The sequence below is a fragment of the Candidatus Eremiobacteraceae bacterium genome, assembly GCA_036511855.1.
Classification (GTDB): Bacteria; Vulcanimicrobiota; Vulcanimicrobiia; order Eremiobacterales; family Eremiobacteraceae; genus JABCYQ01.
Genome location: DATCBN010000085.1, coordinates 1 through 51448, shown reverse-complemented (window position 1 = coordinate 51448; position 51448 = coordinate 1). Strand labels below are relative to the sequence as shown.

At 61.4% G+C, this 51448-nt stretch carries 51 protein-coding genes and 1 tRNA gene; 30 read left to right on the top strand and 22 right to left on the bottom strand.

All coding sequences use genetic code 11. The annotated features are described in order from the left end of the window. Positions 1-145: 145 nt before the first annotated feature. Entirely contained in the window at positions 146-661 is a 516-nt protein-coding gene (locus tag VII69_10940) for a hypothetical protein (protein ID HEY5095623.1), read from the bottom strand. 1746 nt (positions 662-2407) lie between these two features. Here VII69_10940 and VII69_10935 point away from each other — a divergent pair. The 5 genes from VII69_10935 (at position 2408) to VII69_10915 (ending at position 7093) form a co-directional block, all read left to right on the top strand. Beyond that, positions 2408-3748: a GNAT family N-acetyltransferase gene (locus tag VII69_10935; protein ID HEY5095622.1), complete on the top strand. Its 1341-nt coding sequence runs from the start codon at positions 2408-2410 to the stop codon at positions 3746-3748. Positions 3749-3996: 248 nt separating this feature from the next. Beyond that, positions 3997-5451 carry a hypothetical protein gene (locus VII69_10930; protein ID HEY5095621.1) on the top strand — a complete coding sequence of 485 codons (1455 nt, stop codon included), beginning with the start codon at positions 3997-3999 and terminating at the stop codon, positions 5449-5451. Positions 5452-5530: 79 nt separating this feature from the next. Continuing rightward, positions 5531-5603: transfer RNA gene (locus VII69_10925), tRNA-Thr, on the top strand. 62 nt (positions 5604-5665) lie between these two features. After that, positions 5666-5896: a hypothetical protein gene (locus VII69_10920; GenBank protein ID HEY5095620.1), complete on the top strand. Its 231-nt coding sequence runs from the start codon at positions 5666-5668 to the stop codon at positions 5894-5896. Positions 5897-6073: 177 nt separating this feature from the next. Continuing rightward, on the top strand, positions 6074-7093 hold the full coding sequence (locus VII69_10915; GenBank protein ID HEY5095619.1) for a hypothetical protein: 1020 nt from the start codon (positions 6074-6076) through the stop codon (positions 7091-7093). Between the two features lie 12 nt (positions 7094-7105). Here VII69_10915 and VII69_10910 read toward each other — a convergent pair whose 3' ends face one another. Genes VII69_10910 through VII69_10900 form a run of 3 tightly spaced genes read right to left on the bottom strand, consistent with a single transcriptional unit; the run spans position 7106 to position 9296 of the window. Next, positions 7106-7315, bottom strand: a complete 210-nt coding sequence (locus VII69_10910) for a hypothetical protein (GenBank protein ID HEY5095618.1) — start codon at positions 7313-7315, stop codon at positions 7106-7108. Position 7316: 1 nt separating this feature from the next. Further along, entirely contained in the window at positions 7317-7526 is a 210-nt protein-coding gene (locus tag VII69_10905) for a hypothetical protein (protein ID HEY5095617.1), read from the bottom strand. Positions 7527-7586: 60 nt separating this feature from the next. Further along, a complete protein-coding gene (locus VII69_10900; GenBank protein HEY5095616.1) occupies positions 7587-9296 on the bottom strand; it encodes a GAF domain-containing protein in 1710 nt (569 codons plus the stop codon). A 150-nt stretch (positions 9297-9446) separates the two neighbouring features. Here VII69_10900 and VII69_10895 point away from each other — a divergent pair, with 150 nt between their 5' ends. Genes VII69_10895 through ltaE form a run of 5 tightly spaced genes read left to right on the top strand, consistent with a single transcriptional unit; the run spans position 9447 to position 16946 of the window. Beyond that, on the top strand, positions 9447-11102 hold the full coding sequence (locus tag VII69_10895) for a peptide ABC transporter substrate-binding protein (protein ID HEY5095615.1): 1656 nt from the start codon (positions 9447-9449) through the stop codon (positions 11100-11102). Then, positions 11102-12733 (top strand): peptide ABC transporter substrate-binding protein, encoded by a 1632-nt coding sequence (locus tag VII69_10890; GenBank protein HEY5095614.1) that lies wholly within the window; start codon positions 11102-11104, stop codon positions 12731-12733. Before VII69_10895 ends, VII69_10890 begins: the two co-directional genes overlap by 1 nt. Next, positions 12730-14379, top strand: a complete 1650-nt coding sequence (locus VII69_10885; GenBank protein ID HEY5095613.1) for a peptide ABC transporter substrate-binding protein — start codon at positions 12730-12732, stop codon at positions 14377-14379. The genes VII69_10890 and VII69_10885 overlap by 4 nt, the downstream gene beginning before the upstream one ends. 4 nt (positions 14380-14383) lie before the next feature. Further along, positions 14384-15910 carry an amidohydrolase gene (locus VII69_10880; protein HEY5095612.1) on the top strand — a complete coding sequence of 509 codons (1527 nt, stop codon included), beginning with the start codon at positions 14384-14386 and terminating at the stop codon, positions 15908-15910. A gap of 4 nt (positions 15911-15914) precedes the next feature. Then, positions 15915-16946, top strand: a complete 1032-nt coding sequence (gene ltaE / locus VII69_10875; protein ID HEY5095611.1) for a low-specificity L-threonine aldolase — start codon at positions 15915-15917, stop codon at positions 16944-16946. A gap of 112 nt (positions 16947-17058) precedes the next feature. On the opposite strand, the gene VII69_10870 is transcribed toward ltaE, so the two are convergent. Then, on the bottom strand, positions 17059-18000 hold the full coding sequence (locus VII69_10870) for a YafY family protein (protein HEY5095610.1): 942 nt from the start codon (positions 17998-18000) through the stop codon (positions 17059-17061). Between the two features lie 100 nt (positions 18001-18100). On the opposite strand from VII69_10870, the gene VII69_10865 reads away from it, so the two are divergent. Both VII69_10865 and VII69_10860 read left to right on the top strand, forming a co-directional pair. Next, positions 18101-18253, top strand: a complete 153-nt coding sequence (locus VII69_10865) for a hypothetical protein (protein ID HEY5095609.1) — start codon at positions 18101-18103, stop codon at positions 18251-18253. Between the two features lie 42 nt (positions 18254-18295). Further along, positions 18296-18667, top strand: coding sequence for a VOC family protein (locus tag VII69_10860; GenBank protein ID HEY5095608.1), 372 nt, complete (start codon positions 18296-18298; stop codon positions 18665-18667). A 71-nt stretch (positions 18668-18738) separates the two neighbouring features. On the opposite strand, the gene VII69_10855 is transcribed toward VII69_10860, so the two are convergent. Beyond that, complete coding sequence (locus VII69_10855) at positions 18739-19302, bottom strand: NUDIX hydrolase (protein ID HEY5095607.1); 564 nt, start codon at positions 19300-19302, stop codon at positions 18739-18741. Here VII69_10855 and VII69_10850 point away from each other — a divergent pair. Further along, complete coding sequence (locus VII69_10850; protein ID HEY5095606.1) at positions 19289-19435, top strand: hypothetical protein; 147 nt, start codon at positions 19289-19291, stop codon at positions 19433-19435. The two genes, VII69_10855 and VII69_10850, sit on opposite strands and share 14 nt — an antisense overlap. 32 nt (positions 19436-19467) lie before the next feature. On the opposite strand, the gene VII69_10845 is transcribed toward VII69_10850, so the two are convergent. Continuing rightward, a complete protein-coding gene (locus VII69_10845; protein ID HEY5095605.1) occupies positions 19468-19767 on the bottom strand; it encodes a hypothetical protein in 300 nt (99 codons plus the stop codon). A 374-nt stretch (positions 19768-20141) separates the two neighbouring features. Here VII69_10845 and VII69_10840 point away from each other — a divergent pair, with 374 nt between their 5' ends. From VII69_10840 to VII69_10830, 3 genes are read left to right on the top strand one after another with little or no spacing between them, the layout of a single operon-like run. Next, complete coding sequence (locus VII69_10840) at positions 20142-20927, top strand: ABC transporter ATP-binding protein (GenBank protein ID HEY5095604.1); 786 nt, start codon at positions 20142-20144, stop codon at positions 20925-20927. A 23-nt stretch (positions 20928-20950) separates the two neighbouring features. Then, a complete protein-coding gene (locus VII69_10835) occupies positions 20951-22555 on the top strand; it encodes a hypothetical protein (protein HEY5095603.1) in 1605 nt (534 codons plus the stop codon). A gap of 55 nt (positions 22556-22610) precedes the next feature. Further along, on the top strand, positions 22611-23390 hold the full coding sequence (locus VII69_10830; protein ID HEY5095602.1) for an enoyl-CoA hydratase: 780 nt from the start codon (positions 22611-22613) through the stop codon (positions 23388-23390). 58 nt (positions 23391-23448) lie between these two features. Here VII69_10830 and VII69_10825 read toward each other — a convergent pair whose 3' ends face one another. After that, on the bottom strand, positions 23449-23904 hold the full coding sequence (locus tag VII69_10825) for a hypothetical protein (protein ID HEY5095601.1): 456 nt from the start codon (positions 23902-23904) through the stop codon (positions 23449-23451). A 227-nt stretch (positions 23905-24131) separates the two neighbouring features. After that, positions 24132-24308: a hypothetical protein gene (locus VII69_10820; protein ID HEY5095600.1), complete on the bottom strand. Its 177-nt coding sequence runs from the start codon at positions 24306-24308 to the stop codon at positions 24132-24134. A 564-nt stretch (positions 24309-24872) separates the two neighbouring features. Here VII69_10820 and VII69_10815 point away from each other — a divergent pair. Both VII69_10815 and VII69_10810 read left to right on the top strand, forming a co-directional pair. Further along, on the top strand, positions 24873-25073 hold the full coding sequence (locus VII69_10815) for a hypothetical protein (GenBank protein ID HEY5095599.1): 201 nt from the start codon (positions 24873-24875) through the stop codon (positions 25071-25073). Next, positions 25070-25615, top strand: coding sequence for a DNA-3-methyladenine glycosylase I (locus VII69_10810; protein ID HEY5095598.1), 546 nt, complete (start codon positions 25070-25072; stop codon positions 25613-25615). The genes VII69_10815 and VII69_10810 overlap by 4 nt, the downstream gene beginning before the upstream one ends. A gap of 67 nt (positions 25616-25682) precedes the next feature. Here the strand turns inward: VII69_10810 and VII69_10805 are convergent, their stop codons facing one another. The 3 genes from VII69_10805 to VII69_10795 all read right to left on the bottom strand — a co-directional run bounded on the left by VII69_10805 (position 25683) and on the right by VII69_10795 (position 26838). Next, positions 25683-26066, bottom strand: coding sequence for a zinc-ribbon domain containing protein (locus VII69_10805; protein HEY5095597.1), 384 nt, complete (start codon positions 26064-26066; stop codon positions 25683-25685). 174 nt (positions 26067-26240) lie between these two features. Next, on the bottom strand, positions 26241-26693 hold the full coding sequence (locus VII69_10800; GenBank protein ID HEY5095596.1) for a PQQ-binding-like beta-propeller repeat protein: 453 nt from the start codon (positions 26691-26693) through the stop codon (positions 26241-26243). Then, on the bottom strand, positions 26593-26838 hold the full coding sequence (locus VII69_10795; GenBank protein ID HEY5095595.1) for a hypothetical protein: 246 nt from the start codon (positions 26836-26838) through the stop codon (positions 26593-26595). The genes VII69_10800 and VII69_10795 overlap by 101 nt, the downstream gene beginning before the upstream one ends. Before the next feature lie 132 nt (positions 26839-26970). On the opposite strand from VII69_10795, the gene VII69_10790 reads away from it, so the two are divergent. Further along, on the top strand, positions 26971-28971 hold the full coding sequence (locus tag VII69_10790) for a S9 family peptidase (protein ID HEY5095594.1): 2001 nt from the start codon (positions 26971-26973) through the stop codon (positions 28969-28971). Positions 28972-29094: 123 nt separating this feature from the next. On the opposite strand, the gene VII69_10785 is transcribed toward VII69_10790, so the two are convergent. After that, on the bottom strand, positions 29095-32241 hold the full coding sequence (locus tag VII69_10785; protein HEY5095593.1) for a TonB-dependent receptor: 3147 nt from the start codon (positions 32239-32241) through the stop codon (positions 29095-29097). A 561-nt stretch (positions 32242-32802) separates the two neighbouring features. After that, positions 32803-33030 carry a hypothetical protein gene (locus VII69_10780; GenBank protein HEY5095592.1) on the bottom strand — a complete coding sequence of 76 codons (228 nt, stop codon included), beginning with the start codon at positions 33028-33030 and terminating at the stop codon, positions 32803-32805. A gap of 328 nt (positions 33031-33358) precedes the next feature. Here VII69_10780 and VII69_10775 point away from each other — a divergent pair, with 328 nt between their 5' ends. Then, on the top strand, positions 33359-34033 hold the full coding sequence (locus VII69_10775; protein ID HEY5095591.1) for a hypothetical protein: 675 nt from the start codon (positions 33359-33361) through the stop codon (positions 34031-34033). Here VII69_10775 and VII69_10770 read toward each other — a convergent pair. The 4 genes from VII69_10770 to VII69_10755 all read right to left on the bottom strand — a co-directional run bounded on the left by VII69_10770 (position 34025) and on the right by VII69_10755 (position 37434). Continuing rightward, on the bottom strand, positions 34025-34810 hold the full coding sequence (locus tag VII69_10770; GenBank protein HEY5095590.1) for a class I SAM-dependent methyltransferase: 786 nt from the start codon (positions 34808-34810) through the stop codon (positions 34025-34027). The genes VII69_10775 and VII69_10770 overlap by 9 nt on opposite strands. A gap of 191 nt (positions 34811-35001) precedes the next feature. After that, positions 35002-35619 carry a response regulator transcription factor gene (locus VII69_10765; GenBank protein ID HEY5095589.1) on the bottom strand — a complete coding sequence of 206 codons (618 nt, stop codon included), beginning with the start codon at positions 35617-35619 and terminating at the stop codon, positions 35002-35004. After that, complete coding sequence (locus VII69_10760) at positions 35616-36518, bottom strand: trypsin-like peptidase domain-containing protein (GenBank protein HEY5095588.1); 903 nt, start codon at positions 36516-36518, stop codon at positions 35616-35618. The genes VII69_10765 and VII69_10760 overlap by 4 nt, the downstream gene beginning before the upstream one ends. Position 36519: 1 nt before the next feature. Continuing rightward, the gene (locus VII69_10755; GenBank protein ID HEY5095587.1) at positions 36520-37434 is read right to left on the bottom strand and encodes a trypsin-like peptidase domain-containing protein; all 915 of its coding nucleotides are present in this window, start codon (positions 37432-37434) and stop codon (positions 36520-36522) included. Between the two features lie 141 nt (positions 37435-37575). Here VII69_10755 and VII69_10750 point away from each other — a divergent pair, with 141 nt between their 5' ends. Next, entirely contained in the window at positions 37576-39393 is a 1818-nt protein-coding gene (locus tag VII69_10750) for an ABC transporter ATP-binding protein (GenBank protein HEY5095586.1), read from the top strand. A 93-nt stretch (positions 39394-39486) separates the two neighbouring features. Here VII69_10750 and VII69_10745 read toward each other — a convergent pair whose 3' ends face one another. Further along, complete coding sequence (locus VII69_10745) at positions 39487-39873, bottom strand: metalloregulator ArsR/SmtB family transcription factor (GenBank protein ID HEY5095585.1); 387 nt, start codon at positions 39871-39873, stop codon at positions 39487-39489. A gap of 70 nt (positions 39874-39943) precedes the next feature. Here VII69_10745 and VII69_10740 point away from each other — a divergent pair, with 70 nt between their 5' ends. Then, positions 39944-40570, top strand: coding sequence for a TMEM175 family protein (locus VII69_10740; GenBank protein ID HEY5095584.1), 627 nt, complete (start codon positions 39944-39946; stop codon positions 40568-40570). Here the strand turns inward: VII69_10740 and VII69_10735 are convergent. Next, positions 40567-41286, bottom strand: coding sequence for a pirin family protein (locus tag VII69_10735; protein HEY5095583.1), 720 nt, complete (start codon positions 41284-41286; stop codon positions 40567-40569). The genes VII69_10740 and VII69_10735 overlap by 4 nt on opposite strands. A gap of 144 nt (positions 41287-41430) precedes the next feature. Between VII69_10735 and VII69_10730 the strand changes: the two genes are divergently transcribed. Next, on the top strand, positions 41431-41772 hold the full coding sequence (locus tag VII69_10730; GenBank protein ID HEY5095582.1) for a helix-turn-helix domain-containing protein: 342 nt from the start codon (positions 41431-41433) through the stop codon (positions 41770-41772). 39 nt (positions 41773-41811) lie between these two features. Here the strand turns inward: VII69_10730 and VII69_10725 are convergent, their stop codons facing one another. Beyond that, complete coding sequence (locus VII69_10725; protein ID HEY5095581.1) at positions 41812-42855, bottom strand: hypothetical protein; 1044 nt, start codon at positions 42853-42855, stop codon at positions 41812-41814. 106 nt (positions 42856-42961) lie between these two features. Between VII69_10725 and VII69_10720 the strand changes: the two genes are divergently transcribed. Genes VII69_10720 through VII69_10695 form a run of 6 tightly spaced genes read left to right on the top strand, consistent with a single transcriptional unit; the run spans position 42962 to position 49880 of the window. Beyond that, on the top strand, positions 42962-43462 hold the full coding sequence (locus tag VII69_10720; protein ID HEY5095580.1) for a peptidylprolyl isomerase: 501 nt from the start codon (positions 42962-42964) through the stop codon (positions 43460-43462). A gap of 19 nt (positions 43463-43481) precedes the next feature. Beyond that, complete coding sequence (locus VII69_10715) at positions 43482-44738, top strand: branched-chain amino acid ABC transporter substrate-binding protein (GenBank protein ID HEY5095579.1); 1257 nt, start codon at positions 43482-43484, stop codon at positions 44736-44738. 57 nt (positions 44739-44795) lie between these two features. After that, a complete protein-coding gene (locus VII69_10710) occupies positions 44796-45296 on the top strand; it encodes a (2Fe-2S)-binding protein (GenBank protein HEY5095578.1) in 501 nt (166 codons plus the stop codon). Continuing rightward, positions 45286-47724 carry a molybdopterin cofactor-binding domain-containing protein gene (locus VII69_10705; GenBank protein ID HEY5095577.1) on the top strand — a complete coding sequence of 813 codons (2439 nt, stop codon included), beginning with the start codon at positions 45286-45288 and terminating at the stop codon, positions 47722-47724. Before VII69_10710 ends, VII69_10705 begins: the two co-directional genes overlap by 11 nt. Then, a complete protein-coding gene (locus VII69_10700; GenBank protein HEY5095576.1) occupies positions 47717-48871 on the top strand; it encodes a hypothetical protein in 1155 nt (384 codons plus the stop codon). The genes VII69_10705 and VII69_10700 overlap by 8 nt, the downstream gene beginning before the upstream one ends. Positions 48872-48887: 16 nt before the next feature. After that, positions 48888-49880, top strand: coding sequence for a xanthine dehydrogenase family protein subunit M (locus VII69_10695; GenBank protein ID HEY5095575.1), 993 nt, complete (start codon positions 48888-48890; stop codon positions 49878-49880). A gap of 88 nt (positions 49881-49968) precedes the next feature. Here VII69_10695 and VII69_10690 read toward each other — a convergent pair whose 3' ends face one another. Further along, positions 49969-50739, bottom strand: a complete 771-nt coding sequence (locus VII69_10690) for an RDD family protein (GenBank protein ID HEY5095574.1) — start codon at positions 50737-50739, stop codon at positions 49969-49971. A gap of 52 nt (positions 50740-50791) precedes the next feature. Between VII69_10690 and VII69_10685 the strand changes: the two genes are divergently transcribed. Next, a partial coding sequence (locus VII69_10685) for a stage II sporulation protein M (protein ID HEY5095573.1) occupies positions 50792-51448 on the top strand: 657 nt, incomplete at its 3' end.

The window sequence follows — 51448 nt, the reverse complement described above, 5'->3', positions numbered from 1 at the left end:
CTCTGCGCGTCGCCGGTTGGCGCACGCTTCGATCGTTCCGTAGGCTCCTCGGCGGAGAACCGAAATCGAAACAACGCAACCGTGGAACCGAACCAACGCCGTCGTGAGGATTGCAAATCAAGGGCTAGCTTCTCGGTTATTGATACTAAGTGCGGTTCAAGCGCCCAGAGACTTTTTTGTCCATCTCTAAATCAAGTAGTTCAGCGAATTGTCGAGCGATGTCGCGCGGCGTATTGAACCACGCTGACGAGCGCGTGGACGGAATGATATCGCCCCGAACGTAATACTCATACAATGTTCGAATTGCAGCCATGCAGCCTTCCTGATCGCTTGCGAAGAGTCCGAGACCAGTCTCTTGAAGGACGCGATCGATGATGTTGGTCGATGTCCCCAGTGCCAGGATGCGCCGGCCGGCGCCTGCGTATTCAAATATTTTGCTTCCGGGATTTGCGTTCTCGATTGGGTCATCGTCATCGACCATGTTCAGAAGCAAGACCAATACCGCTGCCTTCCGCTGCGCCGTGAGGGCCACGCGTCTGTCGACGAGGCCATGCGCTCGCACTGCGTCGGCAAGTCCATATCTAGCTGCGCATTCGAGGGTGAGTTCCGGAGCATTGCCGTAGAAATCGAAACGAGCCGCGATGCCTGCGGCATCGTGCATTTCCTTGAGCCTCGCGACCGCCGAAAAGAGCAAGTCGGGGGTTCGCAGTTTCGGATAAAGCTGACCTGTGTAACAAAATCGAAAATCTGCTGGCCGAGAGTCTTCAATCGAGTCCCACATTGACGGGTCGCTGGCGTTGGGTATTACCTCGACATCTTGCCGCCCAAAGTTTTGCGACAGTCCAGCGGCGTGACCCTTTGTGACTGTGGTGACGCGAGCGGCGCCGCGCAGCAGCCACCTCTCCATTGCGTAGTATATTCGAAGCCGAGTAGGCCCGTAATACCTAGAGAAATGCGGCCCGTAAGGGCCCGACCAAAGATCTCGATAGTCGGCGACCCATGGCAATCGCAGTCGAGAAGAAACTATTCGGGCCAAAAAATGCACGTTTGGCGGCGGCGCGGAACTCAGCACGGCGTCGAAATGGGTGGTTCGCGCTATTGCAAACGCTCGAGCTAAGGCCGACGGCATCCACGCGCTATAGTCATCAGGAAATCTAATGATTGCTCTAGCCAGTGTGCGCACGCGCTCCTCGAGCGGGTGGCGCGAACGTCCGCGCGCGATTCCATCGGGTTGATTGCGATGTCTCGACGTAAACCACATAGGCTCCAGCACGGTTTCGACCCTACAGTCAAAGTCGGCCGATCCCGGATATTCCCGAGTGAGAACGACGGGCTCCCATCCGAACTCTTTCAAATATTCGGCAATATAACCCGTGCGTGCCGCCCCGGCTGCCGGCTGCGGCGGAAACCAATATGTGATGAAGAGGACCCGTTTCATATGGACCCAAGCCCGATTCGCTGCTTCGTCTGCTCTGCCTCCACGCTGTTGAATCGCACCCATCACCGATCGATCCTCGATCGAGAATTTATTTGATCATTTTTGCTATCATTCGAGCGTCACCATATTTCAAGTTTTTCGAGCCGTCATCGTGCTCAAGAAGTGATGTTAGTAGCAATAGTGCCGCTCAATCAATTCGGAGGAATCGTACCTCAGGTAGGGTAACGAACGATTCGACCTAAAATGGATCTCCTCTCCTACCGGTCACTTTCGATATGGCCAACCGGACGAGACCCGCGGCTCACAGTTACCGCGACGGTGTCCCCGCTAACAATCTATGCCATGTGTTTGCAAAGGTTGGCGTCCGAGGAAGCGGTCGAGGTCCGCGGTCGCCAGCCTTGGCGATTTTCAAAGAACGTACATTCACACTCACTCACGCGCCTTCGAATGGAAACGGTCATTCAATCGGTACTAGCGACGCCCAGAAACCGGCGCACATTCATGAGGGCGGACTTTGGATTCGTTCATTTATAGGCGGACATGAGAGCATCAGCGGTTCAAACGCATGGTCTAACTTGCCGGCTGCTCACCGATTTCGCCGAACTTAGGTTGCTTGCAAGCGAGTGGGAGAGATTGTGGGAGGCAAATCCCAACCGAGAGATATTCAGCAAGTTTAGCTGGATCGAATCGTGGTGGGAGGGCTACGGCGGGAATGCACTACTACTCACGCCAGTCGTTTACCACGACGGCAGGTGTGTAGGTATACTACCCCTATATATCGCGGAACGACAGCTTCGGTTCATCGGCGACCCGGCAGCGGACTATAACGATCTGGTATGTGACCCCAATAGGAAGGCTGACGTTCTTACCGCCGCGATCGATGCGTTGGACGAATCTCGGATCCCTTGGGAATCTTGCACTCTTCAAAACGTTCCTGAATCTTCGCTGTTACTGGGAGCGTCCAAGGACATGGCTTCTAGCTTGCAGGAACGCATTGTGTCGTCGGTTTCCGCCGTATGTCCGACTGTCTTGCTCGACGACAACCGTGCCGAGACGCTGAAGAGCATCCTTGGGAAAAGCACGGTCTCGCGACGGATAAAGCAACTCGAGAAGTTAGGCAGCCTGAAGTTTCGTCACCTCGACGACCGGGTTCAGGCTCGCGAACATCTGCCTTCGTTTTATGAACAGCATATCCGCTGTCGGACATTGGCTGGCATACGTAGTCAACTGCTCGATCAACAATCGAAGGTATTTTTCGAGGCTCTCGTCGACAACCTCGATCCTTCGAACGAGCTGCGCTTCGCCGTGTTGGAGTCGAATGACCGGCCCATCGCATATAACTTCGGCTTTCAGCTCGACGGCAAATTCCTCTACTATACGCCGACCTTCGACATCGAATTTTTCGACGTCTCACCCGGAGATGTATTGCTCCGATATTTGTTTGTCTATGCGCGAGATAGCGATATTCGGGAATTTGATTTTACCGTCGGAGACGAGACGTACAAAAGTCGATACGCAAATCATACCGATCACAACTATGCCGTGCTTCTCTATCCTCGGTCGACCAGCGGCCGGATCTCGCAGTTCGCGCACGCCGCTAAGGAGCATCTGCGATTGTATCCGTCCGCGTATCGGGCTACGAGGACCGCCGCCTCGGCGGCCAGCGAGTCCGCTTCGCGAATTGTTCGAGTGCTGCGACGCGAAGGAGCCGTTCGAGGCGCAGCGAGAGTCGCCGTGGCATTCCTTCGTTCAGCGATCTATGCGCGAGACGAAGTTCTTGTCCTCGAGCTAAAGAAGAAATACCTGACACCGGCGTCGCAGCCCCTGACGTTCCGCGTGGCGACATTGAGCGATCTCGCCGACGCCGCTGTCCGTCATCCGGAGTATCTTGGCGGCAATTCGCTGCACGATCTGAGAGAACGCATCAAGAAGGGCCACACGCCGTTTGTCGCTCTCGACGACGGCAATATCGTCCACATAGCATGGCTTCGGGTTGAAGAGCGAATTGTGACGTCCGAGCTTGGCGAAGACTTCGCGCTCGAACTCGGTCGACCCGTCGGAATCATTTACGATGCGTGGACGCCGCAGTTGGCGCGAGGCAGAGGCATCTACCCAGCCGTCGTCTCACTCATCGCCGAATATATCGAACTCATGGGGCTCGAACAATGGATCTACGTTCTTTCGGGCAACGTCGCTTCTAGGCGAGGCCTGGAGAAAGCCGGCATGGAAGTTCAGTATCGTATGATTCGATACACATGGTTTCACGCATTGCATCGCCGCGTCATTCTCAAGCCGACTCAGAACGAATGACGTGAGGCTCATAAGTCTCGCAACATGGGATTCGCCTTAAATCCATGGCTAGTGTCGAAGCAACCGAGATGACTCAACCTTTTGGTAATTCAGTTGGGTCGCCGTTGCGATTTGCCGCCATTTGCGATTCTGCTATGCTCGAGCGCTGGCAAGCGTCGACGTTGCGAGAACTCCTCCATGGGGTCTCCGAGCTGGCCGCTATCGTCGTCTTGGATCGTCAATCTCGAGATAGGCAATCGAGCGGCGGAATGCTTCGACGTTTCATGATGCCGCAGGAACGCGAGATCGCGAATTCCATCGATGACGTCTTTCGAAATCTTGATGTGTCGGTGCCTAAATACAGTATCGATCAGGACGACGAACTGTTGGAGCTCGGCCTTGACTTCATCCTGTACCTCGGCTTCGGTCCCTGCGACGCCAGGTCGGCGCGCATTGCTAAATACGGACTGTGGCGATTCCGCTTCGGCGACGTTTCAAAATACGAGAACTATCCGCCTGGTGTACATGAGGTCATCTCTGGCGATCCTGTGACCACCGCAGTCCTTTGCAGCCAGCATTTCGGCACTACAAGCGCGAAGGTGCTTCGCAGCGGCGTTTTCGCGACAATTCTGCACCAACCCAATGCTAACGCGGAGCAAATGCTTTCAGAGGTCACGCTATGGCCGGCATATGCTGCTGCGAATATCTGTCGCGGCCATCAAGACGATGCCGGTGATTTCATCGAACTGAAGAGCATCCCGCTTCCTCAACTCCCGAAGTTGGTGACGCAAGCGCGTCTTGCCTTGAGTCTGTTGACGAACAAAATCATGCGGCTGCCAAACCTTTTCTTCGACGACAGTTGGAACGTCGGCATTGTCGACGGGCCCATTCACGATTTCCTGCAGCCGGCTGCGCCTTGGCAAGCTTCTTGGTTTCCGAATGGCGATCCGAACCTTTACTGCGCCGACCCAATGGGGGCTATCGTCGACGGCAAACGATTGGTGTTGTGCGAGACGTACGACTTTAGAACTCAACTCGGATCTATCAGTGCGCTCGGTGTCGACGGTCGAGGCTGGACTCCAACCATCGCTCCGGCGCTCTCGCTCAAGGTTCACGCTTCGTATCCCTATCTTTTCAGAGCCGAAGATGTTCTGTATTGCGTTCCTGAGACGAGCCAAGCTCGCGATGCAGTGCTTTACAGATTTGCAAGCTTCGGTGACGGATTGCAGTACGAGAAATCTTTACTTCCGCAAGTGCCTTGCCTAGATCCCACGGTTTTCAAACATGAGGGGCTTTGGTGGCTGTTCTGTACTGACGCCACGGATGGCGAGCACTTGAAACTGCGGATTTGGTTCGCGCGGGACCTCCTCGGCGATTTCATGCCCCACCCTTTGAATCCGGTCAAGATCGATGTGCGATCGTCTCGACCGGCGGGCGCGCCATTCGTCCACGACGGCCGCTTGTTTCGACCAAGCCAGGATTGTTCGCGCACCTACGGCGGCGCCGTGACGATCAATGAGATCACGAAGCTCAGTCCAACGCGCTTTCAAGAACATGCGGTTGCCATCGTGAGGCCCGATCCCGGAAGCCCGTATAGATCGGGCGTTCACACGTTGTCTAGCTTCGGGGACCAGACTTTGATCGACAGCAAACGTATGATTTTCACAGGTAGAGGCATTCGAGAAAAAATGAGCGCAGCGGTTGCGCGCATATTGCGGCGATAAATCAAGTGCCATTTTAGACAGGGCGGACACAGCAGGAGCGTTGAAGAACCGCCTCTCGAATCAGAATGTCGCGAACAGCGCCGACGTAGCTCAGTTGGTAGAGCGACGGTTTCGTAAACCGTAGGTCGAGGGTTCAAATCCCCCCGTCGGCTCAGGCTCAGCCTCCCATCCCGCACATATCGTTGGGAACGAAAAAAGCGGTGCGGACGGCAATATGTGGTTCGCCGAGACGCAGTTGGATCAGATCGCCCGGATCACGCCGGCGGGGACCGTGACGGAAGTGAAGGTGAGCGGAACGCCGACGTCCGTGACGGCTGGTCCCGAAGGCAACATCTGGTTCACGCAAGAGAACCCTACGGCGATCGGGCGCATCAATATTCACCAGGCGCATCATCCGAGCGAGGCCACGGTTACCCGAGTACCCACGGCCGTTCATATGACATGAATTCGCAGAGTGAAATGAACAACATTACATTTCATCGGCGGTTCAGTCGTCGAGGGAACCTAGCGTCCCCGCCCTTAACTAAAGAGTATCCGCCGCAGATGACGGTCGGCTAGGTGATTCCCCCTCGGTCACCATCCACTCACGTTCGAGCGAGCGAAGTAACCGATGCGTAATCTCATGACCTGTCGCGCGCTGATTGCAGCCGCGGCCGCTGCTCTAATAGGCGGCTGCACGGGTGCTGCAACTTCAGCGCTTACCCCCAGAGCCGTGACGGCGCAGGGCGTCACGCCGGCCCTCAGAGAGCACTTTCCGGGTCCATTCTGGTTTGATATAGTCGCCCGCACGAATCTTCATTTCGCAAGCTTTTATGCGTGCCCGTTCAAAGGTGCTATCGAATACGTTTCCGATGCGTCGAACAACGTGATCTACGTCTACAACGGAAAATTCGCGGGTCAATCGCCGTGCGGACTCATAGCGTCGGCGTCGCTCTCCAGCCCGAGGGGATTGTTTGTGAATGCGGCGACTCACGATCTCTACGTGGCCAATTGGGGCGCTTCAAACGTCTTAGTGTTTCACAAAGCACGGACTTCGCCGTACAATACCTACTCGGATCCGACCGCACAAAATCCAAATGACGTCACGGTGACCGACGCTGGAATTGTCATCACCAGCAATGAAGAAGCGAGCGACCTCATCGAGCGGGGATCCATATCGACATGGATCGGGGGACTCAACGGCGGGACATTTGTCAGTAATTTTCCGATGACGAACGACTTTTTTGGCTTGTTCGTCACATTGAAGCAAAATGGTATGCTCTACTTCAACGATGTCGACGCCACATCGGGGATTGGCGCGTTGTGGAAGGTATCGTGTCCGGGCGGCGAGTGCGGCGCCCAAACTCAGATGGCGGGCATTTCTTTCGGGGATCCCGGCGGCATGGTATTCAACACTTCCGGGAAATTGTTGGTGAACGATTCGTTGGCCTCGGCGGTCGAAACGTTCAACCTGCCCAATCCACATCCGACGACAAAACATCTACCTTGCTGTCCGCTCGGGATGGCCCTAGACAATCTGCATGGGCACTGGTTCTACACTTCGTTTGCGTACGCCGCCGAATACTCGTACCCGGGCTTCGCGCTCATCGGCAAAGTGACCGGAAACAACGGCGCCATGTTCGGCATCGCGGTCGATCCGTAAAGAAGAGGGCACCTAAGGCGTTGGGATGATCGTGGTCGTCGGCTGTGCGTTCGGTCCCTGCGTGTTCACGCGCAACGGCGGTGCAGGCGGGTGCGAGAGCCAAGGCCGCCAGACGAACATAGCGACGATCACGACGACGAACGCGGCCGCCAAGACCAAGAATTGCGCGGACGCTCCGGTTTTTTGATCGCCGGCATCGCGGCTCGTGGTCGGTTCCTTCAAGCTATAAACCAGCTCTCTTGTCGCCGGCATCAGTATCGGTAGGAGAGAGACGCGGTGCGATGCCGCGTTTTTTTAATTCGTCCAACACGTCTTGCGGCAGCATCCCATCACCCGCTTCCGGACCGCCGGGGTCGGGGATGCCCATGTACTTGCGCATGCACACGGCGTGATCTTTATCGTATGGCACTTTATGGATCGGGCAGATCGGCATGACACATATCCTTGGGTGAGGGCCTCTTCTATATAGATACAACCCGCCCGCCGTCGATACCTAGCGCTCTCGTGCGAGCAGCGCTTGCGCCTGCTCGCGAGCTGCGGGGCCGTCTGTTTTCCCTAGTGCGAGTTGCTCGATGAATTCGAGGTGATCGGCCGCGTCAAGAACCTCTAGCGCCGTGCCGACCTCGCGTGCCAGGGCCCGGACCAACTCTCGCTCTTCAGGATCGAATGCTTCGGCATCGTCTCTGGCCCCGACGATGAGTGCGCCGATGAGACGGCGTTGAGCCGCAAGCGCGAAGCCATACCTGTCACCGGCCAGCGCTCCGGCAGTGCCGGCGAGGTCGACGTCTTTCAGGCCGGCGCGCAGATGAACGAACGCCGGATCATCACCGTCGACCATCTCCGGAAATGAAGTTCTCCCGCGCGCCGCCACATTGCGGTACGCGTCGAGGTGCTCGCGGTACACGCAGGCCGCCGAAGCGCGAAGCGATTCGCACACGACGCGCAACGCGCCGTCGAGCAAGACGGACGCGCTGCGCACGTACCGCGCCTCCTCGGTGAAGCGGCGGAGCGCGAGTTCGGCCCGGTGTTTGTCGCGGAAGAAGACTTGGTCGATGATGCTTTCAACGCGCTTAAAGCCGAAGTCGAACGAAAACGCGAGCGCCAGCGCGACGACCGACTGGACGATCACTCCCTCGTCGACCGGCAGCGTGAGCCTCTCGACGAAAGTGCTCACGAGCGCAAAGATCGCGAACACGGCAGTCGTGACGGTTGTGAAGACGATCGCGCGATTGATGACAAATCCGACGTCGATGATCCGGTGGCGAAGTATCGCGTATGCGTAGCCGATGGTGATCACGACGCTTGTGAGGACGGCCGCGCGGAACGACGGTACGACCAGCCACGTGACCACGCCCGAGAAGCCCACGATCGTCGACCAAAAAACCCAGCGCACGCGCTGCCGTTGCAGGCCGGTCGCCTTGACGAACGTCGTCGTGAGAACGCCGATCATCACGGCGAGCGCGATGATGAGCGCCGGATACCGCATCACATACAGCGCGGGTTCGAAGCATCCGTTGGTGGACCGGCCGATAGAAAAGTCGACGGCGTTTGCGATGAACAGCAACGAACTTGCACCGACCGCGATGCGGCACGCGGTCAGCACCCGTTCGCGGATCGCGCCGCGAGCGAGGTCTTCGAAGGTGAGGTACAGCGCGTAGGCGGAGATGCCGGCAAATATTTGCGCGAGCGCTTCGTAGAGATTGCGCGCGGCCGGCGAAAGCAACGCATCGCTGATGGGCAAGATCGCGATCGCGAAGAAGGCGCTGGCAATCCCATAGTGGAGCGATGCGATGTCGCGCCCTCGCCACAACAAGAACAGCCCGACGAGAAACGTGATCACTTTGACCGCGACGGACGGTGCCCAGTACGAGGCCGGTTCTGGTGTTTCGACCGACTCCACGAGTCGGGTCGTGCGGCCGTCTCGCAGCACGACCATCGAGGCCGAGTCGCCGACGGCGCTGCTGTCGTGCGTGGCAAGCACGCGTTCCGGCGGCGTCATCTGGTCGAGCATGAGGACATCGCCGGGCTGCAACAGCGTTCCGGGCCGCGCGTACGCGACTGAAGCGATCGTCAACGCGCAGCTTCCGGCCGGCGCGAATGTGGGTCCGGGTCCGCCTTCGCGGGGCAAGGACGCCAGTTGAATGCCCAGCACAAACGCCGCGAATATGGTGACGACCGCGGCGACTATAATGCGTCGGCTCACGCGGACGCATTCGCGCACCTCGAAATGTCGCCTCTCTATCGGCTCGCGCCCGCGCACGACGCGCGCGCCGTGCAGGATGGAACGCGTGACGGCACCTAAGTACGGTGGTCATCCGCTTCGCTGCCCGCTCTAGTTGGAGAAGCCGCCGCTATGCGCCGTTCACACTTGTTCATCGCTTTAGCCGCCGTGGCCGCGATCGGGTTGGCGGCCTGCACGAAAGTCAGCACCGAGACCGCAGCGCCAACCGGAGGCGGAGGAAATCCCCACACCGTCTCCGGGCTCCTGCGCTGGGGCGGTGTCGCCGAGCCGGACACCATGGACCCGGTGGTGGGCAATCAGCAGATAGAGATCGACCTCTCGATGTTCTGGGGCGGCTATCTTCTCAACTGGAGCGACGAGAACAAATTCGTGCCGGAGCTTGCCACCGACGAGCCCACCACGACGAACGGCGGCATCAGCGCCGACGGACTTGCGATCACCTATCACCTAAGACCGCATGTGAAGTGGCAGGACGGCGCACCGTTTTCCGCCGACGATGTCATCTACACGTATCAGCAAGTGATGAACAACGCCAACTTCGTGGGCAGCAGGGTCGGCTATTCAAATATCGCGTCTATCGACAAGAAGGACGATTTCACGATCGTCGTCCATTTGAAGAAGCGGTGGGCGCCGTTCGTCGCGACATTTTTCACGATGTCGAGCACCGCGTATCCCATCCTGCCCAAACACATCCTATCGAAGTACCCGGACATCAACAAGGTCGACTTCAACCGCATCCCGGTCGGCACAGGCCCTTTCAAGGTCGTGGAGTACGATAAGGGCCGCCTCATCAAGATGGTCGCGAATCAAGATTACTGGCGCGGCGCGCCCAAGATCCGCGAGATCGACTACGAGATCATCCCCGATGAGACCACCATCCTCACCCAATTGAAGACCGGCGAACTCGATTTCGAATACAACGCGCCCTCTTCACAAGCCGAGAGCCTCGCAGAGATTCCCGGCACGCACGTCTATCACACTCCCTTCACCCAGTACCGCCAGATCGCGCTGAATCTGCACAACCCGATTCTCGCCGACCTGCGCGTCCGCCGCGCCCTCGCCTATGCGATCAACAAGCACGATCTGATCGCGAAAATCTCACACGGTCTGTACATCCCGGCCGACACCGACCAGCCGCCGTTTCTTTGGGCGCACAACGCGAACGTGATGACCTACGACTACGACCCGGCCAAGGCGGCCGCACTTCTCGACGCGGCCGGGTGGACGATGGGCGGCGATGGCTTCCGTCACAAAAACGGCCAGACGCTCGAGCTAGGAATGACGGGCACGACGGGCGCCGCCGAGACGCGCAACTTGGAAGCGGTCGTGCAGGAACAATGGCAGGCGGTCGGCGTGAAGGGCGACGTGAAGAACGCCGATTCGGCGCTGATGTTCGCGAGCTACGGCGCGGGAGGCCTATTGCAGACCGGTAAGTACGACACGGGATTCTATTCGTGGATCAACGGCGTGGACCCGGACGATTCGGTCAACTTCATGTGCGACCAGTTCCCGTCCATGGGCGGGCAGAATCAGTACTTCTTCTGCGACCCGAAGTTGGACGCTGCCGAGCACATCGCGCTGAACGAGTACGATCCGGCCAAGCGCAAACCGGCCTACGACACGATCCAGTCGATCCTCGCCGAGCAAGTACCGACCATCTTCATCTGGTACGTCGCTCGTCAAGACATCGCCAACGTCGACCTCAGAGGCTATAAACCGGCGCACGCGGTCACGACGTTTTGGAACACGTGGGAGTGGAGCATCTGATGACCCTGCGGGCCGCCGCCTCGTGCGTCGCCATAGTTCTTTTGCTTTCGTCGTCGGCGTGCACGAAGATCTCCAGCACGACCGCGCCCCCCGCCGCGGGCACGGGCGTCTTGCGGATCGTCGGCGCGGGGTCGATGGACTCGCTCGTCCCCGAGCTCAGCAGCATACAGTCCGCCGTCGACCTCGGCATGTTGTGGGGCGCATGGCTTTACCTCGTGAACGATCGCGGCGACCTGGAGCCTGAACTCGCGACCGAAATCCCGACTCCGGCCAACGGCGGCATCAGTCGCGACGGCCGGACGATCACGTATCATCTCCGCACCGGGGTCAAATGGCACGACGGCGCCCCATTCGAAGCGCGCGACGTCATCTTCACGTGGCACGCGATCATGAGCGGGGACAATAACATCATCAGCAGATCCGGCTGGGACGACATCGCGAGCATGGTCGCCCCAGACCCACACACCGTCGTCGTGCACCTGGTCCATCCATATGCGCCGGCGATCGCCGAGTATTTCGGTCCCGGCCCGACGCCGATGTCCATTCTGCCGGCACATCTGCTTGCGAATCTGCACGACATCAATCACGCGGCGTACAACATCATGCCCGTCGGCACAGGACCTTTCATCGTCAAATCATTCGATCCGTCCAGCGGCGTCGTGTTGACCGCCAATCCGAACTATTGGCGCGGTCCTCCGCGCCTGCGCGAGATCGACTACCTGATCGTGCCCGACGCCAATACGCGCGCCGTGATGATGAAGACCGGTGAAGCCGATCTCTTTTATGATCCGCCAAGCTCGCTGAGGCAAGATCTGTCCACCATTCCGGGCGTGCACGTCCTGAACACCACATTCGCCGAATATTGGTACCTGGAGTTCAACACCCAGCACGCTCCGCTCGACGATGTCCGAGTGCGGCGCGCGATATCCATGGGCGTCGACCGCGACTACGTGGTCCGCACGGTCATGCGTGGCGCAGCGATTCCCGCTGAAGGTGACCAGTTGCCTGGAACGTGGGCTTTCGATCCGAACGTGCACACCGCGAAGTACGATCCCAAAGGCGCCGCTGCGCTGTTGAGCGCGGCAGGCTGGCTCCTTGGCCCGGACGGCGTCCGCCACAAAGACGGCAAAGCGCTTGCGCTGGTATTCGCGTACTCGTCGGGCAGGGGCGACTCGGTGCGGTTAGCGCCGGTTTTCCAAAACATGATGAAGCAGATCGGCATCGCGATCGAACTGAAGTCGTACCCGACCAGCCTTTTGGAAGCTGCGAAACAAGCGGGCGGGATCCTGAAGAACGGCAATTTCGACGTCGCGCACGACGGATGGATAGGCGGCGTCGACCCCGACGACGACACGTTGTTCGCGTGCGATCAGATTCCACCGGCGGGATACAACACGACCTTTTATTGCGACCCGCGCATCGACGCGCAATTGCACATCGGCATGACGAACTTCGATCGGTCCGTGCGAGCGGCCGCGTACTCGCGCATCGACGCGCTGCTGGCGCAGGACGCGCCGCTGGACTTCCTCTACTGGACCAAACGGCTGGATGCCGTTCGCGATACGCTGCATGGGTACAGGCCCGCACCGGCGGTGACGGAATTCTGGAATTCGTGGGAGTGGAGCATTTGAAGATAGAGCAAGCCGGTCGCGCGTTGCTGCTCGCATTGGCCATCGTCACGCCGGGATGCACAAAGGTCTCCACGCAGTCAGGCACGCCCGTCGCCGCCGGCAATCCTCACACCATTGCCGGTGTGCTGCGCTGGGGTCTGTTCAACGAACCCGACACGCTCAACCCGCTCGTCGGCACTTCGGCGATCGACGTCGACGTCTCGATGTTCTGGGCGGGCTATCTTTACAATTGGAACGACAAGAACGAGTACGAACCCGAACTCGCTGAGCGGGTTCCGACGTTGGCCAACGGCGACATCGCGCGCAATGGTCTTTCCATCGTCTACCACCTGCGGCGCGGCGTCAACTGGCAAGATGGCGCTCCGTTCACGGCCGACGATGTGATCTTCACGTGGCAGCAAGTCATGAATCCACGCAACTTCGTCGGCACCCGGCAAGGGTACGACGATATCGCCGCGATCGACAAGCGCGATGACCACACGATCGTCGTCCATCTCAAGAAGCCATACGCCCCGTTCATCGCAAGCTTCTTCACGATGAGCGCCACGCCCATCCCCATCCTGCCGAAGCATCTCTTGAGCCGCTATCAGGACCTTAATCGGGTCGATTTCAATCGCACGCCGGTCGGCACCGGCCCGTTCCGCGTCGTCTCCTACGAAAAAGGGCGGCTCATCAAACTGCTGGCGAATCCGTCGTATTGGCGCGGTGCGCCTAAGCTCAAAGAAGTCGATATATCCATCGTCCCCGATCAGAACACGCTGCTCACGCAACTGAAGACCGGAGAAATCGATCTCCAGTACCGGGCGCCGTCGTCGCAGGCGCCGAGCCTTGCGAACATCCCCGGCACGCGTCGCTATCTCACGCCGTTCACGCAGTACTCCCAGATCTACCTGAACAATGCGAATCCGATTCTCGCCGACGTCCGCGTGCGTCAGGCCCTTGCCTATGCGCTCGACAAGAAGCGCCTCTGCGACGAAGCGCTGCACGGCATCTACACGCCGGCCGACTCCGATCAACCGGTCTTCTCGTGGGCTTACGAGCCCGACGTCGCTCACTTCGGTTTCGATCCGGCCAAGGCCAACGCGGTGCTCGATCAGAGCGGCTGGCTGATGGGTGCGGACGGCATACGGACAAAGGACGGACGGCGGTTGGCGCTCGCCATCACCTATCCGTCCGGTTCGGTGGTCTCAACGACGATCGCCGCGATCGTGCAGTCGCAATGGAAGGCGATCGGCGTCGACATAACCTCGAAAAGCGTCGCTTCGCCGATCTTTTTCGCAAGCGCAGGCGAAGGCGGTACGCTGCAATCCGGCAAGTTCGACATCGCGCTCGGAGCGTGGATCAACGGCGCAGACCCCGACGACTCCACGCAGTACATGTGCGATCAAATCCCGCCGAACGGGCAGAACAACGATCGCTTCTGCGACAAACGTTTAGACGCCGCCGAGAAAATCGCGCTGACGTCGTTCGATCAGTCGGTGCGCAAGCGCGCGTACTCACAGGTGCAGAAGATCATCGCGCAAGAGTTGCCGAGCATCATCGTCGGATTCGCCGACGAGCAGGACGTGGCAAACGTCGACTTCGAGGGCTACAAACCGGCGCACGCCGCGACGGCGTTTTGGAATACGTGGGAGTGGAGCATCTGACGGCGTGACCGGAAGCGTCGCGTTCACGAACGCGCGTTTGGGCACGCCGGGCGGCCTCGTGCCGCGCGGCGCCGGCGTACTCGTGCGCGACGGCAAGATCGAGCGCGTGCTCGATGCCGCGCCGACGGGACTCGGAAGCGAAGTTGCCGTCGTCGATTGCCGCGGCGGCGCGCTCTATCCGGGCTTTCACGATTGCCACATGCACCTCACGGGTACGGGTCTCGCCTCGGGCGAGCACGACATCGGCGCGTGCCGCGACGTGCCCTCGATCCTGGCCCAAGTGGCGCGCCTGCGCGAACCGCTGATCTTCGCCGGATCATACGAGGATCATCGATTGGCCGAAGGAAGGCCGCCGCTGCGCAAAGAGTTGGACGCGGTCACCGGAGACCGGCCGTGCCTGCTTTCTCGCATCGATGCGCACTCGTGCGTGGTCAACAGCGCCGCGGCCGCGATGTTCGGCGTGAGCGAGAAAATCGGAGCCGAGAAAGACGACGACGGCGAACTCACCGGCCGGCTGTTCGAGGCCGCGAATTACTATGCGCAGAACGCGCTTTTTGCAGCGCTCCCGGTCGACTCGCTGCGCCGTGCGGACGAACGCGCGGCGCGCATCGCGCTTCGGGCCGGCATCACGACCGTGCACAACGTCATCGAAGGCGACGCGCCGCTCGACGCCTTACAGTCGATCTATCTCGCCAATGCCGGTCTGCCGCTGCGCGTGATCTCTAAGTCGTGCACGCACAGCGTCACGAAGGCTCGAAAGCTCGGCGGGAGGGTTTTCGGCGGCGACATCTTCTTGGACGGATCGATCGGATCGCGCACGGCTGCGGTCGGCGACGATTACTGCGACGATCCGCTCCGCGGGCACGGCAAGCTGTACGTCAACCGGGATCATCTGACAGAACTCTTCGATGAAGCCGCAGAAGCCGGCTTGTCGCTCGGCGTTCACGCCATCGGGGATCGCGCGATCGAAGAGGCGATCGCTTCGTGGGAAGCGGTGATCGCCAAGCGCGGCCCATTGCCGGGATTGCGGCCGTCGATCGATCACTTCGAAATCGCGCGTCCGGACCAGATCGCGCGCGCGGCGCGATGCGGTCTGCTCCTTTCCATGCAGCCTGCTTTCGACTATCTGTGGGGCGGAGACGACGGGATGTACGCAAAGCGCCTCGGCTCCGGGCGCGCCCTCGAGATGAATCTGTTCGCCAGCGCGCGGCGCGCCGGATGCGTCGTGTGCGGCGGCTCCGACAGCCCGGTGACGAAGCTATCCTCCCTCCTAGGGATCCACAGCCTGGTCAACCATCACGTTGCCGCCGAACGCTTTTCCATCGACGATGCGTTGCGAGCGTACACGTCCGACGCCGCCATGCTGGCCTATGAAGAACGCGAGCGTGGCACGATCGCCCCCGGCATGGCAGCCGACTTCGCGATCCTAGACCGGCCGATAGACGCCGTCGCGCCGACTGAGATCAAGGACCTCAAGGTGACCATGACCGTGGTTGCGGGCGACGTCCGCTACGATGCCGGCGCCACCTGACGCCATGCCAGAACGCGTCATCGATCTTCGATCCGACACCTTGACCAAGCCCTCGCAGAAGATGCGATCGGCGATGGCTGCCGCCGATGTCGGTGACGATGTCTACGACGAAGACCCGACCGTGCATCGCCTTGAATCCGAGTGCGCTCGGACGCTCGGCACCGAAGCCGCCCTCTTCGTCACAAGCGGCACGCAAGCCAATCTCGTGAGCGTACTCTCGCATTGCGGGCGCGGCGATGAGATCATCGTCGGCGATGAGGCCCACATTTTTTATTACGAACTGGGCGGTGTGTCGGCCCTCGGCGGCGTGCACGTGCGGGAAGTCCCCAACCACGACGGCATATTGGACCCCGGCGAAGTCGAACGCGCTATCCGAGGGCGCGATGTCCATTCACCGCCGACAAGGCTCGTTTGTTACGAGAACACGCACAACCGCGGCGGCGGTCGCGCGCCGAGCGCCGCGCAGTTCAAGGCCGTTGCCGACGTGGCGCATGCGCGAGATATCAAAGTGCACCTCGACGGTGCCCGCCTTTTCAACGCCGCCGTCGCATTGAACGTCAGCGCGGCTGCTCTGTGCGCGGATGCCGATTCGGTGAATATCTGTTTTTCAAAAGGTTTGGGAGCGCCGATCGGTTCGGCGGTTGCAGGATCGCGTGACTTCATCGCGCAGTGCCGGCGCTATCGCAAGATGGTCGGCGGCGGCATGCGCCAAGTGGGCGTGCTGGCCGCCGCGGCGCTCGTCGCGCTCGAAGACGGACCCAAGCGGCTGCACGAGGATCACGCCAACGCGCGATCGTTCGCGGAGTCGCTTGCAAGCAGCGGCAAGTTCGATTGCGACCCGGCGAGCGTGCAGACCAACATCGTCTTGTTCGCTCCGCGCGGCGCATCGCTGCCCGGATTGCACGCGGCTTGGCGAGCTGCGGGCGTTGCCGTCAACGACGTGGGCGGCGGCCGCTTCCGCGCAGTCACGCACCTCGACGTCTCTCGCGCCGACGTCCTCGAAGCCGCAGATCGCCTCGCAAGCGTCTCTTTGTAGGAGGGCCATTGTACTAGGGCAAGCATCGCTTGCCCAATTGGGTGAGCGTTGCTCACCCTAGTACGGGTTGCTCACCCTCCTACAAAATCAGATGGGCGAGCGATGCTCGCCCCTACGGCGATGCGTAGCGCTCGGTCACTTCGCGGGCACACGCCATCACTTTCGCTCGAAGCTCGGCAGGTTCGAGCACCTCCACCCGGCCGCCGTGTGCGAGCACATCGCCGAGCGCGATTTCGGGCCCCGGATAGCTGACGTGCGCAACGCTGCCGTCGGCATCGAAGCGAGCCTCGAACCACTCCAATGCTTCGCGAACTCGCGCGGAATTGACGTGAAGAAGAAGCTTGACCGGATATTTCGGCGTGCGGTCCGCAAGCGCGGCGCTCCAGTCGCGCCAGAATTGCTCGAGGTTGAAGTCCGCCGGCCACGCGAATCGCTCGTCCGTGACGCGCACGTCGATGATCCGCTCTGCGCGGAAGACGCGCATCTCGGCGCCGGATTGTGCCACGAGGTACCAAATGCCGGCCTTGGCGACGAGGCCGAGCGGCTCGATCATCCTGCGGGTGACTTTTCCGGCACGGTCGCGATAGTGAAGCTCGACGCGCAGGTCTTGCCAAATCGCCCGCTGCAGCGACGCGAGATGTTCGCGCGGCTGCTCCGCCTGCACCCATCGCTTTGCATCGATATAGATGCGGCCGCGCGCGCGCTCCGCCGAGCGGCGCTTGGTCTCGGGCAGGGCGCCGGCCAGTATCTCGAGCGATCGGGCCAAGCTGCCGCCAAGGCCGAGGTCGGCGATGGGATTGGACGCCGAAATGAACAGCGCGCGCACTTCCTGGTCGCCCAGGTTGGTCAATGCGGCCCGATAGCCCGCGGCGAGGACGATGCCGCCGCGCGACCCCCGCTCGGAGAACACCGGCACGCCGGCCGCGCTTAGCGAATCCACGTCGCGGTAAACCGTGCGCTCCGAGACTTCCAGCTCCCTGGCGACCGCGCGGGCGGCGAGCCGCCCCCGCGCCTGCAAGAGTAGAAGCATCGCCAAGAGCCGGTCGCTTTTCATATCCTCATATTACCACAATACTTGACAGCCTTTGTCAAGTATGCCGGGGTAGGATTGTGGTACCCCTCAACGAGATTTCGAAACGAAAGAGAGCCCGCCTATGGGCACGAGCACACAAAAAGCGCCGGCGGGGCGCGAGTTGTTCCAATCACTGGAAGTCTACTTGATCCGCTCCGGATATGAAGCGATCATGTCCGAGCCTGCGGCCTCTCCGCCGGCGAGCGGGTCTGAAGCCGACACCACCGGCGACTAGTCGCCCTTCTCACTTTTTCCAAGCACGAAAGCGAGCGAATACATGAGCGCAACGAAACAGGCGATCGCCATAAAGGGCATCGACGTCACGACCTATCTTGTCAAAGAGCCGCAACGCGCAATCGCTTTTTGGCGCGATGTCATGGGTTTGCCCGTCCTCTACGAAGCCGAGCAAGGCGCCGAGTTCGAGCTGGCGGACGGCACGACATTTGGTCTCTGGCGTATGGACGACGGTTCTTGGCATCCAGGACATGGAGTCATGTTCCACGTCGACGATGCGCGCGCGGCTGCCGATCACTTTCGATCTCGAGGTGCGCAGATCGCCGAACACATCGAAGAAAACGGGCCGTGCTTCATGGCGTTCGGAGAAGATACCGAAGGCAACCATTTCATCTTGCATCAGGTGAAGTCGTAATGGAAATGTTCTGGGGTCAGCCGCTCTGGTACGGCCGTCGACCGATGTCGGCGGCCACGTGAACCCGGCGGCTAGCGGGCGTCCACACCGATAAGGCCCAAGCGGTCGAGCGCGGTGTAAATGGCCGCGACGTGGCTCTGCACGTAGATCTCGCCCGAGCGGACGCGCGCGATCACGTCGGCCACGGGCAAGAGCACGGTTTCGATGTCCTCGGTCACGTCGGGCGCCGCCGTGCCGGCGGGCGTCGCGTCACGGGCTAGAAACAAAAACAAACGCCCCGTTGAGCTTGTCGGATCGGCCGCGAACTCTGCGATCAACTCGAAGGACGGCGCCACGTAACCCGTCTCCTCCTCAAGTTCGCGGGCCGCACAAGCAGCGGGATCTTCGCCCGGCTCGAGCGCTCCCGCCGGCAGTTCCAGCACGACGTCGCCGATGCCATGCTTGTATTGGCGCGTCATGACGACATGCCGCTCGGCTGTGAGCGCGAATATGACGCTGAATCCGTCGTGGACGCGGACGTAGTATGGTTCGATCACCGAGCCGTGAGGAAGCCTGCACGCGTCGCGGCGCAGATTGTACCACGGGGACTCGATCACGAGCTCCGACGAGATGATTTCCCATTTGCGTTTTGCCATCGTCTACCGTCGTCAACCCTTGGCCGCGGCCGGCGGCATTTCCCGGGACGACTTAGAGCCGAGCATCGTTTTGCACATGGATTACGTAATCAAAAAAGAGCGGCTGCCGTTCGCCCTGCGGCAGTTGCTCTAATCGTTGGAAGCGCCGCGGAATCGGCGGGAAAATTACGATGCCTTGAAGTTGGTGGATTCCAGCACGGCGATCAATTCAGCGCGGGGATTCTGTTCGCCGTTCCAAGTGGTTCGAAGTCTGCGCACCGCTTCGGCAAGATCCGGGCGGTGATAGAGTTCGGTGAGCCAACGTTCGAAATCGCCATTGGCGAAGTGTCGTTTGACGTCATCGGCCTGCAAGTGACGCAAGTGGTCCGCTAAAGCATGCGTGTCGTCGGTGCGAAGTGCAAACCAACTGACCGGCCCGCTGTCTGGCGAACCGTCACCGCCGGAATGAAAAACGCGATCCTTCACAACTGACGACTTTCTTCCCGAATCACTCTTGCGCTCCTATTACTTACCCATAGACAGAAGTGAATTACCTCGTCCGGAGTCCTCGCTTTGGGTGTCCTAAAGTCCCGTCGCGCATTCAAAGTGACCGCGCTCACGGTGGCCAAACGAGGGTTCCCCTGGCTTGAGAGCCGGCGACTGCTGCGTCCGTCTTTCACACCAAGATCGGGCGTACGTCAAAAGCTCAGCCGCGCCGGATGCGCTCACTCCAAAGCCGACAAGCATACGACGGGTGCAGGGCTAGCTGCGTTACAAGACGTCTCCGGAATTTGGTGTCCCGCGGCTAGTGACGAACGTCGAAGGCCACGCCGCTGGTGCATCCAACCGATACCCTTGTAATGAGTGGTTCGCTCCTAGAAGTCGAGTCGCTGACCAAACGCTTTGGCGCCACGGTCGCGGTCAACGAGATAACATTTCGCGTAGAGCCCGGCGAGATTTTCGGATTTCTCGGACCAAACGGCGCCGGCAAGACCACGACGATAAGAATTCTGACTGGACTATTGCGTCCGACTGCCGGCCGGGCGGTTCTCGGCGGCTTTGACATCGTGAAACGGCCGGAAGCCGCGAAGCGCATGTTCGGCTACGTTCCCGACGAGCCGAATCTTTACGGCAAGCTGACGCCCGTGGAGTTCCTCAACTTCATCGGCGATGTCTACGGCATGGACCCGAAACGAAAGCGCGCGCGCATCGGCGAGCTGCTCGACCTCTTCGAGCTCACGTCGGCCGCCGGAGAGCTGCTCGAAGGGTTCTCGCACGGCATGAAGCAGAAAGTCGCGCTGTGCGCCGCGCTCTTGCACGAACCGCGCATCTATTTCCTCGACGAACCGACCGTGGGGTTGGATCCGAAAAGCGCGCGTTTGCTCAAGGACATCTTGCGCGCGGTCACGCGCGCCGGCGGCGCGGTGATGATGTCCACGCACATCATGGAGATCGCGCAAGGACTATGCGACCGCGTGGCGATCGTCGATCACGGCCGCATCGCAGCCATCGGAACCGTCGACGAACTGCGCGCTCTGCGCGGCGATGCCACTCTTGAGGATGTCTTTCTCAACATCACCGGCGGCGAGCCCGGCGAAGCCGCATCCGGCGATCGTCTGCGGAGCATCGTCGCGGGTTCGCGTTGATACTATTCACGCCGGCAGGCACGATGCGCCGCCGATCCGCGGCCTCGCAGACATGGCTGCTCGTCGTCAGACTCCTGCAGATCCGGATATTCGCCGCGCGACGCGAGTGGTCGAACTCCACCGTGCACGCGGCCGCGATGATAGCTGGCGGCGTGCTGTTCAGCCTCATCTTCATGGGCACGTACGTCGGTACGCGCGCGCTCGATGCGGCGGGCGCAAGCGGACTGCTGGCAACCGTCCCCGCGTGGGCATTCCTCGTCTATCTTCTCACCGACATCGTCATCGCATTCGGGCAAGCGCTCGGCGACCTCTACGCGTCTACGGACATGCCGCTGCTCTTGGCGTTGCCGGTTCGTATTCCAGCGCTGGTCTCGGCGAAGTTCGTGCTCGGCGTCGTGCAAAACGAACTCTACATCCTCGCGTTCGTCTTACCGTTCGTTCTCGGCTACCTCGCCGCATTGGGCGCGCCGTGGATCGCGTATCCGGCGATGATCGTCGGCATCACGGTATTCCCGGCGATTCTGTATGCCGCGCTCGTCGTGGTCACGATTCTCGCGCTGCGCGTCATACCCGCGCGCTTGGCAAAAGAAGGTCTGTGGCTCGTCGGCGCCGTCGTGCCGACGGTCTTTTGGATCGCGATGTTCTACCGCGTGTCTCACATCACGGGCGATGTCGCCACGATGAGCTTACCGCCGCCGCCATCGTGGTTGCCGAGCACGTGGCTCGGTTGGGGGCTTTCCGCATTCGGCGGCGTGGGCACCGGAGGCTCTGCAGCCGGCCTGGGCTGGACCGCCATGCTCCTATTCGAGACGTTCGCCATTTGCCCGCCGGCCCTGTGGCTGGTATCGCGGTCATTCGCACGCGGCTGGAGCGATTCGTTCGCCGGGGGCATACGGCGCGTAGCCGAACCGCTGGCCGGCGTCGGGCCGCGGCATTCGCGCATCGTGGCGCTGGTGACGAAAGATCTCACGACGTTCCTGCGCACGCCGCAGCTCTGGTTCAATCACATCGGAGCGCTGATGTTCGTCGTCTATCTGCTCATCGGGCACGCCGTGCAAACGCCGATCTTCCCGCTCACCGTGCAGCTCGCGATGGTGCAGATCGGCTTTGTGGCCGTTCTCGGCGCCGTCACGCCCGGCATGACGTCGCTCTCTCTCGAACACGCGGCGATCTGGGTCTTGAAGTCGTCGCCGCTGCGGGCGCACGAGGTGCTCGTCGCAAAGGTGCTCGTTCCGTTCGGCCAAACCGCGACGATCGCCGCGATAGGCGGCGGCTTGTTGTCGGCCGGATATGGTTTCAATCTGCCGCAGAGCTTTGCAGTCGTAGGCTTTGGCGTGATCATGGCCGCGTGCTCGATCAGCCTGGGCGTCGCGTTTGACACGAGCCACCCATCGTTCACATGGGAAAACCCGAACTCCATCAATCGCGGACCGCGCATGGTCATACCATTTCTCAACGGTCTCGGAATGCTTGTCGTCTGCGGCGCCGCGTTGTGGCTGACCAGACTGACTTTGCACGGCACGACCGGCGCTCTCGTCGGCCTGGCCGCGAGCCTCGTGCTCACCAGCATCGCCGTTTGGGAGACGCTGGGCCGCGCCAGCCGCAATCTTTCGGCGCTCGAAGTGTAGCACGCTGCGCGCCGGCCGGGGGTAACGACCGGTTTCGCTCGCGAATGTTTCCCACATGCAAGAATCAGTATCGGCGATGAACGTCATCATCGACGACTCCGCGCCCGTCGCGACCCTCACGCTCAATCGCCCCTCCAAGCGCAATGCGTTATCGCTCGGACTCATGCGCGAACTAACGGCGGCGCTGCGCACGCTCGAGCACGCGCCAGGTGTGCGCGCTGTCGTGCTCAACGCTCGCGGCAGCGTATTCTCAAGCGGTCACGATCTCGCCGAGTTCCCAGGTCGCGACCTTGCGTTCTATCGCGAATTGTTCGACGCGTGCACGGTATTGATGGAGACGATTCAAGCCATTCCCCAGCCGGTGATCGCGCAGGTGCACGGCATCGCGACCGCTGCCGGTTGTCAGCTCGTGGCATCCTGCGATCTGGTGGTCGCCGCGGAGTCCGCCACGTTTGCGACTCCCGGGATCAAGATCGGCCTATTCTGTTCCACGCCGATGGTCGCATTGAGCCGGGCCGTGCCCGCCAAACTCGCCATGCAGATGCTGCTCACGGGCGATCCGATCAGCGCTCAGCAGGCGCTTGCGGCGGGCCTGGTCAACGTGGTGGCGCCGCTCGACGCACTAGACGCCGCAACCGCCGATCTCGCGGCCCGGGTCGTGCGCTTCAGCCCGTACGTGACCGGACTCGGGAAGCAGGCGTTCTACCGCCAACGCGATCTGCCGCAACACGAAGCGTACGAATATACAAAGGAAGTCATGTCGCGCAACGCCGACGCCGAAGCCGCCCGCGAAGGCATCGGCGCATTTCTGGAAAAACGTTCGCCGAACTGGTAGATAGTGCGAGGAATTGGATAACGTGCGACGTCTGTTGCGCATACTTGCGTGCGGCTTACTATTGATGGCACCGGTCGCCGCCGGCGCCGAAGATGCGACGGGCGACATCAAGGCCTCGGCTGAGGCATTCATGCACGATAACCATATTCCAGGAATGGCTCTTGCGGTCACCAACCGCGACGGGACGCTCATCACGCTCTATCTCGGTACGGCCGATCTCAAGACCGGGAGGCCCGTCACCGCGACGACGCTCTTCGGCGTGGGTTCGATCACGAAGTCCATGACCGCCGTGGCGTTGCTGCAAGCGAGGGATCGCGGTGCGTTCGATCCCGAAAAACCCGTCACCGACTACCTGCCGTACTTTCGCGTCCACACGCAATACCGGCCGCTCACCGGCCGCGACTTGCTCAACCACACGAGCGGATTGCCCGACGGCACGCGCGACGACCTGACGGGCGAATATCTCGTGTACGCGCTGCAAAATGTCGAGACCGGTTTCGCCCCCGGGACTCATTGGTCGTATTCCAACAACGGCTACTATACGCTTGGGTACATGCTCGAACACATCGACGGCCGGCCGTATCCCGATATCATCCGCGACGATCTCTTCAAGGCGCTGGACATGTCGGACAGCGAGCCCGCCACCACCTACGAGGCGCGCGAGCGGATGGCCGTCGGGTACCTCAATGAATACGACGACCGCCCGCCGTCACCGGACTTGCCCGTAGTCGAGGCCCCGTTCTACGAAGCCGACTGGCCCGACGGCGCAGCGCTTTCCACCGCACCCGACATGGCGAAGTACCTGCGCTTCTTGCTCAACCGGGGCGCCGGACCGCACGGCCAAGTCTTATCGGCTTCCAGCTTCGCTCTGCTGACTTCGCCATCGGCGACCGTCGGTTCGGTTGACGCGGGCGGCACCGGCAGTCTCTACACGAAATATGCCTACGGCTTGGCCGTTCATACGGTCGACGGACATAGCGTCGTCGGTCATACCGGCGGGACTCAGCCGTATACGGCGTGCATGGAGGCCGACCTCGATGGCGGATTCGGCGCAGTGGCACTCACGAATTTCGGATACACCGCGCCGCGGCCATGCTCGGTGGTGGAGTACGCGCTCTCCATCGAGCGCGCTCTCGTGGGCGGCAAGCCGCTCCCGGCGCCGGCGCCCGCGCAGCAACCGGGGGATCTCCTCCACGTGAAGACGCCGGCACGGCGACCGGCTTTATTTGCAGTCCCCGGCGTGCCAATTGCCCATGTTCCCCTCCGATACCGACGCTTTTTGGGTCGCCGATCCGCGGTTCGCCCTCTACTATTTGCGGTTCGCGCGACCATGCCGGACTGTATACCGAAGTCGACAACGGGCCGAAACGATACTTCGCGCCGGCGTTTGGCGGACCGAAATCGACGGCGCATCCGCCGTCGTGGGATGCCTACGCCGGTCACTATCGGTCGGTCGAGACCAACTGGGGAAATAATTTCCGCGTGTTCGTCAGAGCGGACAAATTGTGGTCCGAAACGCCGGATGGCGGCGAAACCGAACTCACGCCACTGGCAGGCGGCGCATTCCGCGTGGGGACCGACACCTGGTCGCCCGAACGGCTCTCCTTCGATACAATCGTCTCCGGGCGCGCGCTGCGCGCGATCGATTCGGGCGCGCCTTTTTATCGGGTATTCACGCCATGACGAAGTCAGTGAAAACTGTGGACCGCAAGCGCTGCCATTGGGCCAAGGGAGCGCTCGAGATCCGTTATCACGATGGCGAATGGGGGGATCCCGTTCGCGACGACCACAAGCTTTTCGAGATGCTCATCCTCGAGGGAGCGCAGGCAGGTCTCTCGTGGTCGACCATTCTCGCCAAACGCGATCGGTATCGCGAAGTGTTCGCGCGGTTCGACCCGGCTCGGGTCGCGCGCTTCACGCCCGCGCGCGTCGAACGCCTGCTCGCCGATCCCGGCATCGTGCGCAACCGGCTGAAAGTCGCCGGGACCGTCCGAAATGCCAAACATTTCTTAGAAGTTCAGCGCGAGTTCGGTTCGTTCGCCAAGTACTTGCGCACGTTCGCCGGCGCGAAAACCGCCGATGCGCTAAGCCTCGACCTTAAAAAGCGCGGTTTCATCTTTGTCGGCCCCACGATCATGTACGCGTTCATGCAGGCCGTGGGCATGGTCAATGACCATCAGCGAAGCTGTTGGAAGTGGAAGAAGGGCCTAGTTCAGTCGGCGTGACCGACCGACGGTAAATGCGAAAATGAGGCCGGCCATAAAGGCCGGCCCCACAGTTTGTGCCGGGTTTTTAGTAGGCGCTGCGCTGCTGTTGGAAGCAGTCGCGGCAGTAGACCGGCTTGTCGCCTCGCGGCTGGAACGGCACTTCGGCCGGGCCGCCGCAGCTCGAGCACGTGGTGCGGAACATCTCGCGTTGCGCGCCGCCGCCGCCGCCGCCGCCGCCACCGCCGCCGAAGCGGCTGCCACCGCCACCGCCGCCGGATCCGCCGCGACTCGCCTTACGCGCTGCACGGCAATCCGGGCAACGGCTCGGCTTGTTCTGGAAGCCCTTTTGGGCGTAGAACTCTTGCTCGCCGGCTGTGAAAGTGAACTGCTGGCCGCAATCCACGCATGTGATAAGTTGATCGGTAAACACCTTGGTTGAAACTCCCATTGCGCTTCGTGAGAGGCTCACGACGCACTCGTCAGTAATTCGTTTCGGTTGGGGTGATGACAATCGCTATGGGAGAACCGAGGTTTCCAATTTCGACGTCTGGGGATGTGCTCGCCCTACCACAGACCAAAACCACAAGCATGATATCACTATTACTAGCTTGAGGGCAAGTATCGTACCGCGCAGCGGTCTCTGTCAGGGTCCGAACGCCAAGAGGCCGCCATTGTTCGAGAAGTTCGGGTCGGCCAGATAACCGCTGTAGAGCCGCTGACCGAGGCCGATGGCCGGAGCGCAGCGCGTGTACGCGTTCGTGACGTACGTCCACTTCTGGGTTCCATCGGGATTGAGCGCATGGATCGCGCCGCAGCTATCGCCGGCGAAATAGATGGTGCCGTCGCCGCCGATCGCCGGCGTCGAGGCGATCTCGAACCTGCTGAGCTTGCGCATCCATTTTATCGTGCCGTCGGGATTAAAGGCATACATGACGCCATAGGCGGACCTTGCATAAATTGTTCCGTCCGCGGCGATGACCGCTCCGGCTTGAATGTCAGAGTCGATCAGCGGGCGCCACGTGCGACGTCTGCGGACCGATGTGGTCGGTCCTCCCCGATCTCTCGGACCGGTTTTTGAACATGCTCCATTGCGCATTCGAACAGCATTGCGCATCCGGCGGACTTTCCACATCCATTCCGATTGGCGCCGTGCCGGCATCCGCCACATGAATGACGGGAATGGAGAGGAACAGCGCGGCAAGCGCCACACAGAACAAAAATTTCGCACACTTCGAAATCATGCTTTGGTCTCCCGAGCCGTGCACCCGGGCTCGGTCCTGCCATGCCGTTCTAGAGCGCTATTTCCGCGACGGGTTCGCAACGCGCCGGCCACGAACGCCTTGAATGTATGATGAGCCGGAGGGTTTGATATTGTGGATGCACGCATAGGACTTGTCGTCATAGTAAGCTCGCTTGCGGCTTTGGTTCCGCTCCCAGCTCAAGCGCGGCCGTTCATGCTCGACGATCTCAAGCGCCTCGTCGACATTCAGGAGCCCCAGATCTCTCCGAACGGGTCGGCCGTGGCCGTGGTGGTCATCCGGCCGAATTTCTCAAGCGACACATACGATACCACGCTCGAACTCATCGACGTCGCGACGCATTCCCGGCGGGCGCTCACGCACGCGCGCGACGGCATCGGCTTTCCGCGCTGGTCGCCCGACGGAAGCCGGATAGCATTCATCGCGCAGACCGGCGGCAACGACTCGTCGGCGCAGATATTTGTGCTTCCGATGACCGGCGGCGATCCAAAGCAGATCACGGACTCGCCAAACGACGTGCAGCAATTCGATTGGAGCCCCGACGGCAAGAGGTTGGCCTACGTGACCGCCGACGACCCGGACAGCGACCGATCGGATTCCAACGACGACGCGTTCACTGTCGGCAACAACGACTTCTTGCAGACCTCGGCCCCAACGCCCAACCAGATCTGGCTTGCGGCGTCGAACGGTTCATGGCACAAGCGGCTCACGTCTGGCGCGCGCGGTTTGCCGAGCACCAGCACGACCTACGCGACCGAATCGGTCGTGCACTGGACCGCCGACGGCACACACATCGTGTTCGCGCGATTGCCGAGCGCGGTAGAAGATGACGAGTATCTGCAAGAGATCATGGTGGCAGACGCTTCCACCGGAAGCGTGCAGAAGCTCACGGACGGCGTCTATCAGATGATGCCGGTGGTCTCACCCGATGGAGCGCAGACGCTATTCGCCTATCCGCGCGGCGGCGACTACAATCAAGGCAACGAGATATTCGTCGCGCCGACGGCCGGCGGGCCGGCCCGCTCGTTGACCGCTGGGCTCGACCGCAACGTCCTCATCGCGAAATGGATGCCGGACGGCGCGAACGTCTTGCTCGGCGCCAATATCGGCACCGCGAGCGCGTTGTGGCTCCAGCCAGCCGATGGCGGCGCGGCGAGACGATTGGGTATTGGATCCGTGAGTTGGATCAACGATAATGACTGGGAGCCGGTGACCGTCGGCCGCGCCGGCGCGATCGCCTTCACCGGCAGCACCGGAAGCGATCCGACGGAATTGTATTTCATGACGTCGCCTTCGGCGGCTCCCGTCAAACTCACGAATCTTAACGATCCTACCGCGGCGCTCGACCTCGGAAAAACCGTGAGTATCGATTGGCAAGGCCCGGACGGATTTGCCGAAGACGGCGTGCTCACATACCCTTCGGGATATATCGCCGGCCGCGCGTATCCTCTGGCGATCTACATCCACGGCGGCCCGATTTGGGCTTCGAGTTTAGCGTTCAACGAGACGACTCAATTGCTGGCGGCCGCCGGCTTCGTCGTGCTCCAGCCTAACTATCGCGGCAGCGACAACCTAGGAAATGCGTACGAAGTTGCCATCGCACCCGACGCAGGAGCGGGGCCCGGTCGCGACATCATGGCCGGCATTGCGGCTGTCGAAAAGCTGGGCATCGTCGACCCGTCGCGCATTGGCGTCTCCGGCTGGTCGTACGGCGGGTACATGACCTCGTGGATGATCACCCACTATCATATTTGGAAGGCCGCCGTCTCCGGCGCCGCGGTGAACGACTGGATGGTGGACTACTCGATCGCGGACGACCACAAAGCAGATGAACTGCAATTGCACGCAACGCCGCAGAGCGATCCGCAACTGTATCGCGACGTTTCACCGATCACGTATGCGAAGGATGTGACCACGCCGACGCTCATCATGTGCGATACGGGCGATCCTCGCGTGCCGATACCGGAATCGTACGAGTTCTATCACGCGCTCGTGGACAACAAGATACCGGTGACATTTGTGGCGTATCCGGTGAGCGGTCATCTGCCGGCCGATCCGGTCCGCAACGCGGACATCGACCGGCGTTGGGTTGCGTGGCTGAAGGACTACGTCTAAATGCGATTCGACCTCTCGTAGAGGGCAACCGTACTAGGGCAAGCATCGCTTGCCCATCGGAAAAAAAATGGGCAAGCGATGCTTGCCCTAGTACATTCACCCTACTATGGATCGATTGGCGTTCTAGTACTTCATGCTCAAGAACACGGTGAATTCGCGCGGTAAGCCGGTCTGTTCGTTTTCGTACGGTGCCCGGCCGTAGTTGTATTGGAAGGGTTCCAGACCGGCGTTCAGATTCGTGCCGGACACGGGATTACCAAGGCTGTTGTTCGGCCCGCATGGCTTCCCGAATCCGCAGTTCTCGTACCAGATGTTGTTAGAGGGCGACGACGGATTGTAGTTGCCGAGCAGGTTCTCCACGCGCAGACCGATTTGGTATCCGCGATCTTTGGGGCCGATATCTTGCGAGATCGACAAGTTGAGATAGGTGTTCGCGACGCCGTGAAGTGTGCCCGGGTCATCGCCTTCGGGAGTCCCGCGCGAACCGATGATGTTGGGTTGTTGTTCCGTGCCCGGATCGTTGGGATCGGTGTAGTAGTATGCGTTCGTGTAGCCGTTCGCCAAATCGGTGTTGAGGACCAACTGCGGAACGGACTGGCCTTTCGCGTTTGTGGTGAAGATGTACACCTTCTTACCGACTCCGTAGCGGTAACCCGACTCGTACGGCACCGTCGCGGAGATATGGAAACCGTGCGGTGAATCGTAGACGAGGTTCGCCGTTGCGGTGATGGGCGCCACATACGAGACATGGAAGAAGTGGTTCGCGGCCAACGCAGCGTTGTTGACGAACGGGAAGAAGTCGCTGTCGTAGTTCGCAAACGTGTTGTCGTACGTGACGGCGAGCGAGGTGGACAGCCCCAGGCGATGCTGCGACTGTAGAGCGAACTCGACGCCAGTGTTTTCATTGACGCCGGCATTTTCTTCGCGCGCTGCGCCGAACACCGGTTGCCCGCTCGCGAGCGTGGTGAGCAACGGCGAGTTGCCGACGATGTAGTCTGTGCCCTTGCGATAGTAAGGGGTGATGCGGAGCTCGGTGCCTCCGCCGAATTCGTGCTCCCACGACGCATCGTAGTTGATGGCGTGCTGCGGGCGCACGGGAGTGTACTGGGCGAACTCGTTTGTCGTCAGATCGAGATTCATCTGTTGGTACAGATTGGTGATGTGGTTGGTCTCCTGACCGGCAGGCACCGTTCCGGGTCCGCCGGGCAACGGGATGAAGCAGCCGTTTGCGATGTTGCAGTTCTGCAGCGAGGTCGGCACACGATACTTGTCCTCGACTGCCGATAGCGTCGCGAACTCGATGTTCTGGCCGACTGAGAAGCGCAGGACATCGCTGCGGCCCAACTGATAGGCTGCCGCGAATCGCGGGCTGATCTGCGACGGCGCCGTGATGTCCGAGCTGAACGGCTTACCGGGCACCGTGACGAGATTGCCGGCATCGTTGTAGAAGTACGACGTGTTGGCTTGAGCCGCATTCGCCGGCAGACCGTAGACCTGTTTGTCAAATCGCAGGCCAGCGGTCAGCGTGAGCCGTTGGTTGGGCTGGTACCGGTCTTTCACGAAGAGGTCATACCGGTGGATGGGGTCGTTGGACACCGATAGATCGTCGACGTACGTGCTGAGCGGAGCGTGTGCCGCATCGGTGGGCAGCGTGCCGTCGAGGAATGGGCCGCCGTTCGCCTGGTTCATAGCTCGGTTGAACGGTGCGATGTAGCAGCCGCCCACACCCGTGCCGCCGTTGTCGAGCAGTTGCGGACAGCCGATATCGGAGAGCGGCTCGTAAAACGACTCGGAGCTTGGGAAGCCGGCCGAGTACTTGCTGCCGTAATACGTCATGTCGCCGCCGAATCCGATCGAATGCTTATCGGAGATCTGGTTAGCATAGTCGAACCCGAGGCCGGTGCCCTGGGTTTGGAGGTCCTCGTAGAAATCCGAGAACGAACCGACGTCGTACGGATAGCGAAAGATCAGATTCTCGATTGTCTTGTGCAATGTGAACTCAGCATAACTTGACGGGGACAATTGGCGCTTGAAATTGAGTTTGTCGATGACGGAGCTGAAAGTCTGGTCGTCTGCCACGCCGATATTCTGATGGGGCGTGACTTGTCCGGGATACAGCGTGAAGTAGTCGCTTTGCGGCACGGGCAGCGTGTCGCCGAAATTGTCGAGGATCGGTTCGGAGTTGATCTGAACGTTTTGGTTGTTTCCGGCATAGGGCGCGATCTTGCCGTTGACCTCAAAGCCGAATCCAAACGTCTGGCTGCTGAGATTGCTCAGCAACTGGATCTCGTCTCGATTGTCGCGACCAAGGCGATAGAAGAGATTCAGCACTTCGTCGTTCGTCGTCGTGAAATCGCCGAAGGCGACGTAGAGCGGAAGCAGACTCCGCTTGTCGCCGTATTCCTGGCCGTCACGCTGGCCGTCGTAAGAGAAGTAGTAGGAGAACTTGTTGTCTGGCGTCGCGTTGCCGTAGTCGAGCGACAGTTCATGTCCGTACGTGCTGAAAAACGCGCGTGCAGTCGCTTCGCCCGAACCGGGATAGGCTCCGTGGTCGATCACTTCGTTTATGACTCCCGAGTTTGTGTTTCCGGCTGAGACATCGTATCCGCCGGTGGAGAGCTGAACGCTGCGCGCCCCGTTCAACGTGACGGCGTTGAGGAATTGACCCGTCACCGGATCGGTGTTGTCGACGCCATCCAACTGGTATCCGACATCGTTTTCCTGGCCGGCGCGGATCACCGGATAGCCGGCATTGTCGGTGGTCACGCCCGGAAGCGAATTGAACGCTTGAAAGCCGTTGGGATCCTGCGGCGTGCCGTTGAGATTGGACAAAGTCGTCTGGTTGACGACATACGTGTTTGCGGTTTGCGTGGGCTGGATGAGAGACGTCGTGCCTCGGACGGTGACCTTGCCGAGCGTCTTTGCCTCCGTGTCGAGGCGCGCGTTGATCCGCGATGTCTGATCCTGTACGGTGGTGATGCCAGGGATAGACTGCGACAAGTACCCTGATTTCGTGAACGTCAGCGTGTACGTGTCGAGTGGAAGACCGTTCATCGCGTAGAAGCCGTTCGCACCCGTGATGGTGCGCGTGGCGAACGATGGCGCAGCAGCTGACACCTGGACGCCGGCGATGGCTTTCCCTAAACCATCGGTGACGTAGCCTTGAATGCCGCCCGTCGTCCCAGCCGTTGCCTGCTGCGCTGCGATGCCTGCCATAAGGACCATCGCCGCGATTGCAGTAACGGTGAAAGAACGAATGAGTCGTGACATTTTGATTTCCCTTCGCGAGAATAATCGCCAAAACCGATGCCGACAACGGCATCGTAGCAATCGCAAGCTGGTTCTTTTGGTTCACGGAAAAGCCTTGCTTCGTCGAGAGGACAACCGTACTTCGTGAGTGCGGCCGGCATCGGCGGCCTTACAAAATGATGCGGAGCCTATGTTTATCGTAGGCTCCGCCGAACGATGTGCGGCCGATCTGTCCGGTTCTTCGGATGACCCGTCAGTATTTCCAACTCACGAAGAGCGTGTATACGCGCGGCGGCCCGTTCTTTTCTTGTTCAGATGGGCCCGGGCCGAAGTTGTATTGAAATGGTTCTGTCGCCGCAGCGAGATTTGTTCCCGAGCCGGTCTTCCGAAAAACCTTGCTCCGCATCGAGAAACGATCGGCGCCATCGAAAACATAGTCGCCGAAATGAAAAGGGACGAGGCGTCGCGCGTCCTAGTCCCTTGCGATTGTCGCTTGCGACATGTTCGGTGGCGGCGGGTGGGCCCAATTCCGAATGCCCGAAATATTCGGCGGACGAAGGTCCGCCGGTGCCGCTGCGTGCGTCACGAGACTGCACGCAGACGGGGGCGATCGCGCGAAACGCATTCGGAGTCGAGCCGGTGACCCGCGCTGATCATGACATAGCCGATCGCGACGATCAGCTTTGCCATGCGCCGGCGCGCAGGTACGCGCAGCGCGCGTGCGAGCATAGCGAGCCGTCCGGCCACCGCTTCGGCGCGGAATCCGGCCTGGCGTTGGCGTGCGACGTCGAGGTTGACGAAGCCGTGCATGTGCGTTACCTCCTTTCCTGATGGATGACGACTGCACGAGGAATTGAAAAGGCCTCCGCGATGCGGAGGCCTCGAATCGGTCGCGATGAACGCGGATTGCTGCGCGTCATCGACGAATGAAACGATATCCTCCGCTGGGTGCGCACGCATGGCCCGGGCCGGCGAGGCACACGACGACAGACGGAATCACGGCAAGGCCGTTCATCCCGGGGCGGTCGTACCGCTTTGTCGTCAGCAACATTGGTTCATGGTCTCCTTTGCGGGAGCGATTTCAACGTGAGCAATCGTATCATGCGCATTGTGCGGAAGTCAACCCCGTGAGCGCTCTATGACCGCGCTGAAACGCGTCATCGCTCGGCTTCGATCGGCGTACGGGCCGCCCCGTCCGCCGATCGCCATCGATCCATTCGCGATCGTCCTCTACGAGAATGCGGCGTATCTCGTACCTGAAGAGCGGCGCGCCGCGGCATTCGAAGAACTGCGGCGCCGCATCGGCGTCACGCCGCAGGCGATCGCCCGTGCGAAGCAGGCAATGCTTCGTTCGGCTGCGGCCGAGGGTGGCGTCTACGCCGATCTCCGAGCGGCGCGAATGCGCGAGGCGGCACGAATCATCATCGAAGAATTCGGCGGCGGCACAGCCGGTGTTTTGGCAGAGCCACCCGCTCGCCGGCGCCGCTTGTTGAAGAAATTTCCTGCGATCGGCGATCCCGGCGTCGACAAAATACTGCTCTTGAGCCGAACCGAGCCGGTGATGGCGTTGGAATCGAACGGCCTACGCGTGCTGACGCGGTTAGGCTTCGGGACCGAATCGAAGAGCTATGCCGCGACCTACAAGTCGGTCCAGCGAGCCTTGGGCGAATTCCACGAACGCGACTTCGACTTCTTGATCGATGCACACGTCTTGCTCGCGCGCCACGGCCGCGAGCTATGCCGGCGGACCGCACCGCTTTGCGACCCATGTCCGCTCAAGAGCACCTGCGCGTACTATCGGAATCTACCCTGACCTCGGCGCGCCCTGCGCCGGCAGGCGCTTGCGCGTCTTCCAGATATTCTCGGCGGGCCACCGCCGAGCCCATTCGAGCCGGACATAGTCTCCGTACGTACTGGGCGCGCCCTCGGGTGGCCGCAATTCGATGAGCGCTTCGACGTCGAGTCCGTGCTCGCTGAACACGCGGATCCACTCCCCATAGGGAAGATTGAAACTGACGGTGTCCGCGTCCTCAACGCGATGCAGCCCGAAGTAGTCGCGCTGGAATGTCTCCGTCGACTTCGATTCGAGATCGCTGTATGTGAGTTCGACGAGCGGCGTCGCCATGTTGAAGATGAAACGACCGCCGGCGCGTAGCATTCGCGCCGCTTCGGCCACCGAGCGATAGGGATCGCAGAACGACATAGCGCCATGATCGCAAAAGATGAGATCGAAGGAATCATCCGCCAACGGCACTGCTTCAGCGCTCGCGTGAACGAGCGGAAATTCGACGCCCGCTTCGTCCATCAAGCGCCGGGCGTGCTGTAGTTGACGCGCGGAGTTGTCGAGCGCGACCATGCGCGCGCCGAGCAAATGCAATGCGATCGACCACTGCGCCGCGCCGCAGCCGAATTCGAGCACGTCCAATCCTCCGACGTCGCCGAGGATCTGCAGCTCGGATTCCGGCCGCTCCCACACGCCCCAACACGGTGGTTTTCGCCAATCCAACTGCGCGGCGTGCTTGGTTTGATAATCGTCGGCGGTCGCATCCCAGTGTCGCCGGTTTTTCGCCGCATGTTCGGTCAGGTCCATGTTAACACAACACCGATTTGCAATAGGGACAATCGTAGTAGGGCTAGCCGTACTAGGGTGAGCAGCGCTCACCCATTTTTTGGGCAAGCGATGCTTGCCCTAGTACAGCTCACCCTCCTACAGAAAAAAATGGGCAAGCGATGCTTGCCCTAGTACAGCTCACCGTCCTACAGAAAATGGTCGACGGCCGGCTACAGCATCACAAGGCCGCGGCGGATCCCTTCGGTCACGGCTTCAGTCCGCGAACCGGCATGCAGCTTCGCAAGAATGGATGCGACGTGAAACTTGACCGTGTGTTCCGAAATGCCTAGCCGAAGCGCGATGCCCTTGTTGCCCGTGCCGGCCGCGACGAGACGCAGAACTTCGCGCTCTCGCGGCGAGAGATGAGGCGACGCATCTTCATCGATCGGCCAAGATCGGGCGCTGCTTGTCGACGCGAGTGCCGGCGCCGCTTCTCGCATCACCGAGACGAGCCCGGCCGCCGCCGCCCGGACGGCCGCGACGATCGCAAGCGAATCGGCATCACGCGGCAACACCGCCGCCGCGCCGGCGCGCAGCAATTCGGACGTCTGTTCCAAAGCGGCATCGCCGAGGACCACCACCTGCGCACGGGTCTCAATCGCCTGATATGCGGATTCCAAATCAGGAGCGTCGACGACCGCGACCAGCGGCCGCAAGGATTGAAAGCGTTTGATCGCCTGTTCAATCTCCGATGACCCCGCAAGTTCGAAGTCGTGCGTCGATACGACGACGGCTTCCAACGTCTCGCGCGCTTGGAGCGTATCCGCGGCGATGAAGACCCGAGTCACGCCGCTCGGTCGACCTGCGCGGTGAGCCTACCGGTCACAATGCTGATGCTGCGCAGCTTCTTGCCTCGCAGCGCTTCGACGACGATGGGATCACCCGGTACCATCCGGTCGAGCGCGAACCCGAGCGCATCGGGCCGGTCGATCGATTCGCCACCGGCTCGGACGATCACGTCGCCCAGCGACAGGCCCGCAAGCTCGGCCGGCGCGCCGGGCGCAAGCTCGACGACGATGAGTCCGAGCGTCGCTTCGATGGAACGGACGTTGGCGCCGCGTTCGACGGCATTATGAACCGCGACCGGCTGCGTCGTCACGCCTAACCATGCGCGTACGCCGCGCGTGCGCACGAAGCGATCGGCCGTCTCGCTTGGGACCGCAAGTGCGAGCCCGCCGGCGATCATGCTGTTGATGCCCACGACGCGGCCGAGCGCGTCGACCATCGGTCCACCCGAGTTACCGGGCGCAAGCCGAAGATCGGCTTCGAGCCAGCGGCGCGTCACGCCGAGGCGATCTGAGGTCGCCCGGTGCACGATACCGAGCGTCAGAGTGCCCGCGATTCCAAGCGGCGCACCGAGCGCCGCGACGACGTCGCCGACGCGCAACGCGCCCGCGCGGCCGATCGTCGCGCTTCTCAAACTGCCGGCTTCCGAAATCGGCGTGATTTCTGCGAGATCGAGACGGTCGTCGCGCAGCGTTACGGCGCCGCGAATCGTCCGCCCGTCCGGTGATTCGATCCAGACATCGCGCGCCGACCCGACGACGTGCGCATTAGTGATGATCGCGCCGTCGGCGCTCCACACGACGCCCGATCCGCCGCCGTGCCGTTGCGCACGAACCTGCACGGTCGAGAGGCGAACGCTCTCGGCAAGACTCGCGAGACCCTTATCTAGGTCGGTCGTCATGTCACTCGCCCTCGTCGATAGGGCGCTCGCCGACCGCGATCACTACTTCGGTGACCGCTCCCGCGCGGATGATCGATGCGCGCACGTTGCGGCCCGCCACGTCATCGCTCAAGAACGCCAGCACGTCGTGGACATCGTCGATCCGCTGATCGTCAAGCGAAATGAGGACGTCGCCGATGAACAGGCCGGCGCGCTCCGCCGGGCCGCCGGGCTCGACAGAGAGCACGATGACGGCGTCACCGGCTTCGACGTGCAGACGATCGCGGATCGCGTCCGGCAGGCGCACTTGCTGCATGCCTACGCCGAGATATCCGCGCGTCACTTTGCCCCGTTTGAGAAGTTGGCCCACGACTCTCTCGATCGTCGAGACGGGCACGGTCAATGCGGTTTGGCGCGAGAGTCCGGTGGTGTTCATTCCGATCACCGCTCCGTTGCCGTCGATGAGCGGCCCGCCTGAAAAACCGGGATAGATGTTGAGATCGGGGCGGATAAGCCGGTCGACGCGGCCGCCGTGCCACGTCCGCCACGGTCCGCCGAGGGCGCTGACAACGCCTAACGTGGCGGCGACGCCTTCATCGTCCGAGCGTGCGATCGCGATCGCGAGACGTCCGACCGCGAGATCGTCGGGTGAAGCGAAGTCGGCGGTCCGAAGTCCGGCGCCATCGAAGCGCAAGATCGCGACATCGATCGACGCGTCGCGTCCGGCAAGTTCGGCAGGCACCTCCCGGCCGTCGGGCAGCGTGAGCGTGATCTCAGAATCGCGTTTGACCGCGTGATCGGCCGTTACGACGATCCCCTCGCGCCAATGGACGCCGCTCGATGTCGCGCGCCTGCGCGCATCGACGGCGACGACGGATTGCGCCGCGCGTGCGATCGCACCGCTGACGTCGTTGGAAAGTGATTCGAGTGTGGTCACGTTTGAAGCTCCGGATGGCGGGAGTGATGTATATGGGCAGTATGTCATCCGGACCTGCGCGCGAACATCCGGTAAAATGGCTAGGCATGGCCGGGGGCTCTGCGGGAAGGCGCGCGCGATGACAAAACGAACAACCGCGATATGCTCGGCTCCAGCCCTTTTGCGATTCTCCACGGCCGAAGTTTCGGGCCGAACGGGCCCGCTAAGCCGCCGCATGTCGATCTTCGCCGGGTGGCGCGCTATTTCGCGCCTTACGCAAGCTATGAGGCGCTCGTCCTTCTCTGCATCTGCCTCACAAGCGCGCTCGGCTTGCTGCCGCCGCTGTTCACCCTGCACATCATCGATCATGCGATTCCTGCGCACGACGCCGGCGCGCTTGGACTCGACGTCGCCGGCATCGTCGTCAGCGCATTGCTCGCCAATGCCATAAGCGGGTGGCAAGGCTACCTCAACGCGTACGTCGGTGAGGGCATCATGCGCGACATCCGCGACGCGCTGGTGCGCCATCTGCACAACATGCCGCTCGCCTTCTTCACGTCCACGAAGACCGGCGAAATCATGAATCGCGTTTCAAGCGACGTCGATGCGATCGACAACGTCGTCACCGGCACGCTGGCTTCGATCGCGCAGAACGTCGTCGTCATCCTGAGCACCACGATCGCGATATTCGTGCTCGACTGGCGCTTGGCGCTGCTTTCACTGATCGTCATCCCGGTGATGATCGTTCCGCTCAATCCGGTCGGCGCGCGCATGTACGCCGTGCGCAAGCAGACTCGCGAACAGCGCGACATCATCGAGAGCTTGATCCAAGAAACGCTTTCACTATCGGGCATCACGCTCATCAAATCGTTCGTTCGGGAAAAGCGCGAGGCGGAACGGTTCCACGAAGCCGGCACCAAGCTCATGGGGCTCGAGATCGGCCTCGCGATGGTCGGGCGGTGGTTCCTCGCGATCGTGATGGCACTGATCGTCATAGGACCGGCGATCATCTGGCTGGGCGGCGGTCTGCTGGCGGTTCGGGGCGCGATGACCATCGGCGTCATCGTCGCTTTCGTCCAATACCTAAGCCGGCTCTACGGTCCGGCGTCGGCGCTCGTCGGGGTTCAAGTGCAAGTGGTGAGCGCGTTCGCGGTTTTCGAGAGAATCTTCGAATATCTCGATATGACGCCTGAGTCGCCGCAGAAACCTGACGCAAGTTCGCTCGGTGTGGCCCGCGGCGCGATCGCGCTTGAGGCCGTGCGATTCGGCTATACCGCCGATCGCTGGGTCTTAGACGGCGTCAGCCTGCGCGCGGAACCCGGGCAGCTCGTCGCACTGGTCGGCCCAAGCGGCGCGGGCAAGACCACCATCGCCAATCTCGTGCCTCGCTTTTACGATCCGCAAGAGGGCAGCGTGCGCGTCGACGGCCACGACGTGCGCGATCTCACGCTCGACAGTCTTCGGCGAAACATCGGCATCGTGACCCAAGAGACGTTTTTGTTCCACACGACCATCGCCGAGAATCTGCGCTACGGCAAACCCGAGGCCACCGGCGCCGAACTCGAAGCCGCGTGCCGGGCGGCGAACATCGCCGCTTTCATCGAGACGCTTCCTGAGAAATACGACACGGTTGTGGGCGAGCGCGGCCACAAGCTATCGGGCGGCGAACGTCAGCGGCTCGCCATCGCGCGCGTGCTGCTCAAAGATCCGCGCATCTTGATACTTGACGAAGCCACAAGTTCGCTCGATTCGACGTCGGAAGCGCTGATCCAAGACGCGCTGGTCCCGCTCATGCGCGGGCGGACAAGTTTGGTGGTCGCGCACCGGCTCTCGACGATCCTGCGCGCGGATACGATCTACGTCATCGAACGCGGACGCGTCGTCGAATCCGGCACGCACGCTGAACTGCTCGCCCGCGGAAGAGCCTATGCCACGCTGTACGCAGCTCAATTCCGCGATACGGCCCCGACGTCATTGTAGGAGGGCAAGCATCGCTTGCCCAGAAAAAATTTGATCGTACTAGGGCAAGCAGCGCTTGCCCAAATGGGTGAGCGTTGCTCACCCTCCTACAGCTCATGACTTCTTGCTCTCTTTGTGCGGCGCGCGCGCGCGGCGGGTGTCCGGCCTCGTGACGTGGCGCTCGAGCGCATCGATATGTTGATCCCAGAACCGTTGATGTTGATCGATCCACGCGGCGGCACCGCGAAATCCGGCGGAGTTCAACGTGCAGCGATGCAGGCGCCCGTCGATCTCTCTCGCGATCAACCCGGCCCGCTCCAGAACCTTGAGGTGTTTGGAGACCGCCGGCAGCGACATGCGAAATGGAGCTGCGAGGTCGGATACGGTGACTGCCCCGGCTCCGAGCCGAGTGAGAATGCGACGCCGTGTGGGGTCTGAAAGCGCGGCGAACACTCGATCGAGCGCGGGCGCTGCAGTTCGGGCCGGCGAAAAGTTAACCATCGGGTTAACTATAAAGCATCGTCTTGCTAACTGTCAAGCGTCGGTCGTGCGCCGAGGGTAGCGGTGCGACGTGAACGAAGCCCGAGGCATGCCGGACAAGGCGCTTCCGCACGGCCACGATCACATGGTGCGCAGGCTTGAAGCGTTCAGCGATATCGTCATCGCATTTTCACTATCCGAACTCGCATTCAGCCTGCACGTGCCGTCGTCGGCGAGCGACCTCCTCACGCATCCGAACGGGTACCTGGCGTTTGCCGCAAGCTTCGCCGTCGTCTGTTCGATATGGTGGCTGCACAACCGTTTGTTCGCGAATTTCTTCGTCGCGGACACGCTGAGCATCGTGCTCAACTTCGCATTGCTTGCGGCGATCGTCATGGTCACCTTCGCGCTTCAGCTGTTCTTCCGCTTCGAGGGTGAACCTATCGTGGTGGCGGCGTACGCACTCAGCTTGGGACTCATGTACGGGCTGATCGCGATTCTGTACGCGAAAGGATTGCGCGACGAACGGCTCACCGTGAGCGATGAGCTCCGTCGTGAGGCGACGAGGCGTACTCGCCGAACCGGCGTCGTGGCGGTGGTACTGTTAGGATCGCTGTTCGCGTACCGTTTGGGTTCGCAGACGATGGAATATTGCTGGCTTGCGATGCTTCCGGCGATCGCCGCGTTGCGGATCGCCGAACGAAACTGGAGCGCCTAACCCACGTCCGGCAGGTCCCACAGCAGTATCTCGCCTTGACCGCGGATCGAAAGCTCGTCAATACCGCGGATCCGCACGGCGTCGCCTTTCACTAGCTGCTCCTGCCGAGCTTCAACAGTTCCGTCAGCCACAAAGAGAAATCCGAGACGGCCAGGAGCGAAGCGATGGGTGAGTTCCGCCTTTTCGAGACGCGCGACATGCATCGACGCGTCTTGCGTGAGACGGACGACGGCCGATGGCTGCGAAACGCCGCCCGCGACGTCGAGCCATTTGTCCAGGCGGTCGGCGATGACGAAATCGTGTTGACCGTATGTCGGCGGCACGCCCGTCCGGCCCGGCACGATCCACATCTGGACGAGATGCAGCTCGGCAGCGGGCGAGTGATTGACCTCCGAGTGGCGGACGCCGGTGCCGGCGCTCATGAACTGAACGCCGCCCGGCCCTACCACGCCTCGGTTGCCCATGCTATCTCTATGCTCGAGCTGACCGCTCAAGACGTACGTGATGATCTCCATATCGCGATGCGGATGCAATGGGAAACCCTGGCCGGCCGCGATGTAGTCATCGTTGAACACGCGCAGCGCTCCCCAGTTGGTGTTGGCCGGGTCGAAGTAGTCGGCGAAGCTCAACGAATGGAACGACTTCAGCCAACCGTGATCGGCATGGTAGCGTTCTCCGGATCGTTGTATGGAAAAGGTGGTTGTTTGGGTTTTCATGTTTCCTCCGAAAGGGATTATCGCCCAAATCACGTACTTCTGTCAAGTATGTAACTTACTATACGTAGGCAGTGGATGCCGTCCCGCTCGCCTATCAAACACAATGCCGTTCTGTTATACTCAAAGGCGACGATGGACGAACGAATGCCCGCGAAACTCACCGAGTTCTGTCCGCGCTTTCATCAGGCGATCGAATTGATCGGCAAGCGCTGGACCGGAGCAATCGTTCGCGTCCTCATCTGCGGCCCCCGGCGATTCAACGAGTTGCTCGCGGCCATTCCGGATCTGTCCGACCGGCTCTTAGCCGAGCGGCTCCGCGAGCTCGAGACCGAAGACGTCGTCGAACGCCACGTCGATCCGGGGCCTCCGGTGAGAGTGAGCTACGAACTGACCGCATCGGGCAAAGAACTAGAGACCGCTCTTCGCGCGCTCAGCGCATGGGCCGAAACTCGAACGCCTCGCGCAAAGCGGCGCAGATCGGCGTAGTCCCGGCAGCCGTCGCACAGAACACCGCCGATTGAATCGTCAGTGACGCAGAGCAGAACGGTCGCCGATCCATTGGGCTGGTGGAATCGCCCAGTACCGTGCGATCGCGTTGAGCGACTCGGCGTAGCGGCTGCGGATGCGGCAGAATTCTTTCCAAGAAGTCTCCTCGTCGCGCAAGGCATAGCCGGCGCCGGCCAGCCTCCCGCGCGCGGCGGCGAACTCCGCGCGTTCGACGCCCGCGCCGCCATCTAGCGGCATGCCGAAATAATCGGCGATGTCGTGCATGGCATGCGTGCCGACGTCGATGAGGAACGCCGCCTGACCGCCTGCCTCGTCCGCGACCGTGGTGACCAACAGGGTTGCGGCGTCGAGCACAGCGCCGAGCGCGGCGATCCACGATGCGTGATCGTGGCTCGACCGGAAGTAGAAGAGCATCGGATAAGCGAGATGCGTGTCGAGGATCTCCGCCGACCAGGCTTGCATGTCGATGAACGCCGCGGGCATATCGGCGCGGATGTTCAATTCGGCGTGGCTCACGAGAAACGCCACTCCCGACGGGGGCGCGCCGGCGCGCACGTCGATCATGATCACGCGCACTTCGCGTCTCTGGTACGCGCCGAACATCAAAAACAGGTAGGTCAACACGACGGCTATCGTGCCGAGCCCGGTCGCGCCGGTCGCAAGCGAAAGCAGCCGCGCTTGCATCGTGGTGCCTGCATAATCACCGAAGATGAACGATCTGCCGGCGAAATAGAAAGCATCTCCAAAGTCGGCCGGCAACGGCGCGCCGCGATCGCGCAGTCCGAACTGCATGAACGCGAAGCCGGCGATCAAGAACAACTCCCACAATGCAAGCAACGAGATCACGCCGAACGGCGCGAATATCCCGAGAAACGCATCGCGGCGATTCGAGTCTTGCAGCGCCAAACCGATCGAACGCCAATAGCGCCATACGAAAGGAACGTAGCGGGCGCTGAGCCGGGCGAATCTGCTCGCCGGCCGCGGCACGAGCACGGCAAGAAATATGTCGTACAAAATCAGTCCGACGAGAAGCACGCCCGCGATGACAAATGCTGCATCCATGGACCCGAAGAGTTGGTCCGACTTCGCTGATGCCCCTGTCGCTGGAGCGTTCAAGGGGCTTGGACGTCTGCGTCAAAGCCGTTATCGCTGATGTTAGGAGGTCTACATGCCGAAGAACGCGCCACCAACTGCCGAAGAGTCGGCCGCGCTGTACGACGAGTCGAAACAACTTCAGGCGCGCGTCACCACAACGCATGGTGACATCGTATTCGATTTCTATCCGGACCATGCGCCCGGAACGGTGGCCGCTTTTATCAAGCTCGTGCGCGGCGGATTTTATGATGGGCTGAATTTTCATCGCGTCGAGCCCGGCTTCGTGATCCAAGGCGGGTGCCCGACCGGCGACGGCACCGGCGGACCAGGTTACAATCTAAAAGCAGAATTCAACGATAGACCGCACGTGCTCGGAACGGTGTCGATGGCGCGCGCGTCGAGTCCCAACTCGGCCGGATCGCAGTTCTATATATGTCTTGGCGATGCGCGCTTTTTAGACAATCAATACACGGTATTCGGCCAGGTGACGAGCGGGATCGAGGCCGTCAAGTCTGTCCGCGTTGGCGACAAAATGGAGAAGGTCACGATAGAGACGAGGTCAGGAAAGGGCTAAAACGACCGATAACATTAACATGATGTACCACGATGATTCGGTTCGGAATGTGTGCGCGGCGCTTGCGATCGCAGGCGCACTCTCGCTCGCCGCGTGCGCGCAGCACGCACCGGTTCCGCTTGCGTCCAATGCCGGAACGTTGATCAAGATCGGCGTCACGCTCCCGATAACCGGCGTCGACGCCCCCGACGGCCTGCCGGCGTCAGAGGCCGTCAGGTTAGCCGTCGCGGACGCGAACACGCGCAATTTGGTTCCGGGGATGACGCTGCAAGCGGTCGTGCTCAACGACGCTTCGGGGAAAGGCGCTCACGATCCGGTGCGCGGAGCCGCCAACCTACGCGTGTTCACCCAAGATGGAGCGGTGCTCGGTGTCATCGGTCCGCTTAACAGCAATGTCGCGCTCGTGGAAATCCCGATCTCGAACAAAGCCGGCCTTGCATTGATCAGCCCCGCGAACACGACGTCGGAGCTCACGAAAGGGACGCAAGCGCTCGCGCTGCGGTCGGCGCATCCCGACCAGATCACTTACTTCCGGGTCTGCACCACCGACGACGTGCAAGGCCCGGCCGGCGCTGAATTCGCCTACGAACGGCTGAAGGCAAAGCGCGCGTACGTGATCGACGACGCGAACACGTTCGGCCGCGCACTCTCGGATGAATGGGTCGGCGAATTCAACGGCGAGGGCGGACAGATTCTCGCACACGAACACATCACGTTCGCCGATGCCGACTTGGCGGCGGTCGCCGCACGCGTGAAGGCGAAGCATCCCGATCTCGTGTTCTTCGGCGGCGAGGCCACGGGCGGCGGAAAATTGCGTTTGGCGCTCGTGAAGGCCGGTCTCCAGTCAGTGCCGTTCGCATCCGGCGACGGGATACAGACCCAAGAGTATTTCGATGTTGCCGGCAGCGCCGCCGACAACAGTTATGCCACGGTCGCCGCGGTCAATGCCGATGCGCTGCCGTCTGCAGGTGAGTTCGTCAAAGCCTATCACGAAAACGTGCACGTTCCGCTCGGCGCGTACGCCGCCAACGCGTACGCGGCGACGCAGACGTTGATCAGCGCCATCGCCGCGGCCAGCGCCGACGCCAGAGGCGGCATTCCCACACGCGCGGCCGTGCTGGATAAATTGCGCACTTCCACGAATGTGATGACCGTGATCGGGAAGTTCTCGTTCGACCGCAACGGCGATACGACCGAACATATCATCTCGATATACCGGGCCCAAGCGGGCGTGTGGCACTTCCTTTATCAACGGGATTTCGCGCAAAGCTCGTGAAATAGAAAATCCCACTGGCTGAACGCTCGTTCACCAGGCTGAACGAGGCACAAGACCATGTCCATCGCGCCGGCCAAAGTTTTGGCTCGCCTGCACATCAATGGCGCCGATGTCGAATGCGCATTCAACCCCAATAAGACCCTGCTCGAAGTGCTGCGCGAAGACGTGAATCTCACGGGGACCAAGCACGGTTGCGAGATGGGCCATTGCGGAGCGTGCACGGTCATCGTCGACGGCGATGCCGTCCTTTCGTGTCTCGCGTTGGCGATCGAGACCGTCGGGCACGACGTCCGCACGGTCGAAGGACTTGCCAAAGACGGCGAATTGCACCCCGTGCAGCGCGCTTTTGTCCGGACCGGCGGCGCGCAATGCGGATACTGCACTCCCGGCTTCATCATGAGCGCGGTCGCGTTGCTCGAGCGTAACCCCCGCGCGTCGCGCGTCGAAGTCATGCAAGCTCTCAGCGGCAACCTGTGCAGGTGCACGGGCTACACGAAGATCATCGAAGCGGTCGAGTCGGCAGCCTCCGATATGCAGAGCGGCGCGCATGACGATTGAACGCAAAATCTCGACGGCGACCAATCCCGACATCGATGCTGCGGGCTTCACACCCGACGCGCTTGTCACGAGCGTCGAGCAGGCGGCGCCGGGTTTGCCCGACGGCAAGCAAGAGGGATTCTCGGTCGTCGGCAAAGCGCTGCCGAAGCCGGACTCCTTCGCAAAGGTGACGGGCGCGGCGAACTTCGCCGACGATATCGTGCTTCCGCGCATGCTATTCGGCAAGCTGCTTCGCAGCAAACATGCCCACGCTCTCGTGAAAAGTGTCGACTGCTCTCGCGCACTCCTCATGCCGGGCGTCGTGGCCGTCATGACCGGGGCCGACTTGCCGGTGAAATACGGCATCCTGCCATCGAGCCCGGACGAAGACGTGCTCGCGATCGAAAAGGTTCGATACGTCGGCGACCCAGTGGCTGCGGTCGTGGCCGATGACGAGCTGACGGCCGAAGAGGCGCTCGAGTTGATCGACGTCGAGTACGAATCGCTTCCGCCGATCATGAATATCGAGACGGCGCTGCGCGAAGATCTGCCGAAGCTGCACGAAAACCCGCGGCGCACGAACAACGTGCACAAGGAAGTGCATCTCGAGTTCGGCGACATGGACGCCGGATTCGCCGCCGCGGACCGCATCTTCGACGACGAGTTTTTCTTCGAGGGCAACACGCACGCGCCGATGGAACAGCACTCCGTCGTGGCGGACTACGGCCCGGACAAGAAATTGACGATCTGGGCATCCACGCAGACGCCCCACTACCTGCATCGCATCGCATCGCAAGTGCTGCAGATGCCGGCCGCGCACGTACGCGTGATCGCGCCGCCGGTCGGAGGTGGATTCGGCGGCAAGACGGAGCCCTTCGCGCACGAGCTCGTCGCAGCGTATCTCGCGCGCAAGACCGGCCGTCCGGTGAAGATCACACTCACTCGCGAAGAAGTGTTCTTCGCTCATCGCGGACGTCATCCGGTGAAGATGAAGCTCCGCACCGGTGTGAAAAGCGACGGATCGATCACCGCCTGCCACTTGCAGACGTGGCTCGACGGCGGTGCGTACGGATCGTACGGCGTCGCCTCCACCTACTACACCGGCGCGTTGACGACGGTCACGTACAAGATCCCAGCGTACAAGTTCGACGGGATTCGCGTGTTCACGAACAAGCCGCCGTGCGGGCCGAAGCGCGGGCACGGCACCACGCAGCCGCGCTTCGCCTTTGAATGTCACCTCGACAAGATCGCCGATGCGCTCGGATTCGATGCGGCCGAATACCGCAAACGAATCGCGGTCGATCCATATACCACGACCGTGAATGGTTTGCGCGTGACGTCGTGCGGCTTGCGCGAATGCCTCGATGCGGCGACCGAGCGGACAAGCTATTCCGAGAAGCGCGGCAAGATGGCGCGCGGCAAAGGCATCGGCATAGCGGCGAGCTCGTATCTCTGCGGCGCCGGACTTGCGATCTACTGGAATCCGATGCCGCATTCCGGTGCGATCGTCAAAGTCGACCGCGGCGGCGGTGTCACCGTCTTTTGCGGCTCGAGCGAGTGCGGCCAAGGATCGGAGTCGATGCTCGCCGCGATCGTCGCCGAGACGCTCGGCGTCGATATCATGGACGTGCGTGTATGCGCCGGCGATACGGACCTCACTCCGGTCGACCTCGGCTCGTACTCGAGCCGCGTCACGTTCATGGCGGGAAACGCCGCGCGCGACGCAGCCGGTCGCGTTCGCAATCAGTTGGCGGTTGTCGCCTCCGAACATCTGGGCGTGCCCGAGGCGCGCATCGGCTTTGCGCGCCGTCGGGTGTTCGACGTCGAAAACAAGGCGACGGAGATGACTTTTCTCGAAGCCGCGCAAATGGCCGAAGCCAAGTTCGGCACTCTCGCTGCTCCGGGTTCGTACACGCCGCCAAGTCTCGCCGGCGATTTCAAAGGCTCGGGTGTCGGTCCTTCGCCGGCGTATTCGTATAGCGCGTGCGTCGCAGAGGTCGACGTCGATTTCGACACCGGCGAGGTGAAGATCGAGAAGATCACGCTTGCGCACGACGTCGGGCGCGCGATCAATCCGGACTCCGTCGAAGGCCAGATCGAAGGCGGCGTCTATATGGGCATCGGCGAAGCGGTCATGGAGGAATCGGCGTTTCGCGGAATCGAGCACAAGATCCCCAACTTGCTCGACTACAAGACCCTCACCATTTTGGATATGCCGCCCGTCGAGTCGATCATCATCGAAACGGACGATCGCGAAGGGCCGTTCGGCGCAAAAGAAGCGGGCCAAGGACCGCTCAATCCGGTGATCCCCGCGATCGCCAACGCGGTCGCCGATGCGATCAAAGCTCGCGTGTATTCGACGCCGATCACCGCGGACAAAGTGCTGCGCGCGTTGGATGCGAGCAGCGGCGGCGTGCTGCGTCTGCGGAAGGCGCCCGCGCGTGCGTGACATTTCGCGGCCCGTGCGCCGCATGCGCGGCTGGGCAGCCGCTTGGGTGGCCCTCGTCGGCCTATCGGTGCTCGGCGCCGATCCGGCGGTCGATCAAGGTCCGACGCCGGCGCCCGCGCCGACATCGGCGGCCACCGCCGCCGCGACAAGCACACCGACTCCGCTGTTGAAGCGATCCGTGACCACATATGCCGGCACCGGCATTGAATCGCAAAAAGACGGTCCGCTGCTCTCAGCGACGTTTGCCGACATCGCGTACATAGCGGCCGACCCTGACCGGAGCAGCTTCTTCGTCTCCGACAAGCATGAGATCCGCGAACTCACAAAAGATGGGAACGTCGTCACGGTTGCAGGCTCATCCGCAGCAGGGAGCGCCGACGGCGCGGGAAGCGGCGCCCGATTCAACGTGGCGACGGGCGTCGCGTACGACCCGGTCGATAAGGCGCTCTACATCTGCGACGAAAAGAACTTCGAGATCCGGCGGATGACGCCCGACGGCATCGTGACGACGGTCGCTGGTTCCACCCTCGAAGGCCGCCAAGACGGGACGGGCACTGACGCCCGATTCTCGCACCCGGAGGGCATCGCGTTCGACTCGCGCGACGGTGCGCTCTACGTGGCGGACAGCGCCAACAATGAGATCCGCCGTGTCACCACCGCCGGCGTCGTCACAACGGTTGCCGGTGGGCGCGAGGGATTCGCCGACGGCACGGGCACGCAAGCACGCTTCAACAATCCGTTGGGCATAACGTTCGACGCGGCCGACGGTGCTCTGTACGTCAGCGATCCAGGGAACGAACGGATCCGGCGCGTGACGACCGACGGAAGCGCGACGACGTTCGCGGGCGGCAGCAACGCGAGCTTCAGCGGTCCGAACGCGATGTCTCGATGGGGAGTTCCGGCCGGCATCGCTTGGGATCCGGTCGACGGCTCGCTGTATGTCGTCGATTATTTCTTCAATGCCGTCCGGCGCATCTCGCCGCAGGGCGTCGTGTCCAGTGTCGCGGGAAACGGGTCGATCGGCAGTTACGACGGGGTCTTCGAGGGCGCAGAATTCGGTCACCCGGTCGGAATCGCCGTCGAGCCGATCACCGGGAACCTTTACATAGCCGACTTCGGCAATAATCTCATTCGCTTGATCCAATAAAGACGAAAGAACGTTCATGCTGCGTTTGCCGCCGTTTGAATATCAGCCCGCCCGGTCGGGCGAAGAAGCCGCGATGCTGCTTGCGCGATACGGTGCGGACGCGCTGCCCGTGTCGGGAGGAACCGATCTCTATGCGAACATGAAGCAGCGGTTGTTCACGCCAAAAGTCTTAGTGGGCTTGCGTCCCATCGCCGATCTGCATTTCATCGCCTACAACGAAGTCACCGGTTTGACCCTCGGAGCGCTCGCCACGCTCACGGAAGTTTCGGAGAGCGACGTGGTGCGCAAGTACTATCCGGCGCTCGCGCATGCGGCTTCGGTGATTTCGACCCCGCAGTTACGCAACGTCGGCACGATCGGCGGCAATGTGTGTCTCGACACGCGTTGCAACTACTACAACCAAAATCTCGATTGGCGCAAGGCGCTCGATTTCTGCATGAAAAAGGACGGCGACATCTGCCGCGTGGCGCCGGGCAGCCCGAAATGCGTCGCCATCAATTCGTCGGACACAGCGCCGGTGCTGCAAGTATACGGGGCGCGCGTTGTCTTGCGGGGGCCGGCGGGGACGCGCGAGCTCGACATGGGCGAATTCTTCCTCAACGATGGAATGGTGGCGTGGGCGAGGCGACCCGACGAGATCGTCGTAAAGATCGTCGTTCCTCCGCCGGAAGCGGGCACGCGAAGCGCGTATCGGAAATTGCGGCTGCGCAACTCGTTCGACTTTCCGATCCTCGGCGTCGCGGCAGCTCTCACCATCGATCCATCGGGGACGTGCCGCGCGGCGCGCATCGTGCTCAATGCGGTGGCGCCCAAGCCGATGGAAGTCCCTGAAGCGGCGCGCGCACTCGTGGGAAGCAGACTAGAGCCGGAAGCGATCGCAGCGGCGGCGGACGCCGCGTTTGCCGTCGGACGGCCGCTGGACAACGCGAGCTCGACCATCCCGTATCGCAAACGCATGGTGCGCGTCTTCGCACAACGCGTGCTCGAAGACATCGCAAACAGCTCGTAGCTCGTTCAATCTCTAATGTAGGAGGGCAAGCATCGCTTGCCCATTGGAAAAATAATGGGTGAGCGTTGCTCACCCTCCTACAGTACGATCAGCGCGGGCGGGCCGCGCCCACACGACGCAGCAGTTCGTGATCGTCCAAGTCGGCCGAATCCGGACCGAGCCGAGGCCGCAGCGACGCGGCGACGCGTTGCGCGAGTTGTTGTGCGACTGCCGGCTCGAGTTGGGAACGCCGCTCGAGATAACGGTGGACGAGTGAGACCTCGTCGTCCGAGAGCCCGGCAGCGCCGGCGACGCCCATCGGCGGCGCGGGATCGGCATCGCCTTGAAGCCAGCTATCGGGATTGGTCACTTCAAACGAACTGTCACGCACGACGATCGTGCCGGCAGCGAGATCGCCGAGTCGCTTGTTGTATGCAGAGATGATCGCGCAGATGGCCGATACACCATAGATGAATAGCGCGACTTCTATGATGCGTATGAGATTTCGGATGACCGACTCGGTGAAACCGATCGGGTAGCCGCCATCGCGGACCACGCGAATGCCGATCGCGCGCTTTCCGGGAGTTTGGCCGTTCCACCACGCTTCGAACGCGATGAAGTATCCGAAGAAGATCATGAAGTACAAGACGATCGCTCCGGCATAGATGATCGAATCCGTTTGCGATGACTTAAGATGGAGCGAGCCCAAGAAGCGGTCGAAACCGCCTTTCGCATATCCCGTGAGGATGATAGCGCCGAACGCCAGGATTAGTTGGATGAATAGGTCGATCGCCACCGCGAGAAAGCGGCTGCCGAGCCCCGCCAGCTCATAGTGAAAGGCGATGCTCTCGGGCGTCCGGACCGTGACCGATCTTTCCATCGCCAATCCTGTAGACTGAAGGTGCAACCGCTTGCCGCCAGAAACGGCGCGAATGACGCAACGTTCGTTCGTCGAGAAGCGCCGGGAAGGTTGGGCGCGTCTCGAAGAACTGATCGCGGCCGTGCAGCGGCGCGGATTGCGCCGCCTTGAGGCGGAGCAAGTCGCCGAGCTCGGTCGGCTCTACCGATGGGTGACGTCCGACCTCGCTTACGCGGACGGTCATCGCTTCGATCCGGCACTGCGCGCGTATCTGAACAGGTTGACGGCGCGCGCCCACGCCTACGTCTATGGCGGAGGGATCGAGCGAGGCCGCGCGCGCTTCCTGCGGTTCTACACCACGGTCTTCCCATGCGAAGTGCGTAACTCCGGCGGATACATCCTCGCCTGTGCCGCGCTCTTCGCGTTGACCGCTGTGCTCGCCTACTGGCTGGTCGTCGTCAAACCTCAGGACATCTACGCCTTGTTGCCCGCACAGCTCATCGAGCCGATCCACAAGAGTCTACATGACAGCAACTTCGCGTTCGACCGCGACTATGCGGCGACGATGTCGGCGGCCATCATCGCCAATAATATAAGAGTGGCGAGCATGTGTTTCGCCGGCGGTATGACGCTCGGGATATTTACCATCTACGAACTGGTACTGACCGGATTCATGGTCGGCGGGCTTGGCGCGCTCTTCGCGAATGCCGGGTTTGGCTTGGACTACTTC

Excerpts from the sequence above, each read along its gene's own strand:
- VII69_10940 (HEY5095623.1), bottom strand. The coding sequence starts at position 661 with ATGCACGATGCCGCAGGCATCGCGGCTCGTTTCGATTTCTACGGCAAT.
- VII69_10935 (HEY5095622.1), top strand. The coding sequence starts at position 2,408 with ATGGCTTCTAGCTTGCAGGAACGCATTGTGTCGTCGGTTTCCGCCGTA.
- VII69_10930 (HEY5095621.1), top strand. The coding sequence starts at position 3,997 with ATGCTTCGACGTTTCATGATGCCGCAGGAACGCGAGATCGCGAATTCC.
- VII69_10920 (HEY5095620.1), top strand. The coding sequence starts at position 5,666 with ATGTGGTTCGCCGAGACGCAGTTGGATCAGATCGCCCGGATCACGCCG.
- VII69_10915 (HEY5095619.1), top strand. The coding sequence starts at position 6,074 with ATGACCTGTCGCGCGCTGATTGCAGCCGCGGCCGCTGCTCTAATAGGC.
- VII69_10905 (HEY5095617.1), bottom strand. The coding sequence starts at position 7,526 with ATGCCGATCTGCCCGATCCATAAAGTGCCATACGATAAAGATCACGCC.
- VII69_10895 (HEY5095615.1), top strand. The coding sequence starts at position 9,447 with ATGCGCCGTTCACACTTGTTCATCGCTTTAGCCGCCGTGGCCGCGATC.
- VII69_10890 (HEY5095614.1), top strand. The coding sequence starts at position 11,102 with ATGACCCTGCGGGCCGCCGCCTCGTGCGTCGCCATAGTTCTTTTGCTT.
- ltaE (HEY5095611.1), top strand. The coding sequence starts at position 15,915 with ATGCCAGAACGCGTCATCGATCTTCGATCCGACACCTTGACCAAGCCC.
- VII69_10870 (HEY5095610.1), bottom strand. The coding sequence starts at position 18,000 with ATGAAAAGCGACCGGCTCTTGGCGATGCTTCTACTCTTGCAGGCGCGG.
- VII69_10865 (HEY5095609.1), top strand. The coding sequence starts at position 18,101 with ATGGGCACGAGCACACAAAAAGCGCCGGCGGGGCGCGAGTTGTTCCAA.
- VII69_10860 (HEY5095608.1), top strand. The coding sequence starts at position 18,296 with ATGAGCGCAACGAAACAGGCGATCGCCATAAAGGGCATCGACGTCACG.
- VII69_10855 (HEY5095607.1), bottom strand. The coding sequence starts at position 19,302 with ATGGCAAAACGCAAATGGGAAATCATCTCGTCGGAGCTCGTGATCGAG.
- VII69_10840 (HEY5095604.1), top strand. The coding sequence starts at position 20,142 with ATGAGTGGTTCGCTCCTAGAAGTCGAGTCGCTGACCAAACGCTTTGGC.
- VII69_10835 (HEY5095603.1), top strand. The coding sequence starts at position 20,951 with ATGCGCCGCCGATCCGCGGCCTCGCAGACATGGCTGCTCGTCGTCAGA.
- VII69_10830 (HEY5095602.1), top strand. The coding sequence starts at position 22,611 with ATGCAAGAATCAGTATCGGCGATGAACGTCATCATCGACGACTCCGCG.
- VII69_10825 (HEY5095601.1), bottom strand. The coding sequence starts at position 23,904 with ATGAGTCCCGGGGGCGAAACCGGTCTCGACATTTTGCAGCGCGTACAC.
- VII69_10810 (HEY5095598.1), top strand. The coding sequence starts at position 25,070 with ATGACGAAGTCAGTGAAAACTGTGGACCGCAAGCGCTGCCATTGGGCC.
- VII69_10800 (HEY5095596.1), bottom strand. The coding sequence starts at position 26,693 with ATGCGCAATGGAGCATGTTCAAAAACCGGTCCGAGAGATCGGGGAGGA.
- VII69_10795 (HEY5095595.1), bottom strand. The coding sequence starts at position 26,838 with ATGATTTCGAAGTGTGCGAAATTTTTGTTCTGTGTGGCGCTTGCCGCG.
- VII69_10785 (HEY5095593.1), bottom strand. The coding sequence starts at position 32,241 with ATGTCACGACTCATTCGTTCTTTCACCGTTACTGCAATCGCGGCGATG.
- VII69_10780 (HEY5095592.1), bottom strand. The coding sequence starts at position 33,030 with ATGCACGGCTTCGTCAACCTCGACGTCGCACGCCAACGCCAGGCCGGA.
- VII69_10775 (HEY5095591.1), top strand. The coding sequence starts at position 33,359 with ATGACCGCGCTGAAACGCGTCATCGCTCGGCTTCGATCGGCGTACGGG.
- VII69_10770 (HEY5095590.1), bottom strand. The coding sequence starts at position 34,810 with ATGGACCTGACCGAACATGCGGCGAAAAACCGGCGACACTGGGATGCG.
- VII69_10760 (HEY5095588.1), bottom strand. The coding sequence starts at position 36,518 with ATGACGACCGACCTAGATAAGGGTCTCGCGAGTCTTGCCGAGAGCGTT.
- VII69_10750 (HEY5095586.1), top strand. The coding sequence starts at position 37,576 with ATGCTCGGCTCCAGCCCTTTTGCGATTCTCCACGGCCGAAGTTTCGGG.
- VII69_10745 (HEY5095585.1), bottom strand. The coding sequence starts at position 39,873 with ATGGTTAACTTTTCGCCGGCCCGAACTGCAGCGCCCGCGCTCGATCGA.
- VII69_10735 (HEY5095583.1), bottom strand. The coding sequence starts at position 41,286 with ATGAAAACCCAAACAACCACCTTTTCCATACAACGATCCGGAGAACGC.
- VII69_10730 (HEY5095582.1), top strand. The coding sequence starts at position 41,431 with ATGCCCGCGAAACTCACCGAGTTCTGTCCGCGCTTTCATCAGGCGATC.
- VII69_10725 (HEY5095581.1), bottom strand. The coding sequence starts at position 42,855 with ATGGATGCAGCATTTGTCATCGCGGGCGTGCTTCTCGTCGGACTGATT.
- VII69_10720 (HEY5095580.1), top strand. The coding sequence starts at position 42,962 with ATGCCGAAGAACGCGCCACCAACTGCCGAAGAGTCGGCCGCGCTGTAC.
- VII69_10715 (HEY5095579.1), top strand. The coding sequence starts at position 43,482 with ATGATGTACCACGATGATTCGGTTCGGAATGTGTGCGCGGCGCTTGCG.
- VII69_10710 (HEY5095578.1), top strand. The coding sequence starts at position 44,796 with ATGTCCATCGCGCCGGCCAAAGTTTTGGCTCGCCTGCACATCAATGGC.
- VII69_10705 (HEY5095577.1), top strand. The coding sequence starts at position 45,286 with ATGACGATTGAACGCAAAATCTCGACGGCGACCAATCCCGACATCGAT.
- VII69_10695 (HEY5095575.1), top strand. The coding sequence starts at position 48,888 with ATGCTGCGTTTGCCGCCGTTTGAATATCAGCCCGCCCGGTCGGGCGAA.
- VII69_10690 (HEY5095574.1), bottom strand. The coding sequence starts at position 50,739 with ATGGAAAGATCGGTCACGGTCCGGACGCCCGAGAGCATCGCCTTTCAC.